At 62.1% G+C, this 57,671-nt stretch carries 36 protein-coding genes and 2 pseudogenes; 22 read left to right on the plus strand and 16 right to left on the minus strand.

Annotated elements, in window-relative coordinates; translation table 11 throughout:
- Window positions 1-64: 64 nt before the first annotated feature.
- From NKI39_RS22115 to NKI39_RS22135, 5 genes and pseudogenes are all read right to left on the minus strand, one after another.
- The gene (locus NKI39_RS22115) at window positions 65-751 is read right to left on the minus strand and encodes a hypothetical protein (RefSeq protein WP_352834360.1); all 687 of its coding nucleotides are present in this window, start codon (window positions 749-751) and stop codon (window positions 65-67) included.
- A gap of 356 nt (window positions 752-1,107) precedes the next feature.
- A complete protein-coding gene (locus NKI39_RS22120; protein ID WP_352834363.1) occupies window positions 1,108-5,634 on the minus strand; it encodes a HEAT repeat domain-containing protein in 4,527 nt (1,508 codons plus the stop codon).
- Between the two features lie 359 nt (window positions 5,635-5,993).
- Entirely contained in the window at window positions 5,994-6,461 is a 468-nt protein-coding gene (locus NKI39_RS22125; RefSeq protein ID WP_352786908.1) for a Ros/MucR family transcriptional regulator, read from the minus strand.
- 225 nt (window positions 6,462-6,686) lie between these two features.
- Window positions 6,687-8,006 (minus strand): annotated as a pseudogene (locus NKI39_RS22130) (DUF2130 domain-containing protein).
- A 136-nt stretch (window positions 8,007-8,142) separates the two neighbouring features.
- Window positions 8,143-8,760 carry a hypothetical protein gene (locus NKI39_RS22135; RefSeq protein ID WP_352834366.1) on the minus strand — a complete coding sequence of 206 codons (618 nt, stop codon included), beginning with the start codon at window positions 8,758-8,760 and terminating at the stop codon, window positions 8,143-8,145.
- Between the two features lie 39 nt (window positions 8,761-8,799).
- Here NKI39_RS22135 and NKI39_RS22140 point away from each other — a divergent pair, with 39 nt between their 5' ends.
- Window positions 8,800-9,015: a hypothetical protein gene (locus tag NKI39_RS22140; RefSeq protein WP_352834369.1), complete on the plus strand. Its 216-nt coding sequence runs from the start codon at window positions 8,800-8,802 to the stop codon at window positions 9,013-9,015.
- Here NKI39_RS22140 and NKI39_RS22145 read toward each other — a convergent pair.
- The gene (locus tag NKI39_RS22145; RefSeq protein WP_352834371.1) at window positions 8,974-10,017 is read right to left on the minus strand and encodes a nucleotidyl transferase AbiEii/AbiGii toxin family protein; all 1,044 of its coding nucleotides are present in this window, start codon (window positions 10,015-10,017) and stop codon (window positions 8,974-8,976) included. The two genes, NKI39_RS22140 and NKI39_RS22145, sit on opposite strands and share 42 nt — an antisense overlap.
- Entirely contained in the window at window positions 10,014-10,679 is a 666-nt protein-coding gene (locus NKI39_RS22150) for a DUF6088 family protein (protein ID WP_352834374.1), read from the minus strand. The genes NKI39_RS22145 and NKI39_RS22150 overlap by 4 nt, the downstream gene beginning before the upstream one ends.
- A gap of 238 nt (window positions 10,680-10,917) precedes the next feature.
- Here NKI39_RS22150 and NKI39_RS22155 point away from each other — a divergent pair, with 238 nt between their 5' ends.
- From NKI39_RS22155 to NKI39_RS22165, 3 genes are read left to right on the plus strand one after another with little or no spacing between them, the layout of a single operon-like run.
- A complete protein-coding gene (locus tag NKI39_RS22155; RefSeq protein WP_352834377.1) occupies window positions 10,918-11,676 on the plus strand; it encodes an ImuA family protein in 759 nt (252 codons plus the stop codon).
- Complete coding sequence (locus NKI39_RS22160) at window positions 11,591-13,114, plus strand: Y-family DNA polymerase (RefSeq protein ID WP_352834379.1); 1,524 nt, start codon at window positions 11,591-11,593, stop codon at window positions 13,112-13,114. Before NKI39_RS22155 ends, NKI39_RS22160 begins: the two co-directional genes overlap by 86 nt.
- Window positions 13,111-16,371, plus strand: coding sequence for an error-prone DNA polymerase (locus tag NKI39_RS22165; RefSeq protein ID WP_352834381.1), 3,261 nt, complete (start codon window positions 13,111-13,113; stop codon window positions 16,369-16,371). Before NKI39_RS22160 ends, NKI39_RS22165 begins: the two co-directional genes overlap by 4 nt.
- A 53-nt stretch (window positions 16,372-16,424) precedes the next feature.
- Here the strand turns inward: NKI39_RS22165 and NKI39_RS22170 are convergent, their stop codons facing one another.
- Window positions 16,425-16,688, minus strand: coding sequence for a hypothetical protein (locus NKI39_RS22170; RefSeq protein ID WP_352834384.1), 264 nt, complete (start codon window positions 16,686-16,688; stop codon window positions 16,425-16,427).
- Between the two features lie 366 nt (window positions 16,689-17,054).
- Window positions 17,055-17,519, minus strand: coding sequence for a hypothetical protein (locus NKI39_RS22175; protein ID WP_352834387.1), 465 nt, complete (start codon window positions 17,517-17,519; stop codon window positions 17,055-17,057).
- 606 nt (window positions 17,520-18,125) lie between these two features.
- Between NKI39_RS22175 and NKI39_RS22180 the strand changes: the two genes are divergently transcribed.
- From NKI39_RS22180 to NKI39_RS22210, 7 genes are all read left to right on the plus strand, one after another.
- Window positions 18,126-18,440 (plus strand): IPT/TIG domain-containing protein, encoded by a 315-nt coding sequence (locus NKI39_RS22180; RefSeq protein ID WP_352834390.1) that lies wholly within the window; start codon window positions 18,126-18,128, stop codon window positions 18,438-18,440.
- A 291-nt stretch (window positions 18,441-18,731) separates the two neighbouring features.
- Entirely contained in the window at window positions 18,732-19,133 is a 402-nt protein-coding gene (locus NKI39_RS22185; protein ID WP_352834393.1) for a hypothetical protein, read from the plus strand.
- 59 nt (window positions 19,134-19,192) lie between these two features.
- On the plus strand, window positions 19,193-22,474 hold the full coding sequence (locus NKI39_RS22190) for a DUF6603 domain-containing protein (RefSeq protein WP_352834396.1): 3,282 nt from the start codon (window positions 19,193-19,195) through the stop codon (window positions 22,472-22,474).
- Window positions 22,475-22,476: 2 nt separating this feature from the next.
- Complete coding sequence (locus tag NKI39_RS22195) at window positions 22,477-25,170, plus strand: hypothetical protein (protein WP_352834399.1); 2,694 nt, start codon at window positions 22,477-22,479, stop codon at window positions 25,168-25,170.
- The gene (locus tag NKI39_RS22200) at window positions 25,167-29,723 is read left to right on the plus strand and encodes a hypothetical protein (RefSeq protein WP_352834401.1); all 4,557 of its coding nucleotides are present in this window, start codon (window positions 25,167-25,169) and stop codon (window positions 29,721-29,723) included. The genes NKI39_RS22195 and NKI39_RS22200 overlap by 4 nt, the downstream gene beginning before the upstream one ends.
- A 6-nt stretch (window positions 29,724-29,729) precedes the next feature.
- Window positions 29,730-31,295: a hypothetical protein gene (locus NKI39_RS22205; protein WP_352718632.1), complete on the plus strand. Its 1,566-nt coding sequence runs from the start codon at window positions 29,730-29,732 to the stop codon at window positions 31,293-31,295.
- A gap of 183 nt (window positions 31,296-31,478) precedes the next feature.
- A complete protein-coding gene (locus NKI39_RS22210) occupies window positions 31,479-32,456 on the plus strand; it encodes a chymotrypsin family serine protease (RefSeq protein WP_352834404.1) in 978 nt (325 codons plus the stop codon).
- 403 nt (window positions 32,457-32,859) lie between these two features.
- On the opposite strand, the pseudogene NKI39_RS22215 reads toward NKI39_RS22210, so the two are convergent.
- Both NKI39_RS22215 and NKI39_RS22220 read right to left on the minus strand, forming a co-directional pair.
- Window positions 32,860-33,564 (minus strand): annotated as a pseudogene (locus NKI39_RS22215) (IS6 family transposase).
- 282 nt (window positions 33,565-33,846) lie between these two features.
- Window positions 33,847-35,061 carry a helix-turn-helix transcriptional regulator gene (locus NKI39_RS22220; protein ID WP_352834407.1) on the minus strand — a complete coding sequence of 405 codons (1,215 nt, stop codon included), beginning with the start codon at window positions 35,059-35,061 and terminating at the stop codon, window positions 33,847-33,849.
- A 580-nt stretch (window positions 35,062-35,641) separates the two neighbouring features.
- On the opposite strand from NKI39_RS22220, the gene NKI39_RS22225 reads away from it, so the two are divergent.
- The 7 genes from NKI39_RS22225 (at window position 35,642) to NKI39_RS22255 (ending at window position 47,700) form a co-directional block, all read left to right on the plus strand.
- Complete coding sequence (locus NKI39_RS22225) at window positions 35,642-36,286, plus strand: hypothetical protein (protein ID WP_352834410.1); 645 nt, start codon at window positions 35,642-35,644, stop codon at window positions 36,284-36,286.
- A 99-nt stretch (window positions 36,287-36,385) separates the two neighbouring features.
- Window positions 36,386-36,715 (plus strand): hypothetical protein, encoded by a 330-nt coding sequence (locus tag NKI39_RS22230; protein ID WP_352718620.1) that lies wholly within the window; start codon window positions 36,386-36,388, stop codon window positions 36,713-36,715.
- Window positions 36,716-36,880: 165 nt separating this feature from the next.
- Window positions 36,881-37,228 (plus strand): peptidoglycan-binding domain-containing protein, encoded by a 348-nt coding sequence (locus tag NKI39_RS22235; RefSeq protein ID WP_352834478.1) that lies wholly within the window; start codon window positions 36,881-36,883, stop codon window positions 37,226-37,228.
- A 36-nt stretch (window positions 37,229-37,264) separates the two neighbouring features.
- Window positions 37,265-37,537, plus strand: a complete 273-nt coding sequence (locus NKI39_RS22240; RefSeq protein WP_352718618.1) for a hypothetical protein — start codon at window positions 37,265-37,267, stop codon at window positions 37,535-37,537.
- Between the two features lie 250 nt (window positions 37,538-37,787).
- A complete protein-coding gene (locus tag NKI39_RS22245; RefSeq protein WP_352834413.1) occupies window positions 37,788-42,038 on the plus strand; it encodes a PLL family lectin in 4,251 nt (1,416 codons plus the stop codon).
- Window positions 42,035-45,565 (plus strand): hypothetical protein, encoded by a 3,531-nt coding sequence (locus tag NKI39_RS22250; RefSeq protein WP_352834416.1) that lies wholly within the window; start codon window positions 42,035-42,037, stop codon window positions 45,563-45,565. The genes NKI39_RS22245 and NKI39_RS22250 overlap by 4 nt, the downstream gene beginning before the upstream one ends.
- A 1,673-nt stretch (window positions 45,566-47,238) precedes the next feature.
- A complete protein-coding gene (locus tag NKI39_RS22255; RefSeq protein ID WP_352834480.1) occupies window positions 47,239-47,700 on the plus strand; it encodes a phasin in 462 nt (153 codons plus the stop codon).
- An 805-nt stretch (window positions 47,701-48,505) separates the two neighbouring features.
- On the opposite strand, the gene NKI39_RS22260 is transcribed toward NKI39_RS22255, so the two are convergent.
- From NKI39_RS22260 to NKI39_RS22270, 3 genes are read right to left on the minus strand one after another with little or no spacing between them, the layout of a single operon-like run.
- Window positions 48,506-48,784 carry an integrase core domain-containing protein gene (locus NKI39_RS22260; protein ID WP_352834482.1) on the minus strand — a complete coding sequence of 93 codons (279 nt, stop codon included), beginning with the start codon at window positions 48,782-48,784 and terminating at the stop codon, window positions 48,506-48,508.
- Between the two features lie 9 nt (window positions 48,785-48,793).
- Window positions 48,794-49,354, minus strand: coding sequence for an IS3 family transposase (locus NKI39_RS22265; RefSeq protein ID WP_352834485.1), 561 nt, complete (start codon window positions 49,352-49,354; stop codon window positions 48,794-48,796).
- 43 nt (window positions 49,355-49,397) lie between these two features.
- A complete protein-coding gene (locus tag NKI39_RS22270) occupies window positions 49,398-49,652 on the minus strand; it encodes a transposase (RefSeq protein ID WP_352509701.1) in 255 nt (84 codons plus the stop codon).
- Window positions 49,653-50,143: 491 nt separating this feature from the next.
- Here NKI39_RS22270 and NKI39_RS22275 point away from each other — a divergent pair, with 491 nt between their 5' ends.
- The gene (locus NKI39_RS22275; RefSeq protein WP_352834419.1) at window positions 50,144-50,428 is read left to right on the plus strand and encodes a hypothetical protein; all 285 of its coding nucleotides are present in this window, start codon (window positions 50,144-50,146) and stop codon (window positions 50,426-50,428) included.
- A 586-nt stretch (window positions 50,429-51,014) separates the two neighbouring features.
- Here NKI39_RS22275 and NKI39_RS22280 read toward each other — a convergent pair.
- Complete coding sequence (locus NKI39_RS22280) at window positions 51,015-51,446, minus strand: RES family NAD+ phosphorylase (RefSeq protein ID WP_352834422.1); 432 nt, start codon at window positions 51,444-51,446, stop codon at window positions 51,015-51,017.
- Window positions 51,447-51,448: 2 nt separating this feature from the next.
- Window positions 51,449-52,171: an antitoxin Xre/MbcA/ParS-like domain-containing protein gene (locus NKI39_RS22285; protein ID WP_352834424.1), complete on the minus strand. Its 723-nt coding sequence runs from the start codon at window positions 52,169-52,171 to the stop codon at window positions 51,449-51,451.
- Window positions 52,172-53,065: 894 nt separating this feature from the next.
- On the opposite strand from NKI39_RS22285, the gene eglC reads away from it, so the two are divergent.
- The 3 genes from eglC to NKI39_RS22300 all read left to right on the plus strand — a co-directional run bounded on the left by eglC (window position 53,066) and on the right by NKI39_RS22300 (window position 57,607).
- Entirely contained in the window at window positions 53,066-54,457 is a 1,392-nt protein-coding gene (gene eglC / locus NKI39_RS22290; RefSeq protein ID WP_352834427.1) for an endo-1,3-1,4-beta-glycanase EglC, read from the plus strand.
- A gap of 97 nt (window positions 54,458-54,554) precedes the next feature.
- Complete coding sequence (locus NKI39_RS22295; RefSeq protein ID WP_352834430.1) at window positions 54,555-56,300, plus strand: type I secretion system permease/ATPase; 1,746 nt, start codon at window positions 54,555-54,557, stop codon at window positions 56,298-56,300.
- The gene (locus NKI39_RS22300; RefSeq protein ID WP_352834433.1) at window positions 56,297-57,607 is read left to right on the plus strand and encodes an HlyD family type I secretion periplasmic adaptor subunit; all 1,311 of its coding nucleotides are present in this window, start codon (window positions 56,297-56,299) and stop codon (window positions 57,605-57,607) included. Before NKI39_RS22295 ends, NKI39_RS22300 begins: the two co-directional genes overlap by 4 nt.
- The last annotated feature ends 64 nt before the right edge of the window (window positions 57,608-57,671 follow it).

Consider the following 57,671-nt stretch of genomic DNA (forward strand, 5'->3'; position numbering starts at 1 on the left):
GCCTCCACTCCAGCCAGCATCTTGAATCACAAAACAGATAAATCTGGAATCCCCTTTGATTCCGTCAAAGGGGGAACCGCTCTAGATCGCGATCCGCCGTGCAAAGTTGCACGGTCTCGCGAGGAAATAGCGCAAAACTATGGATAAGGATCTCAAGCGAACGCAGGTCTGACAGTGCGTTGTATGCGTCCTCTCTTGAGTAACCGGGTCGCAAATTCAACAAAGTGAAAGCAGGGCTCCGCCCGTTCGGCACCGCAATTGAACTTGCGATCGCGAATACCAACAAAGATTTGCGTGGTACATCGAACCGATCTGCTGCATCGATGACGCTCGCAATGCAAGCCGCCACTCGCTTGCTACTAGTCGGTGCGCAGAGTGCCGGCGCAAGCTCAAGTAACATGGCATTTTTTCGACCGAAGCTTGCGCGGGCGTCTTCGATCAGGCCAAGCACACCTTCCAGACTCTTGGCTCCCACTACAATTTCTGCCTTGGGCAGAGCGCGCCTCAGCTTGCTCACCGCCTCGTCAATTTGCGCCCTGGCCTCATCGGAATCGGGGATGCGACGGCTGTTGCCTTCGAGAGCGCAAAGCAACGGATTGACGCGGATGGGACTGTCTTCGAACAGGTCGAGGAAATCCGGTTCGCGGCCCTTCTTAACGCCGCCTTCGAACCGGCTCACAATCTCGGTCATGACATTTCGGTCGATCAGAATTATGGAGTTGGACTTGATCGTCGCCAGAGCTGATGGCATCCATCCGCCTTTAACAAGCCCGATCGCTCACGACGTGAAACGGCTCTGAAGAGTGGTATTGACGTGAACCATCTCGCCAGGAGAGACACCGTCGAAATCCGTGTGAAGGACCTGCCCATTGTACATATCGAGCGGGATCGTGACAGGCAAATTAGGAGATGCTCCGACGAGCTCCGCATAGCTCCGCGGTTGGATATCGACGTCAGCGAAGCTGATCCTCCTGCCGGCACCGCCGTTGGGTCCTTCCGCCTCTGTGAAGCGGAACGTCCCGCCAGCCCCTGGCGGGGTTTCGACATCCGAAGTCATGAATGATGGTTCCGTGTTAAGAGACTTTCAGGTTCTAGCAGCAACGTTAGTCAGGCCAGCTTCTGCTTGCGCTGACGCAATGCCGAATTCGCGTAATGCTCAAATACTGCCGGCACGTCGTCCGAAAGAATGCTACCTAGCCAGAGCGGGTCTTCACTGTCGGTAAGAAGGTACGGATCGGCACCTTCCGCGACAGCAACCAGCAAGCTCCATTGTCGGTCGACCGATGTAGAGGGAAAAGCGCCCAGAAGTGACTGGATGTTGACTCCCTGGCGGTGACGTTCAAGTGCAATCAGAGCTGCATGTCTGACTTCGCTGTCGCTGTCGTGATCGGCGAGATGGCCGAGCTCTTTCGCGAGTGCTGCGATAGGCAGCCACATCGCCAGTTCGGCTGCGGCTCTGCGATCGGAGACGGTGCCGGTCATTCGCGCTGCGATGAGGCCTGAAACGCTGTCTGGGTCGAGGCGCCGCAATGCCCGCCCCGCCGCGTTCCGCAGCGAGTCTCTTTCGGTCGTGACTGCCGCATTAATCAGCTTCTCCGCCGCGATGTCGGGAGCGATCCGGACGAGGAGACGACACAGGTGGCGCTCGATCTGTGGATGGGAGAGCAGCGCGAGTTCGATCGCGTCGACAGCTCGCGCTGCATCGAATTTTGCCAAGCCTTCTATGGCGCGGAGAGGCTCCGTGGTCACGAATGAGCGCCCGGCAAAAGCCTTGTCGAGGATTTGCTCGCGCAACAACGGGTCGCCCGCTTCCGCAGCTATGTCATACGGACCATCGCGGAGAAACCGTCCGCGCTGACAGCGGTCAACGGCGGCGCTGACGCTCAGCTTCCTGGTCGCAGGATTGGCATAAAGGACGCGGATCACCTCGTCGTCATGCTTCCCGCTGGCCGTCGCAGCGTCCCGACCCTGCAGCCAGTTCCCAAGCAATTCCAAGCCGCGATCGCCGAGCCCGGCCAAGGCATTTATGCCCATCCAAGCATTCTTCGCCGTGTGGGCCATACGGAGGGCAAGTTGCGCGAAATCAGCCGACTGATCGCCTAGTTCCCGAAGCGCGATGCACGCATACAGCGCCACCTTGCCTTCCGACTCGGCTCGCTGGAGGACCAACCGCACGGCCGGAATCAGATCCGTGTCACCGCTCAACCAAGCAATCAGCAGCGCGATCACCAGCGACTCTTCGCTCGGCGCTGTGCTCTGTAGTATCCGCAGAGCTGGGTCCGTTAGCGCATTTGGCATCCGGCCGCGATGACTCCGAAGCTCCGCAAGGTTGGTCGGCACTTCAGCTATCCCGCTGTCTTGCAAGATGTCGACCAGAACTTCGTCTGCGCCGAGGGCCGCAAGCGCTGTTATCGATTGGTGGAACTCGGCATATGGATCGGATTCCAGTTTTCCGTTGGAATCACGCGGGACTGGGCGGCGAGCGATCACGCCGAGCCTTTCAATGATGCCGTCGTCCGCGCGAACGAATGCCCAATTCAGCCCACCGTGGCGAACCCAGAAATGTTCAGATTCCAGCTCCCGTTTGACCAACGTGGTGATTCCCTGACCGCTCATAAGGATCAAGACTCGACGCGCGCTCTCGCGAACGCGATCACGGTAGTTGCTATTGGTGCGCAGGCGGCTGCACGCGACTGCAGCAATCATCCGCTCCAATTCGCCTCCAGCCTTCTCCGAAAGGATTGCCAGCAGCTCAGGAGAGACGATGCGTCCGAGAAGATCCAGAGAGTGATAGAGCCAACCTGGATCGCCCTCGATGGATTCATCGAGACGGTCGTGCAGATCCTTTTCAAGCGCGCGAAGCATGAGCCTGAGCGTTGCCTCGTCCATTTCGTCAGGCCGCTCCCAGAAGAGATCTTCGATCAGGCGATGTGCGTTCGGTTCTGCTTCGGCAAGAATACGAATATGTTGTTGCGTCAATTCGGATTGCGCCCGCAATACGCCCGGAAGCCAGTGATTTCGGGTCAGATACCGCTCGAACTTCTCGACTTCGACGAGGCGTTCAATCGCGCCCTGTGGATCCAGGATCGACAAGGCATAGAGCGCCGCACCGCTCGCAGAATCTGCTGCCTGGGATAGGTGCTGGGTCACGAAGTCGAGGTTGCTACGATCCAAAAACCGCGCGATGCAATAGAGCAGGCTACGCGGCTTACTGGCACCAACTTTAGACATCAATACAGCCTTGGTCTCCTCCCATATCGCGAGCGCCTCGGGATGCTCCAGCCCGTTCAGCAGATATCCAAGCTCGGAAACAGGCTCCTTCTCCGCATCGGCTGCATGAATGCGCTTACGGAGCCATTCCGGGTCCAGCTCGAGGCCGGCACGCAGGGCCGTGGAGCTGGCCCTGTAGTCATCATGCCTTGAACCGTCTGTCTTGTCCTCGAGGGCATCCACGCGCTGCTGGTGGATTTCCCAGAGCCGATTGAGATGACGGATGTCGGGTGCGGCAGTGAGCACAGCGATGGCAACTGCCTGTGGGTCTTGGGACGATGAATGCAACAATGAATTGACGACATCCCCTAACTCGACATTGTCCTGCCGGGCGAGATTGGCGAAGGCCTTGCCGATTAACTTGGTCCGGTAGCCCCCGTCCGAGGCAGGGTGGTCGATTGCTTTCAGCCGCTCAAGAAGTATTGGGACGGCCCGCTGCCCGAGGGTCGGCAAGTGCTGAACATAGAGGTCCTCGCCGTAGCTTCCGAATTCCCGGCTGTCTTCCATTTGCGCGACAGTCTGGCCTAGGGCCTCGGAATTCTGCGCGTCCGCTGCCAGCAGCCAGAGCGTGTCCATCGGCACATAACCGAGCCCTCTGCGTTTAGGCTCACTCTCGTTGGCGAGGAAAGCGCCCAAGCTTTGGAGGGTCAATTGCTTGCGCTGGTATTGCCATACGAGAGACTTTGCTACCGCCCAATTGAGCAGGCGATCATGAGCAAACGCAACATCACCGCTTTCGCTGACACGAAGCCACCCGGCGGCATCCAGCCGCAAAGCCGCGTCGTCATTCAGTCCAATCTCATTCCACATCGGCCGGGGTAGAGGATAAGAGCCGTCCATCATGGAAACGGCGAGGGCGATTACGATCCCTTCGTCGCCGATCCGGCCCTTGGCGGCAATCCGCGCCCAGAATCCTTCGAATATCTCGTATTCGCTACGTGGGGCGCTTTGCACCGAGGCGTACGGAAGGTCTAGGTAGAGTCCGGCCAGTATCGGGTTGCGCAGCAGCGCCTTCAAGTCAGGCGGGAGATCCGTCCACCTTCGACCGCTTAACTTCAAAAGGCGATCAAGTTCGTCGACCGAGAACTCGCCGACGGCATGCACATGAACGACATCGCCATCGGTCATCTCCAGTGCCCGTGCCACGGCTTGCGGAACGGTTAAGACTAGGCGCATCCCCCAATCAGCCCAATCCTGACGAACGAGATCGCGCGCGATGTCGATATCCTGGACGTCGTCGATCGCCACGGTTAACCGGGAAGCAGAGCCCTCGCCTAGAAGTTCTCGCAGGAAATGCGATACCGCAACAAGGGATTTTTCGGAGGTGTCGCCAAGACCCGTTTGCCACACGTCGCGCGCCGCCTGCGCCAGAAGGTCTTCACACGTCTTGCCTGCAAGTACCAAGGTTGCGATCTGGCGCTCTTGCCCGAATGCCTCCAGCATCTGTCCGAGTTGCCACGTTTTTCCTGCGCCGCTTGCTCCCGCAATCAACAATATCGCCTTGTCTTCAGGCCAGTCAGGTATGGCACGCACGTCGCGGTCAGGTCGATATTTTAATCGGGCAAGCCGGCGGCGCGTTAACGAGCTCATCGTTTCGGCAAGTTCCGCCGCCTTACGCAGCCGCTCCGGATTGAGGCCCACATAACGGAACATAGAATCAATCCTGGCGGCATCGAATTGAGCTTCGCCGTTGCTCAATGTCTCGACAAGCACGCCGATCAGACGCTCTCGGATTCCGCGCTCGTCACCAAGGTCGGGTGCATAGCGCCGTAACAGCTTTTCCACATCGGTTGCGCGGGCGCTGCCGTCGACACCAAACTCCATCTCAAAATGCGACAAGAGATGAAACACGACCGCGCTTTCGTCGGTAGCCGGTTGTTGAGACCCGGCTCGTGTCACTGTAACGATGTGGTCGAAGAACTCGCGGTTGGTACCGGCCTGATCCTTGGCGAAACTTAGCTTCTCGACATCGTCGAGGTCATCTGGTCCGGCTGCCGACTTTAAGTCGGCGAGAAAGGCGTTGAACGGGTTCAGCTTGCCAGGGCGCCCATCGGTCACGAAGCGATAGCAGGCATTCGCCGGACGCGATGGCGGTACGGCTTTGCGGAGATCGCTCAGGACAGATTCAATGCCAGCAAGTGGCCATGTGCCATCCTCCCGAGTTTTGTATTGTTCAACGAGGTAGAGACCGATTGCTTCTGCCCGCGCGTCTCCACCGCGACGAGGTTCCAACACAAGACATGCATCCTTGATCTCGCGGCCGTCCAGGTTTCCAGAAAGCGTGACATCAGCCAGCCAGCCAAGGTGTTGAATGATTTGATAGAGAAAGCCGTTTATCGCAGCGGGTCCGCCGGCCTGCGTCATATCTGCACCTTGTAAGTGACATCGATTGAGAGCCGGGACTGCACAAACACAGCACTGCTGATGACGCTTGTTTGCCAATGCGCATGACAGCGGTCAAGCTAGCGATCTACACAATTGACAATCTTCGGGATGTGCTGTCGTCGAAATGTCGGCTTTCAGGTAACCGCAAAACTGAAGTCTATGACCGACATTAGGCGCGAAGCTCACCCCCGCCCGTTTTCGATTTTAGTCTCGCACCAAAACTTGAGAGTGTCTGATCGGCAACCCTTGGTAGCGTTCAACCCAGCTTCGCCTGTGGAAGGCTGGTTACTCCCGCCTATTTTGTGTCCGGGCTACATAGGCCGATGGATCTGCAGCAATCAGGCCGCGGTCTTCTTGCGCGTCCGCTTCACCGGCGCCGGTTTTTCCGGTTCTTTCGGCTTTCGGCCGAGCCCCATCGTCTTGGCCAATGCCGAGCGCGCTGCGGCATAGTTCGGCGCGACCATCGGGTAGTCCGCTGGCAGGGCCCATTTGGTGCGATATTCGTCGGGCGTCAGGTTGTAGTGGGTCGCGAGATGGCGTTTCAACGACTTGAACTTCTTCCCGTCCTCAAGGCTGACAATGTAGTCCGGAGTGACCGATTTCTTGATCGGCACGGCAGGCTTGAGAGCCCCGGACTTATCCGGCGCAGCACCGCCGCCGGCGGTGCCCTTCAATGCGGCGTGGATCTGACTGATGAGGGCCGGCAAGTCACCGACCGGAACCGGATTGTTCGAGACATAGGCCGAGACGACGTCGGCAGTGAGTTCGATCAGGTTGTCGGCATTGCTTTCAGCTTCTTCTGTCACGAAACTCTCCTGGCGGCTTGAAACACAGTCGGCGAAATTGTCCGTTTCATAGTGGCGGTTGGCGCCAAACGCAACGAATGCATTGGGCACTATTGCGATGCCTGTTCGGCACAGCGGTCATGGCAACGCATCCCGCGTCGTGCGCGTGTTGGTCCGTCCCCTGTTCGTCTGGGCAAGCCGTTCCAGATTGCCAATCGTTTTTCTGTTGAGCTGCATGCCGATTGCCTATTCGGCATCGGGCAGAGATGCTTCGATGGCCAGAACCTCCAAGCCCTCAATTTCTTGCATCACCTTTCCAGCGATACCTTGCAAATCGCCGTACATCCCGACGGTCGATTCGATTACGACTTGTATTTGAGCTTCCCGTTTCGCCCACAGGCGTGTTGTGGCCTTGCGTTCCTTGGCCAGGTCCTCCTGCATATCAGAGAACTTTTCGACGATCGCCTCGACGCGATGGCGGAACCGGGGGCCGGTCAGATAGCCATAGACCTGCTCCATTTTGGTGGCTTGGCCGTCCTGGGCGAGGCGGGAGTTCGCCAGCTCGATGAGTGATTGTCGCAGGATGATTGCGATCGGCATCGCGCATTTGGGATGGGCGACATAGACCCCGTCTAGAAGATCGAAGGTTTCCACACCGGGAGGCAGAGCTTCCGAGATCATCAGCGCGATATCCGCCTTCGCCGCCCGCTGATCGGCCCTGAGCTTTCCCAGCCAACCCTGGCTCCAGTTCTTGGTGCGTTTCGATTCCCACAAAATGGCGCCGCATGGCTGGCCGGCCGGTCCGACCACGCGGTGCAGGACATCTCCGCCGAACTCACCCTTGGCAACCGGTTCAATGACGTCCATCGGGAACCGGCCGGCAATGAGGGTTTCCAGCTCGAGCTCCAGCACCTCGCCCTGGAGCTGCTGGGAGCCCTGTTCCGCACGGCGCTTCAGCTCCTCAATTTGACGCTGCATGCCGGCGATCTGTTCTTCTTTTTCCGCAACCTTCATCTTAAGGCCGTCTTCGGCTTCCGACCTCGCCTTGACGCGAACGGCGTCCAATCCTTCCTGGATCTTCCTCTCGATGGTCAGCGCCATCTCTCGCTTTTCGTCGTCGAGCGCACGCTGCTTTTTCAGGAATTCCGCCTGTTGCTGCTGGGCCTCGGTGAGCTTTTCGTCGCGCGCCTTCAACGTCGCCTCCAGCTCGGCAAGCTTCTTATCCTTGTCCTCCAGGTCTACCGAAAGCAGCAATTTTGCCTTGCGGGCTTCCTCGACCGCGATCCCGGCACGCTCAAGCTTGATTTGCTCTGCCACCTGGTTGGCGATCTCCTCTCTGGCGGCGGCGATCTCGGCCTGCTGGCGCTTGAGCTCCTCTTCTCTGGCAGCCATCGATGACTTGCTCTGCGTCAGGCGCATTTCCTATTCTTCACGCGTGGCGGCAATCAAAGGGGCGGCGAGCGACTCATTGAGCTTGATTTCCGTCTTGCAGTTTGGGCAGCTGATCGTCGGTTCATTGGGAATCCTGTCCCCCTGCAGCATGGTGTTGGTGGGCTGGATGGTCATCTGCGCGCTGCTCCCTAAGGAATCTTTTTTAGGACACGCCAGACTATATCTCGCCACGCGTTTTCGGAAAAGAACAAAGAGTGAACTTATGGGTAATCCCCGCCTCTCCCGCTGTTCCGCCCGAGCTCGCTCATGACTAGATTTTCTGGCGCTCCATCTCCGCCAACATCTCACGGGCAAACTCGTCGATCGTCACATAGTCCTGCAGAAGCTGGGCGTGGAACACGGCGCGGGGAGACTTGTCCGTGACCGAGTGGGTCATCCATGGTCGCCAAATGCCCAGGACCCTCTGCTCCGCCTGCAGCTTGTCGTAGAGCTCGAAATCCCGCTTCTGGATGGCATCGCCACTCGCCTTCTCGAGTTCGTTGTACCTGTCGACTGTCTCGGGCGTGACGATAAAGGGCGGGATGTACAGGGGTATCCGGTGAGCGAGGCTGTCGCGGAACCCTTTGAGATGCTCGTCTATCCAGCCTTGACGCTTGCCGAAATAGGCAAGGAACTCCTTGCTAAAGGAAGCGCGGACTTCCTTGCTTTTCGGGCCGAGGCCTACTCGGAGAGGTTCGAGCTCCTTGCTCTCGGCGTTGAGGACCGCCTTCTCGCAGACCCAGATCCAGGCCAAATTATCGAGACACCTGAACGCGTTCATTACGAATGCCTGGATAGTCAGCGTCGCGTCGACGACCGTGTCCTTCTCGGGGATTTCGTCCAGCTCTGGGGGGAGCTTCTCGAACACGACGTCAACAGCCCTGACCATGGTACCAAGGCGCCGCGAGAACCCATGATATGCGAACTCGTGGCCACGCTCGGTTTGATACTTGCGACCAAGAAAGCGATCCCGCAGTTCAGCGAACTGCCGATGCATGTCCTCTCGGCCAGCGTGAAGTTTTTCGATGTCCTCGGGTTTGAAGTAGCAGACCATTTGCTCGACAACGCCTTGATGATGCCCCCCGGCGATGTGGCCAGGCAACTAGGAATGGGTGTTGATGTCCTGCTCAATCTGCCGTGCTGATTCCAGAATGTCATCGAAGGTCGGCGGCGTGCCGAAGATCATGGCCGTCGTATTGGCATAGTCGCGCGCGAGCGCGGCTTCCATCTCGGGCGCCGGCGCGATCGCGAAGCTGCCCGGGACTGCTGAGGCGAGGTCATAGTCGGGACGGTCGAAAAACATTCGTGCGTGCCGCACACAATCGGCGCCAAGATCGAGATCGCCGAGCGCGGCCTTTCCGGTCTCGGATCCGAGAAGACAGTGCAGGTCATAATAGTGCCGAGACACCCGTTGGCCTTCCTGCCGCAGTTCGCCGCGCCGCTCGTACCAGCGGCGCAATCCATGGGCGATCACCACTTTGTCCCAAAAGGTGCGGGTCGCCTCGATCGTGGTCACGTCGGCGACGGTGAGATCAATGCCTGCCGCTTCCTCCGCGACATAGGGCGTAATCGTGATGGGGCGATTGGGATCGAGCGCCGATTTCGCCCCGGACTCGAGGCGTATGAGCGGTCGCACATAGGCGCCATCACGCGGCTCGACCTCGGGATACCAGAGCAGCAGGGTCTGATCATCGGCATCGGCTTCGTCGACTTCCACCCGGCCGGCACCGTTCGTCATGTCGGCAAGTTGAGCGGTGAGGAAGGCTCGCAGCGGGCCGGTGATATACGCACGGCAGGCGTCCCGGATGGCGTCGAGCTTGGCGCGGCGCTTCTTGTTCGACAGTTCCTCAAGCTCTTCGACGGAGGCAGCCTCGTCGAGATCGTCGCGGAACACGGTAACGTCGATGTCCTCGGAAAAACGCTGGATTAGGCCATAGCCTTTTGACAGCGACGTCCCGCCCTTGAAAAGCAGCCGTGGCTCCCCCGCAGGCCGTTCGTGGTAAAGCGAATTGAGGGTCCAGCAGACCCAGAAATCCTTTTCGACATTGCCCACCGGAGTTCCGATCCGATTGGCCGTGGCGAGGAACAGGTCGAGCCGGTCACGTGGGGATGCCGCGATGATCTGGCGGTAAGCATCGGTACTCATGGCTTCGCCTCGTGCGGGTCCGCCCTCAGGATTTCGCGGAGGAACTCCTGCATCCAGATCGGCACGGCGGAGAGACCGGCGCGCAGATCCTCGCGAATGGCCTCGCCGTGCTTGGGGTCGGCAAACAGGCGGCGCAACGTCGCCTGGATACGCTTCCGTTCGCCCTTCTGGGTCAGCAGGTCCTGCATCCAATGCAAGGCCTGGACGACCCGCATCCCCGGCCGATCCGCCCAATAGAGGCGGCTAGGGGCAGCGTATTTGAAGTGGATTTCCTGCGTGCCGAGCTTGATTGGCTTCAACCGCGCATCGACCAGCACTTCTATCCGGGCGGGGACGGCGGTCGTCAGGCCGAGGTCGTTGGCGGCCGTCATACCATCGATGACGGCGCGCGCTCGATCGCGGCGCGTGACGGCGCGGATCACAGCGCGATAATCCGGCACTGTGGCGCGGCCAGTCAGGTTGTTCGTGCGCGGCCGGTCATAGAGGCCTCGGTCGATCCGGCGCAGCTCCCCAGCGGCTGCCAGGCGCTGCAGGGTTTTGTCCACGGCGGCGCGCGCGCCGAGATCGGCGAAGTCGCCGGGGGTCCAGACCTCGTCGGGTTTGGACCCAATGCGGGCAAGCAGGCGTGAGCGAAGATCGGTATCGGGCTCAACGATGGGCATGTCCGAAATATGCGACAAGTTTCGGACAAAGGCAAGGTAAGAGTCCGAAATATGCTACAATTTTCGGACACCGGCGCCCCAAACTCCAAAAATGGAACTCGCATTTTCGCATCGAAGGATACGGACCGAGCATCGAATGCCTCCTTCCGCAGGGGCACGACATCATCCCGGTTGACTCTTAACCGAGACGAGAACAAATGTAGAACATATCCCAGGCTTTCCGCGTTTCAAGGGTCAGATGAGTGTATCGGCGCCCCCTGCTGCCATTTCCGACCTTCGAGAACGCATCGCGCGCCTCGAAGGTGGAAATGCACGCGAGCGTACGGTTTTGCCGTTCGGAGTGGCCGCGATTGACAGGGTTCTGCCGGGAGGGGGATTGGCTTTTGGTGGTCTGCACGAGGTCGCGGGCGGCGGCAATGGCGCCGTGGACGGCGCGGCTGCGGCACTCTTCGCTGCCGGTATTGCCGCGCGCACGGTCGGCAAGGCGCTGTGGTGCGTTACCCGGCCCGATCTTTTCGCGCCGGCAATCGAACAGGCCGGCCTTCCCCCGGGAAGGGTGATCTATGTCGAGGCTGGCGACGAGAAATCTGTTCTCGCCTGTTTCGAAGAGGGCCTTCGTGGCGGGTTTGGCGCTGTTGTTGCCGAGATAGCCCGGCTTTCGATGACGGCCTCACGGCGGCTTCAGCTTGCCGCCGAAAGCTCCGGCGCCATCGGCATCGCCATTCGCCGCTGGCGTCGGCAGACGGAGGCCACGGACTTTGGCCAGCCAACCGCCTCAGAAACCCGGTGGCGGGTGTCCGTCCTGCCGTCGACACCATTGCCCGTTCAGGGGATTGGACGCGCGCGCTGGCATCTCGAACTGATCCGATGCCGGGCCGGAGAGAGTGCAGATTTCATAGTGGAGGCTTGCGATGCCAAGGGTCGTATCGCTCTTCCTTCCGATGTGGCCGACAGACCGTTTCAGAAGGAAATCGGGCGACGCCGCGCCTCCGCCTGAGACGCCGCTCGTCCTCATCGGCCGTGACGGGCGCCGCCGTGTCGTGCTTGCCGCTGATGCTGCAGCCCACGCAGCGGGCCTGCGCATCGGCATTCCGGCGAGCAAGGCGCAGGCGCTGGTCCCGGGCCTGATCGTCCATGATGCCGAGCCCGATGCCGACGCCATGGCGCTCGAGCGGTTGGCGCTGTGGGCGTTGCGCCGCTACGCGCCAATCGTCAAGGCCGATCCGCCGGACGGCCTCGTCATCGACACGACCGGCGCCGACCATCTGCATGGCGGCGAGGCGGCAATGCTTGCCGAGATGGTAGATCGGCTTGCCGCTGCCCGCATTACAGCCCGGGCGGCGGTCGCCGATAGCTGGGGGGCGACCCACGCGCTGGCGCGCTTCGGCACCCGGGCCACGATCGTTGTGCCAGCTGGCAAGACAGCCCAGGCGATCCTGCCATTACCGATCGCGGCGCTTCGCCTGCCCGCCGCGACGATCGACAGCCTAAGGCGGCTGGGATTCGAGACAATCGCCGACCTCGCCGGCACGCCGCGCGCGTCGCTCGCTCTGCGTTTCGGACCGGAACCCGGTCGCCGCCTCGACCAGGCGTTTGGGAGGGTGAGCGAACCGATCGAGCCGAACCGGCCGGAGGAGATCGTTGAGGTACGCCGCAATTTTGCCGAACCGATCGGCGCGCCAGAGACGATCGCCCGCTATACAGGCAAGCTGGTGGCGGAACTCTGCATTGACCTTGAGACGCGGGGGCTTGGCGCGCGCCGGCTCGATCTTCTGTTCTTCCGTGTCGACAATCGCATCGAGGCGATCCGTGTCGGCACAGCAACGCCGGTTCGCGACACGAAGCGCATGACCCGGCTCCTCACCGACAAGATCGAGACGATCGACCCGGGATTTGGCATCGAGCAGATGCGGCTAGCCGCGACTGCCGCCGAGCCGCTGCGGGCGAAACAGACGATCTCTTCACTTGCCGAGGCGCCGGAACCTGATGTCTCGGATGTGATCGACATCCTCGCCAACCGTGTCGGCGAGGACCGGCTCTATCGCTTCGCCCCCGTGCAGAGCGACGTTCCCGAACGCTCCGTTCAGCGCATTGCCCCGATGGCGCCTGATACCGGCGAGGGCTGGCCGGGCCATTGGCCGCGACCGTCGCGGCTGCTGCCGCGGCCCGAGCCGATCGAGACGGTAGCACTTCTTCCCGACCATCCGCCCGTGACCTTCACCTGGCGCGGGGTGCGCCGGCGCGTGAAGCGGGCGGACGGTCCGGAACGCGTGTTCGGGGAATGGTGGAAGCGCGATGCCGAGCTCGCGGCGGTGAGGGACTATTTCCAGGTCGAGGACGAGAGCGGCGAGCGCTACTGGGTCTACCGCGCCGGTGACGGCGAAGACGCCGCGACCGGATCGCATAAATGGTTCATGCACGGGATCTTCGGATGACAGGCGCCACCCGATATGCCGAGTTGCAGGTCACCTCGCATTTCTCGTTCCTGCGTGGAGCATCATCCTGCGAGGAGCTGTTTGCACAGGCCGCACTGCTCGGCATTGAAGCGCTCGCTGTCGTCGATCGCAATTCGCTTGCCGGCATCGTTCGCGCCCATGAAGCGGCAAAGACGACAGGCGTCCGGCTGATCGTCGGCTGCCGTCTCGATCTCGCCGACGGCATGTCGGTCCTGGTCTATCCGACCGACCGGCCGGCCTATTCGCGCCTCTGCCGCCTGCTTTCGCTCGGCAAGGGCCGGGCCGGCAAGGCAAAATGCCATCTCGAATGGGATGATGTCATCGCCTATGGCGAAGGACTGATCGCGGTCCTGGTGCCGGATGAAGCCGATGATCTTTGCGCCGTCCGGCTGCGGCGGCTGCGCGAGGCTTTCGGCGATCGCGCCTATCTGGCGCTCACCTTGCGCAGGCGTCCGAACGACCAGCTCCGGCTTTACGAGCTGGCTAACCTCTCGGCCGCGATGCGCGTGCCTACCGTCGTCACCAACGATGTGCTTTTCCACGAACCGGCCCGCCGCATGTTGCAGGATGTCGTCACCTGCATTCGCCACAACGTCACCATCGACGATGCCGGCTTCCGGCGCGAACGTCATGCCGACCGGTATCTCAAACCGGGCGATGAAATGGCGCGGCTGTTTAGCAATTATCCTGAGGCCCTGGCGCGCACGGTCGAAATCGCCGACCGCTGCCGTTTCTCAATGGACGAGCTCGCCTACCAATACCCGGAGGAAAAAACGATGCCGGGCCTCACGGCGCAGCAGGCGCTGGAAAAATTGACCTGGGAAGGTGCGGCCCGCCGTTACCCCGAGGGCTTGCCCGACAAGGTGATCAAGATCCTGAAGCACGAGCTGCGGCTGATCGAGACGCTCAAATATGCGCCGTACTTCCTGACCGTCAACTCGATCGTCCGCTTCGCCCGCAGCCAGGACATCCTCTGCCAAGGCCGCGGCTCGGCCGCCAATTCAGCGGTCTGCTATGTGCTCGGCATCACCTCCATCGATCCCGAACGCAACAACCTCCTGTTCGAGAGGTTCGTTTCGCAGGAACGGCGCGAGCCGCCCGACATCGATGTCGATTTCGAGCATGAACGGCGCGAGATCGTCATGCAGTGGGTCTACGAGACCTACGGTCGCGATCACGCAGCATTGTGCTCCACGGTTATTCGCTATCGCACCAAAGGTGCTGTCCGCGATGTCGGCAAGGCGCTCGGCCTGCCCGAGGACATGACCAAACTTCTGTCCTCGCAGGTCTGGGGCCATGGTGAAGCAGTCGACGAGCAGCGCGCCGGCGAGCTCAATCTCAATCTCGGCGATCGCCGACTGCGGCTGACCCTTGAACTCGCCACGCAACTTGCCGGCACGCCGCGTCATCTCTCGCAGCATCCGGGCGGCTTTGTCCTGACGCATGACCGGCTCGACGATCTCGTGCCGATCGAGCCGGCGGCGATGAAGGATCGCCAGGTCGTGGAGTGGGACAAGGACGACATCGACGCGCTGAAATTCATGAAGGTCGACGTGCTGGCGCTCGGAATGCTGACCGCGATGAAGCGTTCCTTCGATCTCCTGTCCGAGCACAAATGCATCGCCCTCGATCTGGCGACGATCCCAGCCGAGGATCCGCGCACCTATGCGATGATCCGCAAGGCCGACACGCTTGGCGTGTTTCAGATCGAATCCCGGGCGCAGATGTCGATGCTGCCGCGCATGAAGCCCAGGACATTTTACGACCTTGTCATCGAGGTTGCGATCGTTCGACCTGGTCCGATCCAGGGCGACATGGTCCATCCCTATCTTCGCCGGCGCGACGGGACGGAAGAGGTGACGTTTCCGACGCCGGAGCTCGAGCGCGTGCTCGGCAAGACGCTCGGCGTGCCGCTGTTTCAGGAGCAGGCGATGCAGGTCTCCATGGTCTGCGCCGGCTTTTCCGCCGGCGAGGCCGATCAGCTGCGCCGCGCCATGGCCACCTTCAAGCACACTGGCGGCGTCTCGAAATTCCGCGACAAGCTGATCAACGGCATGATCGCCAACGACTACACCCCGGAGTTCGCCGAAAAGACGTTTTCACAACTCGAAGGGTTCGGCAGCTACGGCTTTCCCGAAAGCCACGCCGCCTCCTTCGCTCTGATCGCCTACGCCTCGTCCTGGGTGAAATGCTGGCATCCCGATGTCTTTTGTACCGCGCTTCTGAATTCGCAACCGATGGGTTTTTATCTGCCGGCCCAGATCGTGCGTGATGCTCGCGATCATGGCGTCGAGGTGCGCCCGGTCTGCGTCAATGCCAGCCGCTGGGATTGCACGCTTGAGCAGACTAATGACGAAGATCGCTTCGCTGTCCGGCTCGGCCTGCGCATGGTGAAGGGCCTTGCCAATGATGACGCGGCCGCGATCGTCGCTGCACGGGCCGACGAGCCCTTCGCCTCGGTCGACGATCTGTGGCGCCGCGCCGGCGTGCCGGCGGCGTCGCTTGTGCAGCTCGCCGAGGCCGACGCATTTCTGCCGGATATGAATCTTGCCCGCCGCGATGCGCTCTGGGCGATTAAGGCGTTACGCGATGAACCTTTGCCGCTGTTCGCGGCCGCCACGTCCCGTGAACAGAAAACGGCGCCTGAGATCCAGGAGCCTGTCATCACGCTCAGGCCGATGACGGCCGGCCGCGAGGTTGTCGAGGATTATGGCCATGTCGGACTGACCTTGCGCAGCCACCCTGTTTCGTTCCTGCGTGCCGATCTTCGTCGCCGTCGCATCGTGACCTGTGAGGAGGCCATGCGGGCCCGAGACAGAAGCTGGCTTGAGGCAGCCGGCCTGGTACTGGTCCGGCAGCGGCCGGGCTCGGCCAAAGGCGTCATGTTCCTCACCATGGAGGATGAGACCGGAGCTGCCAACGTCGTCGTCTGGGTCAAGGTGTTCGAGAAGTTTCGGCGCGTGCTTCTCTCGTCGGCCATGCTGGGCGTGCGCGGCCGCATCCAGCGGGAAGGGGAGGTGGTGCATCTCGTCGCCCACGAGTTGACCGATCTTTCGGCCGAACTCGCCAGCGTCGGAAACCGCGACACGCCATTTCCATTGCCACACGGCCGCGGTGACGAGGCCTATCATGGCGGATCGGGCATCGATCCGCGCGGCATGCCGAAGGGGCGCGACATCGTCGATGCCTATGACCATATCGACCATATCAAGCTCAAGACGCGCGACTTCCGGTAGCGCTTCCGGACGGCCACTTCAGCAGCATGTTGTGCACCCTATTGTCGGCACGGTTAACGGCCGATTGGCAGCAGGTCACCCCATGCCGGATCCCAAATGTCGTCGCTCTCAAGCGCAACGACTGCCCGCACCTTTTTAAAGTCGGCGAGCACCTCCACGGCCGGACGCCGCCCCGTTTCCCGAGCCGCGGCGTAGCCGGTGTATTGGTGACCGTCCGGCTCAAACCACTCCAACGATTCCACGGTAGCCATGGCGTCGCCCTTGCGGCTGCGCGAGATGCGAATGATCGTGATCCCATCCTCGGCGCTCGCGTCCATGGAGACACGCTGCCAACGTCAATGCCCCGTTTGTCTGGTGGGCCAAATGGTCGAGAAGCGTCACCTGTTTTGGCCCAAGAGGAACAGTGCGGCGTCGTTCACAAGCAGACACGTGAACCACTCGATGCGCAGCGGTTCTGGCCGCTGGCCGAGCATGGCGGCAAAGCTTTCCTGGATCTGCGAACTTGTCTGGTCGCCCGCTTGGAAGTCTTCGACGAGCCAGTAACGCTGAGTGATGCCATGGAGCCCTCACTTCTTGTTTCCTCCAGCGGAACGATGGGCGGGATAGCGCGGGAAAACAACACCGGACAACTACGCGGCATTAAGCAACGAGCATGTGCTGGGATCGGCTGTAGGGACGGCTGTCTACCAGCCGGAATTTTCAAACCTGCCGCCGTCTTCCGCTGATCTGCTCGGTACCCTTGCACGCTCATCGTTCCCGACCGAGCCAAGCTTTCTGCCGCCGTTCAAGCCGATCGGCTTCACGGATGCCGCCTGCTTCTCGATCGGGCGGGCGGCAGCAGCAGAGGTCGTGCAGATCGGTCCGATCACGGGGTCAGCGGTTCCCCAGCTGAATGACCGGGTGCGGAAACGTGGCAGGACGACATTGTTGACACATGGGGTAAGTCTGCCGACAGAAATGCCGCCGACGACAACTGGATAGCGCGCCAGATCTGCTTCGATCTGCGGATCGCGCTGAACGATCGTGATTGGGATTCCCGATATATCGGTGGGGATTCCGGGTGGGACATTCTCCAGATCCGAGACCAGGACGCGAAGGACGACCTCGTCGGCTATCACTCCGTCCTGTTCTCTCAGGCCGACATCCACACCCCGGACTCCGGGAATGCCCATAACCATCGGGATTAAGGCACTTTGCGCAGCGAGCAGTTCGGGGGGATATCCATTGCCACCTCGCACTGATTCCCAAAGGGGATATCAGATTAACGCCTCGTTTCAGACCGGTTGCGTGTACCTCTTGAACACGCCATACGCCTGCCTTGTCGGTTTCAGCCAAAGGACGCACGAGAGTAGTCGGCGCACTGAATGTGACGGTCGCCCAGGAATTCTCTGCGCCGAGCCACTTGGTGTTAGTCCAAAACGCCGTCTCAGTTCTGCTCAGAGGCGGAATCCTGTATTGCTCGAACCCGCCGTTTGCCCACAAGTCCGAGTCCAGGCTGGTAAGCTCGGCCATGCTCGGGAGCTGCCGTCCCATTTCACCGATAGGGCCTCCTTGGCCGAGCGTCGCGCAGCGGTCATCACGGCGATCGGAGCCTATGAGAACCGCGGGTCAATCCTGAGCAATCAGTTCGAAGTCAGAGTCGACTCCAACCTGTCCACCGAATGGAGCAACAGCGGGGATTCCGGCTCGCTCGTGGTCAGAAAAACTCAGCGGCGAGGTAGTCGGGCTCCATTGGGGCGGGACGGGAGGCACGTATGGTTTGCGAGCGACAAAGAAACGACCGCTGCGGAACTGGGTATCTCATTCTTCTGGCCATCCCGCAGGTGTCGTCGATATCGCCTTCCCAATGCAATTCACATCGTGGCGATCAGGTGGACATCGACGGCATTGGCTTTCAGCTCGCCTCAGCCGTGTCGTTTGGTGGCGTGGCCGCCCTGTCGTTCGAGGTCCAGAGTGACCAGCGGATCGTCGCTATTGTGCCGCCTGGAAACGGCGTCGCGACGGCAATCGTGAACGCTCCCGGCGGCAGTTCGGACCCGTTGATCAGCGCGTCCATCGCATATTTTTGACCGGAAATTCATTCGCGGGCGCGCGATGAAGCGACCAAGCGATGGGCGTTTCTGAATTTGCGACGGAAGCTCGTCGAGAGCATAGATTTTTAGGCAATACTTAATGAAACGCGCCAACCGACGAGCCTAAACCTTTGTCTTACTGGTATTGCTTTCGCCCCCAAATCACCAACAAATATTTTCTTGGCGATGGATTGACGATTTGGATTGCTCAAACGCCGAATTCTGTAATACGCTTCCCATGGGGAATGTGGAGGGGCCTTTGTTCTTCGTATTGTGGAGAGGCCCATCATGCACCCGAATCTCACTTTCGGCCCGCTGCTCACGCCGCAAGGCAGGAATCTGGCCTCCAGATCAACAAACCCCACGATGCCTTACACCGGCCAGGATTTTGCCGTCCAGTCGACGGACTGGAACGCTAGCATCCTCGTCGCCGGGCCGTACAGCGAGGCCGGCAAGATCACCGGCGACCGCAACGGCAACGTCACGGTTTGGCAAGGAGAGGAGCAGGTCGACGGGCTTGTGCCAGCGTTGACCCTGGCGCACATCGTCAATATTCCGCCGAACGAGATAGCTCCCGGCACATACACGTTTCACGTCTTCATCAACGCACGGTGGGTGGCGGGAACTTCAGTGGAGTCAAACTCTTTCAACACCTACACCTTCGACGGCGGCATCGGCCTCGGTTTCTGAACTTCGCGTGGAAGCGGTCGCGACAGGCGTGACCATCGTGCAGAGAGGGACAAGTCGCCGTGGCTTCGCTGGTTCAACTGATTATCGATTTCCTCAAGGAAAGCCTCGAGGGGGACCCGGCGGGAGGCGATCCTGCGCCGCCCGGCAAGCTCGGCGACATTGCCGATATCAAGGACAAGCTCACTGCGATCCAGCTCGATCCGAACCACAACGGCATAGCGGACTGGCTTGATACGATCGACGGCGTGCTCAACGACGTAGGGCTCAGGGACACCATCATCGTCCGCGCGCTGCAGATTCGCGCGCCCCGGCTGGCCGAGGCACTGACGTTGGCGGGCCTGATCGAGGTCGAGTTTCGCGATCTCGACCCACGCGCCTTCGCGTTTCGCCTCGCCTGGAACCGGCTTGACGCGTTCTTGCGCTCGCCCGGCGATACGACCCTGGCGGTTCTGCTCTCGCGCATACAGGACCTCGATGACCTGAAAGTCGCCCAGGTACTCACCGGGTTGCTGCTGTTTTCGCCGCGCGAGCTCCTGAAGCTGGAATATGCGCAGCAAGGATATGCTGCGCTGCCCGACCCTCATCCCGCCGGGGCAGTCGATCTGATCCAACTCGTCCAGGATCTCATCAATTCGCCGCTCAAGCTTGGTATGCCGATCACGCCGCCGTTGGACGTGGCCTCGTTCAAGGCCAAGGCCGCCGAAGGCGCGGCGCTCCTAACGGATTACCTGGCAGTAGTCGGGCCGGACGTTCTGGGCGCAAACAGGCTGGACGGCCTCGGCGTCGAGCTCAAATTGAGCAATGCAACGGCCTTCGTGGCAGGTTCGCTCGACCTCGGCAGCGGCGTCCGGCTGGTTGCATCGACGACCGATACCGGAGCGCAGACCTACCGCCTCGTCATGAAGAACGGATCCTTCGATCCCGCTCTCGCCTCAAGCGGCGTGTTCGAGGCCGGCTTGCGGTTCGATCCACAAGGCGGGGCGGCGATCATTGGACCACCCGGCGACACAAGGCTGGAGGTGGGTCCGGCGCGGCTGCTTCTTCGCTTGCAACCAAATGTGCTGCCAGGCTCGCCGCTCTTCGGCCTGCGGGGGATCGTCGAGCGTGTATCCTTCGTTTTTTCGACGAAGCCTTTGGGTCTGCTTTCCAGCATCGTCTCGCTCCCTGCCGAGGTGCGGTTTCAAACGGAGATCTCGATCGGCTACCTGCAGGGCGTCGGCCTGCAGACGATGGGTGGACAAGCGGGCCTGCCGCCATTGGCCACCGAGTTCACCGTTCCTGTCAATCTCAGCGTAGGCGGAGGCGCCGCCGGCCTGACGATCGAGCGTGTTCTGGTCCGCATCGAGGCAAAGCTTGCCGGCGAAAGCCTGCGTTCGCGCATTGTCCTGCACTTCGGCGCGAATGGCGCATTCGGGCCGGTGCGCATCGTGGCCGACGGGATGGGCGCCTGGTTCGGGCACTGGGACGATGGTTTCCTCGGCATTGAGGGCCCTACCGCGCTCGGCGTTTCGCTGGAGGCCGGCCCGGTGGCCGGGGGCGGCTTCCTCGCCAAGCTCGGCAACGACGAATATGCCGGCGGGCTCGAACTGAAGGTGATCGGCATCGGCGTCGACGCCTTCGCGCTTTTCGGACAGGCGGACGGCGCACCGGCCTTCGTGGGCATCCTCGGGATAAGGCTGCCGCTGCCGGGCGTGCAGATCGGCTTCGGCTTCGCCATCACCGGCGTTGGCGGGCTAGTCGGCATCAACCGGCGTGCTGATACCGACGTGCTGCGCGAACAGCTTGCCTCGGGAACAAGCGGTCAGATCCTGTTCTGCGACAATCCGACCAGCAACGCCCTGACTGTCATCGGCCAGCTTCCGCGCCTTTTCCCGGCAGCGCGCGGCGTGTTCCTGGTGGGGCCGACCTTCCAGATCTCATGGCTCGAACTGCTTCGTCTCGATGCTGGAATCTTCATCGAGCTTCCGGGGCCGCGGCAGATTTTCATCGCCGGCTCGGCACGGCTGGTCATCGGCTCGGAAGAGTTCGCCCTCGTCTACCTGCGCATGGACTTCGTCGGCGGCATCGATCTCACCAAGAGCCTGATCTATTTCGACGCAGTGCTCGTCAATTCGCACGTGATGCAAGTGTTCAAGATCACCGGCGGCATCGCATTGCGCATCGCCTATGGCGACAATGGTTATTTCCTGTTCAGCGTCGGCGGCTTCCACCCATCTTTCAATCCGGGTGGGCTCGAACTGCCGCGCCTCGCCCGCGCTGGCACATGTGCCTCGGTGGGCATCGCCTGGTTCAAGCTTGAGAACTATTTCGCGCTGACGTCGAATACGTTCCAGATCGGCGCCGCCGTCGAAGCCGGCATCGAGCTAGGTCCCATCTCCGCGCATGGCTGGCTCCGCTTCGACGCCATGGTCCAGTTCGAGCCGTTCTATTTCGTCGCCACGATCGATGCCGGTTTCGATATCGAGATATTCGGCGAATCGCTTTGCGGCGTGCGCTTGCAGGGCAAACTGAGCGGCCCCGGACCGCTGGTCATCGAGGCAAGAGCCTCGGTGAAAGTGCTGTTCGTGAGAGTTTCCGAGAGCGTCACCATCCAGCTCGGAAGCAGTGGCGGCAGCCAGGTTCCCGCCATCACCAATATTGTCGCGCTGCTGGCGCCCGAGTTCGCCAAGCCCGACAACACGCGCAGCGAGGGCGAGGACCGCAGCGTCGTGCTGCGCCAGGGCGCCCCGACGCTCGTCAACAATATTCCGGTGGTTGGCGCGGTCGGCGCGATCATCTGGGAACAGAGGCGCGTACCCTTCGGTCTTGATCTCCAACGCTTTGAAGGTGCGCCCCTGGCGCCCGGGCAGAATGGCAACCACCACCTTACGCTTGCGACGCCCGACGCATCGGCCGGCATCGAGCAGGACTGGTTCGGGGCCGGCACGTACCTGACACTTGCCGAATCCGAGGTGCTGAACAATGCACGCTTCACGCAGGCGCAGTCCGGCATCCGCATCTCGCTTCTGGAACCGAGCTTCGGCGCCAGCGAGGACTGCACCGTGATGCTCAAGCTTGTGAAGCTGCCGAAACGTTTCCTCTTCCCGTTGCTCATCGAGGCAGCCGGCTACATGCTGGCTCCCCTTGCCAGCATGCAGCGGGAGCGATCCGGCATCGCCACTGTCCAGCCAGGCGCGCCACGCATCACTGCCTCGCAGGAGATTTGGAACGCGCATGATTCTGCCGGCAGCGTGCTGCAGAAAAATCTAAGCTCGACGCAGGCATTCCTGCTGACGCGGAGCGGCAAAGGCGTTGCCCAGCCGGCGACCGCCCAGACCGTCAACGTCGTGGGAGTGATCTAGCCATGGCGACGATGAAATTCCTTGCCTGGCAGCGCTCGAAAATCCTGTCCGAAGCACAGGAGGCGGGCGGCCGCCTCGGGAGATCGCTGACCCTGACGCTGGACGATCTTGGCGATAGCCAGCCAGCGTTGCAAGGCCAAGTGCCCGTCCTGTTTCCGGCGGCAAGCGATGTCGGCGGCCTGAGGTCTGCTGTTGCGATCAGGCATCTGGCGCCGAAGCCATCTACGCCCGACGCCGAGACGACCAAGTTCGTCCATGTCGATTTCCATGAAGCCGACCTGCCGTGGCGCTACACGCCGAACCCGTCGGCCGCGGGATCGATCGGCCTCAAGCCTTGGATGCTGCTGCTAGTCGGCACGACTGACGAGCTCGGCGCGGAGGGCGGATTCGTCACCCGCCTCGAAAACAAGGTGCTGGAGGATCACGATCTGGCGAAATCCCATCTCTGGGCACACGTTCAGACCGAAGGCGCCGTCACTTTCTCGCGGCTTCTCTCGCCGCGCCGGCTGGTACCGTTGCGCGACCACGTCGCCGTCATCGTTCCGACGTTCACCGCCACCGGCGCTGCGATGTGGCAGGGCGCCCAGCGCAATTTCGAGGCGTTGCCGGCCTTTTTCAGCTGGCGCTTTCAGGCGGCGGAAGAAGGGGATTTCGAGACGCTCGCAACCGCGCTGCAGCTGCGGCCATCAGGCGGCCTGGGGATAGCCGACCTTCGCTATCGTCGGCCTGTCACCAATGTCGACGCAAAGCTGACGCTGGGCGGCGCCATCACCTCGCTCAAGAACCATCCGAGCGAACCCGTCCAAGTCAAGGCAGCTCGCGACGATCTTGACCGCCTGAACGACGAGCTGGCGGACGTGGAACCGCCCGAGATCGTACCGCCCCCGCCGCTACGCGACATCATGCAACTGCCGAACTATGGCGGCCTATGGAAAGAGGACACATCAACGACTCAATGGACAAAGTCGATGAACGACGATCCGCGTCACCGCGGCGTTGCCGGGCTCGGGCTGTGGATGGGCGTCGTCGAGCAGGAATCGCTGATGGACGCGGCCGTCAAGCAAGCGGGCGCATTGCAGGATGCCGCGCAGCGCGTCGGCCATCTCGCATTCGGCCTGGATGCCGCCAGGAGATTGTGGAGACGCCGGCTGCCGGACGTGGCGGAACTGGAGCTCAGGCTTTTCGGCCCCGCGATGGGCCGGATGTTGACCGACGGTCAAGGAACCCTGCTCGGCTACGTCACGTCCAAAACCAGGACGCTCGACAGTGCGATATTCTCGAGCGCGGCGCAGCGCCTGTTGCGCAACGGCACGGCGCGCTCGCGCTTTTCCAACGGCCGCATCGACCGCGCCGCCTTCCTGGCAGCAGCTAACGAGGCGCCGGAGAGGGCCGAGAAAGCTCCGCCCGGGTTGCCCCACGTCGATGCGGTCGCCAGGGCGCTAGGCGAGCAGCCCTTAGAGGACGCGCTCGGGCTGCCTCCATTCGACGAGCGGCTTGAAGAGATATTGCAGAAGTTCGCCGGCCAGCCTGTCGACGACGAGCGGATCCGCGATTTCGTGGCAGTGGTAAACGACGCCTTCGGTCTTCAGTGCGGCGAGTTAATCGAACACTTCTTCAGCCAATTCCAGCCATTCCTTGATCGATCGGGACGGCCGACACGGTTCTTCGATCGCGAGACGATGCTGGCGGCGATCGAGTCTTGCCTTGCCGGCAATTTGCGCGGGGAGTCGCAGGAAGGCGGACTGGGAGCCGCCTTGCCGCGGCCCGAAGAGCCGGACGGGCGGCGCCCCGCAAAGCTCGGCGACCTAGCCGCGATCGTTGGCGGCGCGATCGACCCGACACAGGCAATGCCGCCCGCCTGGGTGCGCGTAAAAGCCACAATCACCGGATTAGATCTCGCCACGCTGGCGCCGCCCGAAGCGCCGATCGGGCTCGACTATCCGACCTGGACGCTGGTGAACCGACACGAGCGCGAATGGCTGCTGCCGGGCGCCGGGGCCATTCCGCCCAATTCGATAGTTTCGCTGCAGACGAACCCGACCTTCGTCGATGCCTTCATGGTCGGCATCAACACGCAATTCCTGAGCGAAATGCGCTGGCGCAATCTCCCTGCACCCCGCGTCAGCACGCCACTACGGATGTTCTGGGGCTACATCAACCACGAGACCGCCAAGCGCGAGGCCGATATACGGCCGGTCGTCGACTGGCCATCCAAGCCGTTCGGCGAACCCGGCGCAGACGATGTCGGCGACCTTTCGCACCAGGCGATCAAACCCGGTGACACCACCGGCAAGCAGGACCTCGTCATCGCATTTCGTACCGCGCTGTTCCGCCGCTATCCGTCGACACTGGTCTATCTCGTTCGCCCGCTGCCGGGCGATGATCCCGACACGCTGCTCCAGGCTCCGCCCAACTTCGCCGATGCGCCTGCGGACCGCAATCAGCGCCGCTACTTTGGTCCGATCTTCTTCGGCCAGATGGAGCCGGACCTCGTCTTCTTCGCCTTCGACGTGGACCCACAGACGCTCGACCAGTTCTGGCTGGTGCTCGACGAGCCGCCGTCGGAACTGCGCTTCCGCAACGACCAGGGATTGGCGTGGCCCAACAGTGCCAAATTCGCCGAACGAACCATCGACAAGCCCACGCGCGTTGCGATCAGCGGAGCCGAACTCGAACGACAGGCGCAAAACGGATGATGACCTTTGAGCACCGGGATCGGCGCCTCGGCGTAGTCGGGCACGCGATCGACGCACTCGACCAGCAAATCGCAGACCTGCAGTTGGACATCGCAGCAGAAGCCGACCTGGCGCAGCGTCTGGTGCTCCAGGGCCGCCTGGCAGGAGCTCAGGCGCTGCACGCGGATCTCGATGGCGAGCGGACCCAACTCACGCAGGATCGTTTCGACGTGAGCGACGAACACGGCGCGGCGCTTGCCAGGGATTTTTTGTGGGAGACAACGGCCGGTCTGCTGCCCCTGGTCGAGGCCGATCCGGCGATTGTCGCGACTGGGCAGCCGCCCTTGCTGACAGGCGACGTGGCGGCGGCGATCGAGGCGCTGCCGCGTGGCGGTCCGGCGCCACGGCCCGGCTTCCTCGACGAGATCGCCACCGCCGGGGCCGATGCGAACTCCGTCGACCAGCTTGTTGGCTTCGCCCTCGGTCACTGGCTGCGCCAGCCCGAGCCCCGCGGGTCGCCCTTCCGGGACATCGGCGTCATGCTGCCCTTGCGCCTGGAGACGCTTTTCGAGGAGCGGCAGGGCGGCTGGACAGTCTTGCTGCGCGTCGTTCCAGACGAGGCCTCGATCCGCCGCGACCAGACCAGCGTGACGCCGATGGAGGCTGAATTCCTAGCCGAGTTCTGGGGGCGGTCGAAGGTGATGGGGGCTGCTCCGGGCACCGACCCGGTCGAATGGCTGCTGCACCCCGAGGGCGTCGTCGCGTGGGAGCAATTGTCAAGTCGCCTCACGCCGCCGCGGGCGGCGTGGCTAGTGACGACCTTCCCTGCCGCGCTTCAGGACGGCGCCTTTGTCGCCGCCATCCCGCAAGATCGGATAGGGCGGCCGCTACCAGAGCGGATCGGCGGGCTGCCGCGCGAACTCGTCGTGACGGTGGTCGACAACAACCAGCAGGCGATGGACATTGGGGTGTTGCAGCCAAATCTGCCCGTTGATGAATTCAAGGTTCCCGCCGGCGACGACGCGTTCGATAGCTGGCTCATTTCCTGGCCGCGAGCCCAGGCCGTCGGCATGGGTGGCGAATTCACGCTGCCGCCGGGCGTGACGCCGGAGACGATCGCCGCCCTCTATGTCTATGGGATCGGCGATGAGGCGCCAGCCGAGCATTTCCGCGCCCATGTCGATGCCGGACAGATGGCGTTGGTCCGCCTCGGCGCGCCGACGAACACTATCCAGGGCACGCCCGCCGCCGATCTTGCGCTCGACAACGAGTCCTGGCGGGTCATCGCAGGCAGGCGCCTCGCCGGCGAAACCGGCGCAGGCGTGCGGGAGCTTGCCGAGGCGCTTTGCGGGGACAGCGGCGCCTTGCCCTATCTGGCCGGATCATCTCATGATGTGGAGGACAGCACACTGCTGCTGAGGACGCTGTGGCCGGTGCTTTGGGGGCACTATTTCCGCGATGTCTGGAACGGCGGCAACGAGGCGCTTGTCCTCTGGCGCTGGGCGCTCGAGGTGTTGCACGTAGAAGGCCCGTTGCTGCCGCTCCGCATCGGCGCGCAACCATACGGCGTCTTGCCGGTAACCTCGCTGCGCAACTGGCAAGCCTCCGACGGGGGCGACTTCGAACGCATCGAAGAGAAGATCATCAAGGGGCTGTCGACGCTGGTACCCGCCTGGGCGGATGCTGCGACGCGCCGCGGCACCATCGTCGGAGCCGACACCAGAGGCCTGCTCGGACATCTTGCCCGGCCGGGCGTTAGCGCCCGCTATTCGTACCGGTCGTTCGTCGCCGCCGAGCAGCTCGCCCACGCTTACCCACGCGTGCCGCACGCCGATTTCATGCAAATGGCGGAGAAATTCTGGGAGCCCGCCAGCGAGGTGCTGCAGCACCGGGCGTCGCGCCCCTATCTCGCGGCAGGGCACCTTGCACAGCTTCGGCTGCCGCTACTTGGCTCAAGGCGGCTTTTGCCGCCGCAGCTCACGCTGACGGACATGGTGAAGGACCTCTACCAGATCGAAGCCGACCAGTTCGCCTCCGTATTCTACGGTCGAACGTTGGGGGGAATCGTTCCGCAGAGCCTGCTGGTGCGTCTGGTGATCCAGTCGGTTCTCTTGGCTAAGGCCTGGTATATGCAGTCGGTCCACCACATAAACGGCCCGTTGCAAAATCCGCTGATCTGGGACGATCCTGAAGTACTCACACCGATCGAGGTCCTTCAGACCAGCTTCTCCGATTCCGAGCAGGCGGGATTGGGCGAGGATTTGATCCGCAAGCTCATGCAGCTTCATCGGGAAGACGTCTTCCGCCTCGTCTCCGAGCTCGATCAGCACTTGGTGAAGGACCGCGATCCGCTCAATCCGGAATCCGGAGAGCCCGTCAACCAACTCAAACTCCCGCCCGAGCGACATGCGGAGCTGGAGCGCATACTGCGGGCCACGCTGGATTCGGCCGGGCATCGAATCGATTCCTTTGCGACCGCGATCGCGTGGCGGCGGCTGCGGCAGCATGCTACCGGCGGCCGCGACCGCCACCGTCTCGGCGCCTATGGCTGGGTCGATGGCCCCTTCCTCGGCAAGCCGGGTCCCACACGGGCGGGCCGCCTGCATGCGCCTTCGCACGCGCAAGCGCTGACCAGCATCATCCTGCGCGACAAGTACCTGTCGTCGAATGACGAGCTGACCGCCGACGGCCGCAACATATGGAAGATGGACCTCTCCTCCATCAGCGTTCGTCTCGCCGTCGAGATGGCCGACGAGGTGCGGATGGGTTTCCACATCTTTGAAGTGGTCGGCCGCCGCGTCGAGGGGGTTGTCGGCCGGCCCGACCGCGTCAGGACCCTGCGCCAAGCCAAGCCGCTGCGTCCCGAAAAGCCCGACACCCGCGATAGTTGCCACGGGATCGATGCTCTTGATGGGCTGCTCGCCGGAGCGATCCCCGGCGTTCTCAGCGACGATGCTGCCGAACACGGGAGGCAACTGGAGCAGCTGCGAAATCTCAAGTCCGCACTGGAAGCCTACAGCGATCTGCTGGTTGCCGAAGGCGTTCATCAGGTCGTGACTGGCCATGCCGACCTCGCCGCGGATGCAATGGACGCAGCGGCGGGTTTCGGCCGGCCGCCAGCGTTTGAGTTCGTGCATACGCCGCCCTCTGGCTATCGTCTCGGCACCAGCGTGTTGGCAGTCTTTCCCCATCGCATACCGGATGCCGGCGGTTCGCCACTCGAGCTTGCGGACGCCTCGCTCGCCGGCTTGCTCGGCAGCCGTTTCGGCGACCCCGCCCAGTGGTCGTGGACGGCGACCCGGGAAGAAAACGGGGTCGAGCAAACGGAAACGGTCGCGCTTGCCGACCTCGGCCTCACCCCACTCGAAACGGTCTTCATATCCGAAGATTTCATGGCCGAGATCGTGCGTAGCAAGGCACATCAGCCCGACGCCAGGATTACCGCCCCACCGGCGCACAGGCTGATCCGGCAGCTTGGCGGAACGCTGGGCGCCAGTCCGGCATCCATCTCGGACGTCGCGCTGCAGCAGGAGGTTCCCAACGATGTCCTGCAGCCATTCGAACAGACGATGCGCACGGAGCTGGCAGATCGATACGAGGCGCTTTGCAATGCGCTTGCTGCATTCATCGCGGAGACCGAGGCGGCTGGCCTCACCGATGCCCAGCGCATCGCGTGGCTTCGCCGGGCGCTCGCATGGGGTATTGTCGGGCCTGCCGGCAGCACGCCCCGCAACATTGTGGCTGCAATACTCTTCGGGGATCTAGTTCCAACGCCCGACGTTCTGGCCGGGCTGGTCACCAGCGCCAAAGACGCTCTCAACGGCAGGCTTTCCCACGCGCCCGACATCGCCGATCCTGAAACGCGCAAGCTCTCACCGGTCAAGCTCGCTCGTGCGATCGGAGACGTCGTGGCGCCCGGCGGCAGGCTGGCGGTGACCGCGAAATGGTCGACCCAGGCACTGCGCGACGCTGCCGCGCTCGATGTGGGTGCCGTCGATGCCAGGCTTGAAGACGAATGGCTTGCGGTGACGGCCGCCGTGCGGCCATCGCTTGCGCGGCTGGAGGCGATCCAGCTTGAGGCGCGCGTTCTTGGTCGCATGCAGCCGCTGGAGGCGTGGTCGAACGCGCCCGACGACCCTTGGCGGAAGCCTGTCGTTGCCGGCAACGCTGCCAAACGCCAGGCGGGCGACGTGACCAAACTTGACCTGAAGCGGTTCGTGGCTGCCTTCGGGTCAAGCGAAGCCTGGCAGGGGTCAAATGTCGCTGTCGCGCTGATCGACCAGTTCACAGAAGCTGTGCCCATGGCTGAACGCAGCACCTACGCCGCTTTTGGTTTCAACGCACCCGCCGCGCGGCCGCCGCAGGCGATCCTGCTCGCGGTGCCGCCTCGATCCGACAGGCGGCTCGATGCGGCCGGGACGCTGGACATCCTGATGGAAACGCGGGAGTTGCTGCGCGCCCGAGCGGCCCGCCCTGAAGATGTGGTCGGGCACCCGGTCGCGCCGAGCATGTGGTTCGATGGGGCGAGCCCGCTGCGCGTACGTCTCGACAATGGCACCCAATACTGGCGGTAACCCGACATGGTTCTTCGCATCGACAGGTATCATCGGCTTGAATCCCGGCCCGGCGACCGCGATCTGCAGAACGGATTTGCGGCCCGCGTCCACGACCCACTGTGGCTGCTCGCCCGCCAATGGCAGATGGGCGAACACCAGGGCGAAAATGCTTCGTCACCGGTTCGGATTGACTGCACGGTGACGAGAACGCCGATCGCCCCGCTGGCTGGCGATCCGGCGTTCGATCCGACCGTCGTGCCGGCGGAGGCCCTTGTCGAATCCGAGCTGGACGATTGGTGGACGATAGGCCGCCGAGTGCGCGTCGGCGAGCGCTTCGCAGCGAACCCAGCCACGGCCGAGGCTAAGGGCGTGCGGTTTCTCGACCCGCCGCCACCTTATGACGCCTTTGCCGGCCGGCTCGATGGTCGCGCGATCTGGCTTGGCCGTGAACGGCTCGGCATAGCTGAAGCGGCTTTTGGCGGTGACGCGCCACCGGCCGACAGTCCCCAGGCTTGGGATTCCTTCCGGCTCAACTATAACACCCAATTCGACACGGCGGAGCGGCCGCTGGCGGTGATCGACCACCATGGCGGTCCGATGGACTGGTACTCGGCCGACGCCGCGACCGAGAGCCCGTTGGCGGAACCGGCGGCGGCCACGGCGATGCGCGCGACAATCCCCATGCCGCTGGAATATCCCGGGGCGCCGCACAGCCGCTTCTGGGAAATCGAGGACGCCAATGTCGATATCGGCGGATACCCGCCCGACACGGCCCATTTTGCGACCATGCTTCTGGTCGATCTGGTTTACTCGCACGGCGACGACTGGTTCCTGTTTCCGGTGGCCGCAAAGGCCGGCCACATCGTCACCATCCGCTCTCTCTCGGTTACCGATTCGTTCGGCAAGACGTATTCGAGCGAAGACCTCGACAACGCCAACATCAAATACCCGGGCCTTCATGCGCCTGGCGATTTCTCGATCTTCAAATGCGATGGGCTCAAAGACGAGTCGCTGGTGCTGTGGCCGGTCGCCGAATCGCCGCTCGAAAGCGCTCCCGTAGAGCGTGTCCAGTTCGGCGTCGACGAGCACAGCAATGTGCTCTGGGCGCTCGAGCGCATCGTCGACACGCGCGAGGTCAACCGGGTTGGCGGTGAACCGGATGACGGGCATCCGCAGTACCCCGCGGCCGTGCCAGTGAGCAACTTGTCGGGAAAGAGGCAATACACCTATGTTCCGGCGGCCGGCGTCGAATCGCGCTGGCATCCCTATATTCTCGACTGGAAAGCCGAGAGCGAGCCGGCCTTCACGCAATGGGGACTGGCCGACTACTCGCTCCAGGTTCCGCGACCAACACCGCACCCGGAGGCGCAGGTGCTTAAGGCCGGAACCGCCGCGGCCCCACAGATACACAGGATTTCCGCAGCGGCCATGGCGCGCGGCGGACTTGAGCTCGAGCGCCGTTGGCAGCTGGCGCGCGACATGACCGGTCGGCCGGTTCTCTGGGTCCAGCGTCAGCGCCGGGTGCTGCGAAATCCGCCGGCGAGAACGATAAGGTTCGACGTGATGGAGGAAAGCGAGCCCGTGCCATGACGCTGGTTGACGAGCGGGCGTAGCTCGAGCGTAGCGCGTGTCGTAGCTGCAGCAAACGCCGACAATGTCCCCGGGGTCCGGCGGTAGATCGAGAGGATGCTTCCCGGGGTCTCGACGGTCACGTGACGCTAACATGTTGGGATGAACGAAAATCGACAGCCTGGACGGCTAATGGAGGCGAGCATGGAAATACCCCCCGAAGTGATCGCGGCTAAGAATGAGCTGGAGCGACCACTTTTTGCGGCCGGGCTTATCACCGGCATGGATTTCGGCGTCCGCGACGAGGAGCACCCCGATCCCGAGGACCTGGTGCTGCGTATTTTTGTCGCGGACGCGAATTTCATCGCGCCCGAGATCCTTGCGGCAATCCAGTTCTTTCCGTTTCCGGCAGTGGTGATCCAACGGGTCTTCAAGACGACAGGACTACCCGACAAGTCGCCACACCGGCCGGTCGTGGGCGGCTCGTCTATGGCGTCCTCCAGATTCTTCACGGCCGACGCTACAGTCCATGCCGGCACCTTAGGCGCCATCGTGACAGACACCCTTACTCCCAACATCCGCTATGGGCTGAGCAACTTCCATGTCATGTGCGTCGACAGCAATCGGGCGTCGGGCGATCCAATGGTGCAGCCGGAGCCGGGCCCGCTTGGCATCCTGGCCGGCACGCAGATTGGAACGCTTCGCGACTGGTCCTTCCCTGAAACCTCGGAGGAAGGGTTTGTCGATGCGGCCATCTGCACGCTCACAGAGGCGTCCCAGCTGGAAGTTCTCGAGATCGGCGCGGTATCCGGCACGGTCCCTCCCAAGGTAGCAATGCAAGTTCGCAAACGTGGCCGGACCACAGGCCTGACATTTGGCTGGATCAGCGGAATTGAAGGGAGCTTCTCACTCGATTTCCCCAATATGCCAGCCGTTACCGCTTCCGATGGAACGCTCACGACCAGGCGGACCTTCATCAATCAGATCCAGATACATGCCGATTTCCCGCAATCGATCGTGTTTGGCGATCACGGCGATTCCGGTTCGGTCGTCGTGGATTTCAACAACCAGGTCGTAGGGCTTTACTGGGGATCAGGCAGCTTTTCGGACGGCGACCCCTTGTCGTTTGGCCTAGTCAATCCCGCAGCCGCCGTCGAGAACGCGTTGGGAATCAAGTTCTAGGCAATCCAGACGCTGATGGCGTGATGCGCGGCCGACTTTGACCTCGTCCGAGTTACCAATGGAGATCCAATATGGCTTCAACCATACGCATCGATGGTTCGCTCCCGGACCCGCGCGACAATTCCACGAGGGGATTGATCTTCTCCAGCGGCTGGGGGGCTCATACGAATTCGCGGGGGATCCGTCTTGCCGGGCGAATCAGCCGAGGCGGCTCAGCGACATCGGTTTCCTCGCACCGTTCGACAGCGACCTCGAAGGCGCCTTGCCAGGTAGGGGCGCCTTCACGAAGTTCCTGTTGAAGACGGGCCGCGTCCAGCAGCTCATCGCGGCAACATTGCTACCGGACGACGGCACCGTAAAGTTATCGCTTGCAAGGTACAGTGGTGGCGTCCTCATCCAAGTTTCATGCAGCAGTGACGTGAGCGATTTCGCGCCAAGTTTCCATGGCAGCGCTGCGCAGTTCACGATGGTCGGCGGATGAAAGAGCGTGGCGGGGAAAGCGAAACAGGTTGGCAAACGGATGTGGATGGAAACGAACCGCTGAAGTCGGCCTGATGACTTGAAGCGCTTTATTTCGTCGTCGCATCGGCTGGTGCGAGTTCTCCGCTCGGTTGTTCAATCCCTTGTGCCGGCGATGTTCGACCTGCGGCATGATCTCTCGACCAGCCACAGCGTAGGAGCCGAGCTTGTCGGTGATCATCACGCGCGGTGCATGACCCTGCTTTTTCAGCAGTTTGCGCATCAGCCGCTTTGCAGCCTTGGCATTCCTGCGGCTTTGCACCAGAACGTCCAGCACGAAGCCTTTCTGGTCGACGGCCCGCCATAGCCACTGCTTATTGCCGGCAATGGTGACGACCATCTCGTCGAGGTGCCATTTGTCGCCAAGGCGGCCGGCCGATCTTAGCTTGATCTGATTGGCGAAATGGCGACCGAATTTCTCCGCCCATGCCCGCACGGTCTGGTGGGAACGATGATGCCGCGGACAGCCAGCATGTCCTCGACCATGCGCAGACTGAGCGGAAAGCGGAAATAGGGCCACACAGCATGCGCGATGATCTCGGCAGGAAAGGTGGCGACGGTAGAGCGGATCAGGGAGTGTTTGGGCCATGGAGCGCCCGATCTCACAAAGGTTTCGCCTTTTTCCTTAAGTTTAGGATGCCCTTTGGACGATGACCGGGAGCGTTCGCGGCGGTTTTCCAAACGACGGGAGTTGACCCTCCTTTTCGGACCATCCCCGATGGGAGGTCAAGGGAACGTCGTGTCCTTTCGAGACCTTCCGGGGCCGCTATCTCTTCCTAAAAGCGGACGTTGAGCGCAACCGGCCCTCAAGACCCTACCCCTGACCTTCCGGTCTCACGAGAACGTCTGGAGCGAGGGATCAGCCCTAGACTTAAGCTTCACCAGCAGCGCCGGTCAACTCGCACTCGGCCTGCATCAGGAGCCGGACAAGTTCGGCCTGGCGGCGCACGCCGGTCTTTTCGAAGATGTGGCTCAGATGTGCCCTGACCGTCGTGGCCGTGATACCAAGCCGGGCTCCAGCCGCGGCGCGTCCGTCGCCCTTGACAACCTCCAGGGCGACGTCGGCTTCTGCATTCGTTAGCCCAAACCGGCGGCGCAGATACTCCTTCGTCTCGACGGGCGTCATGTCGAAGGCTGCGATCATGGACGGACCGATGAATACGGCGGCCACCGCCTCGGGCTGCAACCTCGTACGCAGTTCGCTGCCGTTCATCGGCATTACATGGGCGAGGACGGGCGGAGCCGGCGGTCCGGTGAGGCGGATGGCAAGGCCCGTCTTGCCGAGCATCACCTCGTCCCGGGCCGCAAGGCGGATCGCCCTGCGCAGTTCCCGCGACGCCGCCGGCGCTTTGGCGCTGAGGATGCCGCTCGTACCTTGCACGGCAGTGCCGTCTTGCAGCATACGCTCCGCCGAGCGGTTCGCATGCAGAATACTGCCCTCCCCATTAGTTAGCACCACGCCGATGCGGAGCGCATCGAGGGCATCGGCCATGCGCACGCGCCCGATGGCGTGGGCGTCCAGCACATTGCTGACGGTGACCGCGCGACGGAGATGCGGAAGCAGGAGCGCCACGATCTCGACCTCCCTATCTGTGATGAGGCCATGCCGCTCATGGCGCCCAATCACAAGCTCAGAGAAATGCGAAGGTGTATACACTAGGAATTGATGCATGATGTCCACGATGCCAAGCGGCTTCAGACAACGCTGAACGTAAGGCGATTTCTCCAAATAATCGGGTTGGAGCTGACGCGAGGCGACAAATGGGTCGTCCAGAGAGGGTCCTTTGGCGAGCCATTCGCTCAACCGTGCGTGTATTTCTGGAATATGTTTCTGCCTCTCTTCGAACCCGAGCTGTCCCCAACCCACGCTCTTCTCGATCAAGAGGCGATCATGTCGAAGATCGTTCAGAGAGAGAATGGCGGATTCGCCGGAGATCGCCTGTGTGATCTCCGCCAGCGTCCGCTCCCAGTGCGAAGGATCGAGCGCGCAGTCGTAAATGGACCCGATAAGCTCCGAAAGGGTATGCGGCGACACCGTATGGCTCCGAGCCGGTGCTCCAGAATCCCCGTCGATCATGCCACGCATGACCCACCGCCCAGTTTCTTGAATGTCTGGGAGCGTCCAGCCCTACGATACGCTTTTGTCGCCTGAATTCGATTGGCCGATCCATACACGTGTCGGCGACAACGGTCATCGATGGCGGCGCACGTCCAGTCCTCGGGTGCCGGCGACGCCTCATGGATGCGCTGCACTGCCGCAAGGACCGTCTCTTCTCGTGTCATCAGCGTCCTCCTGCCTGAGTTTCCCAGAACCCCTTCAACACCCTACAACCGAAGCGTGAAAGATATAGGACGAACGTCCGATGCGCCATTGTCCAAGCTGTGCGATGAATTTGTTCGTTACTAGTGGGTTGCTGTGCGCCTCGGCGTTGAACGGGAAATTGTTCCTCAGTGCACCTCGCGTAAGAAATCGGGGGGCATGCCGCAGTCGACATTGATGGCATGAAATTTGGCGTAGGCGTGATCTTGCTGGGCAGATCATCGAAAGGCGCTGTGATTGATCATTCTTTTAAGATGAAATTCGCGACTTCGCAGACGTGCATGGAGACGTATATGCCAAGGGTTCCACAGGTACGCCGCATCATCTAAGCAATAGGGGGTTCACTATGCCGTTTGTCGATAACTTTGTTGCATTGATGAATGAAAGAGGAATCGCCGTCGACTCATCCGTCGTTCCTGATCCTGAGATCATTGAAGGAGCGCTGAACAACGTCCAGCTCTGGTGGGATGAATTGAACGCCGCTGTCCGTGACGGATTTGATGAAGGTGGCGAGGAATTTGCCGTCTGCTTCATACTGGGGGAGCCGGAAATCAATGTTGCTCCAGAACTTCGTGGGCATTCTTCAAGCCTTCGACCAGGTCGCCGGTCAGCGCCTGTCACAGTTGCTGCAAACTACGCGAGAGGTCCTTGCGGCGAGCCAAAATATTTGACGTGGGAGGTGAAGATGGCAATTGAAGAGTTCGCCGAATGTTACGCGGAACACGTTGGCACTACTGTGGATGCAGTCATCAACGACCTTCGGCAACTCGGTGCCGACAACATTCGAGCGTTTGTTTCATGGTTTCGGGGTCTCAGCGAAGCTGACCGTGCGCTCGTGGGTATAGTTGCCAGCACGGCTACCGGCGTGCTGCTTAAGATACTCACCAAGGGTGTGGGTGAATTCATCGGTGTCTGTTTGGTCGGACTCCTGGGGGGCGCGTCATGGGCGCTGTTGGTGCGTTCGTGCATCGATTGCGAGGAGAGACTTTAAGAAGATGCCTCATCGAGCTCACTGACCTCTTCCAAGGTGGAACAACTCCGGGTTGGTCATACGAGTTCGTCGCTTCTAAGCTTTGCAAGGGATACGACCGTGCCGCATCCGTCTTTACTGAAACTGGGCCTTATCACCTGTTTGGCGACTGATGATTTCATTGGACCAGATGACCTCGTCGGGGTGCTGGGGACGGATCGTTTCCCGATCGGACAGTTCGAGGCGGGGACCAGCTTCGATGTCGGCATCGAGATGCCCATAGCGCCCGGAGTCACGGAACTCACGATTCTGGAGGCCGACGTTATCGAAGACGACGTGCTCGCGACGATCGACCTAACGCAGGACATGGATGTTGAGCGGGTGTTCGGCATACTCACCGGGGATGCCCGCTACGACATGAACTTCGTCGTCATCAGCGGGCCCGACTGATCCCGGCTGGGGCTGAGCATACCGACAGGGAGCGCATCTCCTTGAGAAAGAGAATGAAGCAGATGACGGGAGTCAAGCACCACGCAAAGATTAATGTCCGAGACGGATCATCGCGTACAGTCTCAGTCTCTGGGACCGACGCCAAACAATGGAAAGGGTTTGACGATGCCTTTTGATCAACCCACCCTGCAATTGGGTGACAGTGGCCCTGAAGTCACGAGACTTCAAGAGGACCTGACCGCCGTCAGTTGTTTCTCCGATGTCGCAGACGGATCCTTTGGCCAGTCGACCATGGATGCGGTCGTGCTCTTACAGTCCACGCTCGGCCTGGTCGCCGATGGTGTCGTCAATCAGGACACATGGTCGGTCCTCGAAGGCCCGGAGGCCAGTGTGGAAGACTCCATCGACATCTCCGATCTCCCCGGCCTGACTCTCGCGGTGAGCCACGCCTCCGACGGGAATGTCGACGCCTACCTCGCCGACCTGGGCATTGTTTCCGACAACAACGCGTAGACTGAGACGCCGCTCTGTCTCGGGAAGGGAGCTAATATGGCTTGCGAAATTCAGGAAGTCGGTGTCGCTATCGCTTTGGGAAACGCGGTAGCTTCGACGCCAAGTGTTGCCTTCGGGGCCGTAGCTCCGCCACTCGAGCCGGCTTTGGCACTGAAAATGTGGCTCTCCTGGGCGGCTCTGCTCGTGGCGATCGGCTTCCTCGTCAAGTGCTTTGAAGACAATGGCAGGCAGCAGGATGCGGAATCGTTGAAGCGGGAGCAAGACCGGCTACGTCAGGAGCTTGAGAGCCTGAAGCAGAGAGTGCACTAGAACATCGGGAATCTCGGTGACGCAGCTATGAAGCGGAAGGGTCCGAGGGGCGCGAAACGCACGCGGGCGAAGAACGGAAGAACGGAGGGGTCTCATGGGTTCGGTGACGATCTCGCTGCGGCGCGGCTGCGGTGAACATGGGAGAGGCGACCAGGCTTAGGGGCTTCGCTGGTCGGACAAACGACAGCAACAGGGGATGACGACGGCTCGATGACAGGTTGATCCAGTCCCTTCGTCTGGGAGTTGCGGCATGGACAAGTCCACCCTCCGCCACCGCGTTTCGGTCGCTATGTGGGACGAGTGGAGGCTGCACGCCTTCGTGCGTGGTGACGACGGCAACGTCGAGCACTTCTGGCCGAGTGATGGGGACCTGATGTTCGGTCCCGAGGATCTGGGGGGTAAATTCGACACCGACCCGATCGCGACGTTCGGGCCGGGCGGTCTCCATCTCGTCGGCCGGGTCGGGTCGCGGCTGGTCGACTGGGTGTGGCCCGCAGCGGGGGAGCCCGCCCTTTTGGGAGCGCCGCAAGAGCTGGTCCTGCCTGGGCTGGCGGTGGCCGACCCTGATGTGCTCGTGTCCGGTGGCGCGCTCCAAGTGTTCGCACCGAGCTTGGACGGCCCGATGCGACGCTGGTTCCTGACCTCACTGGACGAGGGCTGGCAGGGGCCGGATGTCCTCACCGAGGACATTGCCGATCCTTCGGAGCGACCCTGTGCCGTTCGCCGGCCCGATGGCCTGATCGACGTGTTCTCGGTCGACACCGACAACAACGGCTTGCGACACTGGTTCCAGAGCGGCGGCGGCTGGGCGTCTGAGCACCTGTCGCGCTCCGTCGACAGCCAGAGGCTCGAGGGTCGGCCCACCGCACTATGGAGCGGGGAGCGTCGGCTAGACGTGTTCGCTGTCCGCAACGACGGGGTGCCCATCCACTGGGGGTTCGACGGCCAAACCTGGTTCACCGACGAGGTGCGAGTAGGAAGTCCGGGTGCGAAGCCGGGCGAGCTGACCCTGATCAGCCCGAGGGAGCGCCGGCTAACTTTGATCGCGAGCACGAACGGTGCCGGTGCACCCCTGCTGTCTGGTTGGGACCTGCACGACCAGCCGCCCTTCGGATGGCTGGGCCCCCAAGATATGGAGGGGGGCAGTACGCCGACTACAGTCTGGCTCGCCCTGACCTCGCCGGACGACAGTAGCAGCCCCTCGCAGGGCCAGATGAACACGCTGTCCCGCACCGCTGACGGCTCATTCTCCTACCAGCTGTGGACCCTAACGAACGAGCACTCGATCGACGGCCGCTTCGGCTGGGAGAGTGCGCCCCACTTACTCAAGCTGGCCGAGCCACCATACCCACCGGAGACCTTCACGCCTGCGAACGTCGACCCCAACCTTCTCGCGCGGCGTCCCGATGACCTCGTGCTCATGGGCGTGCGATGGAACGACGCAGTCCAGATCGAGCCCGGGGAGCCGACTGAGCTGGTCGCCAGCAGGGTTGCGCAGCTCAGCGTGACGCTCCCACCACAGCACGTGGCCGAACAGGTGGTCGACGGGAGAGGGCCGGCCACACCGTCGGTTGACCCGCAGTTCACAGGCGGAGTCCCGGTCTGGAGTGCGAGCGCGTCCGGTCCGAGCCGCGTCGTGGTGTCTTTGGAAGCCGGCACCCGCGTACCTCTCACAGTTGAGGGGGTATTGGAGGCACTGCTGCACGGTGCGCTTGTTCCTTCGTCCGATGCGACCGACACGGGCACCCAGATTGAGCTGCCCTACCGGTTTCTGATGACCCCGTTCCGTGACGACGAAGTCGCGATTGGTCTCGACCATGCGCCCACGTCGGTCCAAGGCCCAGGCGGCGCGGTCGGGCTCTGGAACACGCGTATCTCGGCATCGGGTGTTGTTTCTGGCCAGCCCGCCGGGCTCACCCTGCGACCGCTGGCCGTCGACAACCACGATCCGTTCCGCACCAGTCTCTCGGGACCGTCCCGATCAAGGATTCTGCGAGAGGAGGCAACGGCGGATATCCACCGATTGCGCCTCAGCGCGCTAGGCGGCACACTGGCCGTTGCAGGGACGTGGCCGACGTTCGAATGGGACCACGTCGCAACCCTCGGTCGTGACCAAAAGGTGCGGACGGCGACCCAGGGCGTAATTTGCCCCTACGGCAACCGCGCCATGTATGTTGAGACGAGCGAACGCCAGTTAGAGGCGACCGCTGAGGGTTCGGTGGCCCACCTGCGGAAGCGGTCGGTACTGATCATTACCGAACCCCTCCGCGACCTACCCCCTTCGCGCGCCTTCCCGTTCCAGCGGGTGGAGTTCCAACGGACCCTGGTCGACTTCGGCGCAGACCCGGTCTTCGAGGGAAAGAAGACGTTCCCCGTCCCAGGGGTCGACGAGCTCATCGCGACACAGTCTCGATTTAGGTCGTCCGCTAGGGACCTCAGGGAGACGATCGACGGCGGCGATATGGGTCCCATCGCGGGTCAGTTGCCGGTGGAAGACCTGGCGTTGGGCGGCGGAGGGATCGCGGACGAGGTGGCTCAAGCCGCCTCGCAGTATGTCGACTTCTTCGTCGAAATCGCTCGCATCGAGGAGCAACTGCGGGCGCTGCAGCTCTTCACCAACGTGCCCGTGGACGTCTTCATGGTGCCGGGTGGCGTCGATACCCCCCTGCGCTTCCCGATCCTGCTGTCCGCTGCCTCGGCGCAGGTACAGGTGGACGTGCCGGTCGTCTTCGTCGCCGACATCCGCAGGCCCGACGGCCTGCTCCACCCGTCGTACCGCTCGCTGGAGGATCCGGAGATCCTGAAGGGGGTGGAAGCCGCCTACATCAAGGCCGGCGACGGTGAGGTGGCGATCGCCCCTACACGCATCGACATGGTGGGGTCCGGGCTTGGACAGGCGACTGACCGGCCGGAGGTACGTCGCCTTCACATCGTCGGCGAGTCGCGCGACGGCGGCTTCGCTCCCCGGCTGGGGATCGCGCCCAAGGCCGATGAAGACGTCCCTCCTGATCGGCGGTGGGGCTTTGCGATGGCCCTGCCCGAGATCGGGACGCTGTCCGGTCAGGTCGCCGCCTCCACACCCGTCCTGCGCATGGCGCTGAGCACCGAACTGCTTAGCGGCGCTCCCGACCCGAGGCTGCTCTTCCGCACTCCGAAAAACGTCGATGCAGTGACGGCTCGGTTCTCCGGCAATTCGTCGCGCAGCGGAGGCCTGTCGGCCCCGGACCTGAAAATCAACGCAGTCTCCCGGGCGGGCGGGCCGGTGGACGCGGCGACGTTCCTCGCCCAGGTGACCGGCGGCGACCTCAGGCCCGCAAGCTTCCTCGACGAGTCTGCATCACTGCTCGGCTTCTCTCTCATCGACCTGATCAAAGACGCCGCGCTCACTGGCACGCCGGAGATCCTCGCCGACCCGACTCCCGGGCGCCCGCCCAGGGTGACCATGACGTGGCTGCAAGTGCCGTTGCAGACCAAGGACTCCTTCCTGGCAGCCGACGACGCCACCATGGACATCGAGGTCGTGCTGTCGCCGACCGAGCACCGGGTTCGTTGCACCGTGTCCAACGTCGCCCTTGCCTTTCCGACCGCCGACGAAGACGACAAGCTGCTTGAGGTCCGCTTCAAAAGGCTCGAGTTCTTACAGGAGGGCAGCAACGTCCCATCAATTGACGTTGATCTGAAGGGAGCCCAGTTCTTCGGCTTCCTCAAGCTGCTTGAGGACCTGCAGAATTCCGTGAAGTTTGCCGGCGGGACTCCCGGCGTGCACGCCTCCGACACGGGGGTCACCGCAACTTTCGACCTGCCGGTGCCCAACGTCACGACCGGTGGCTTCCAACTCACCGGACTGACGTTCCACGGTTTCGTCGACGTGCCGTTCGACGAACGACCGGTCAGCATCGGGCTGGCCTTTGCTAGCCGGCAGGACCCATTTAACGTCAGTGTTCTGGCGCTCGGAGGCGGTGGATATGTCGACATCGTGCTCGACAAGTCCGGCCTTAAACAGCTGGAGATCGCCCTAGAGTTCGGGGCCAGCCTTGAGATCGACTTCATCGTCGCCTCCGGCGAAGTACACGCTATGGGCGGCATCCGCGTCGTCAAGGACGAGGAATTTGACCTCGAGGCTTACCTGAGGTTCGGCGGGATGGTCGAGGTTTTGGGTCTGGTGTCAGTTTCGATTGAGCTGCTGGTCACCCTCACCTGGAAGGCGGACCGCGAAGCGCTCGTGGGCCAGGCCACACTTGTGCTGGAGATCGATCTGTTCCTGTTCAGCGACAGTGTGGAGATCGACAGCGGCGAGTGGACGATCGGCGGTGACGACCGGCAGGTGAACCAACCGCTGCCGCCGCCCAACATACCTCCCGGCCCCCGATTCGCGCTCGATCCGGCGCTGGGGCTCGATCTGGGGCTCGGCTTCGCCGCCACCGGTGGCGCGGTGACCCATCTCGATGTCGACGCCTGGCGCGCATATCGCGCTGCCTTCGACGAGGGAGCGCTGCCGTGAGTACACTGACCCTGATCCCCGTGCCCGGTGGCCGGGTACGCAATGGCAAAGCGGTGCTCAGCGTCGTGATAACGCCGCGTCTTACCCAGGCCCTCGCGACAGCGGGCATGGGTGACTGGCCATCGGTCATCAACGCCGCCGCGAACGGATTCGCTGTACACACGAGGGCGACAGGCAGCACCACCGCGGACGCCAGCAGCCCAACGGCGACCCTCCTCTCCGTGGCTCGCACCGACGTCTGGGAGGCGTTTTTCGGCACGATTGGTGTCACCCCGGCCACGGCCTCGCCCCGCGGCTACCACCCACCGGCCGTTCTGGAGACGACCAAGGACGCCGCCGCCGTGCGGCAGACCTACCTCAACACCGCAATGGCCATCGGCAGTCCCGAGGCGGTCGAGCGCGAACTCGACAAGTGGCATGGCGAGGTGGCCCGGCCCACGCAGACCGAGCGGGACACGGCCGTAGGCCGCGTAGGTGCGCCCGACTTCCACCGCGCCGTCGCGATGCTGCGCGAGCATCCGCAGATGCTGAGGCTCCTGGGCCTGATCGTGGACCTTGAGCTGGAGGGTCTCCCGCAGGCGGCCGCGCGTGAGGTGTCGGTGACATGGGACGGCTCGCCGGTGAACGTCGTACCCCGTTGGACGAGGTACGAGTTCGACGGCAATCTGTTCCTCCCGACGGCGTCTGGCGATGTCGGCCGCGGCGTGGTTGACCTGCGCGACGAGGAGCGATGGCGGATCGTCGGCTTCGACGTCGACGGCGCAGTGGGCAAGCTGCGTGGGGCTGCACGGATGCTCGCCACCGACCGGTCGCGCCGGGCGGAGGGCGCACCGGCCGACGGGGGGCGGCCAAGCCTTCCGCCCTTGCGCTCGGCCGGCCTGATGCTCACGCGCGTCGGTCGTAAGGAGCAGCTCGCCCAGCGCAGCGCGCAGAGCCTGGCCGCGTCAGCCGACGAATTGGCCGACAAGGTGCTTACCGCCGAAGATCTGGTGCTAGGCTACCGCATCGACGTGCGCGTGGAGGACACGGACACGTGGTTCTCCTTGCACCGCCGCAACGCCACCTATCGCATCGGAGACCTGCCAGAGATCAAGGTCGTTGACGAGGAGGGCCACGTCAAGGCGCACGCGGCCGTGATCGACGAGAAGGGCCTGCGCACCGACGAGGTCGTCGCTCGATGGGATGGTTGGAGCCTATCAGTGCCGCGTCAGCGTCTGGACGGGGCGCCCAGCCCCAATCGCCGCTCGGCGTTGGAGATGCCTTACGACTTCGAAGTAAAATACCGCGTGGTAGACGCCTCATTGGTGGAGCTGGAGTTCGGACGTAGCTATCAGCTGCGGGCCCGGGTGGCCGACATCGCCGGCGGCGGGCTGGCTCTGCGGGACCCTGCGGTAGGTGACGCAGCTAGCACTACGGCCTATGTGCGCTACGAGCCAGTCCCGCCGCCCCAGGTTGTCGTTCCTCCCGGACTCATGGTCGCGGACGCGTTTCAGCCGGGGAATTTCCGCATCGACGCTGCGGTTCTCGGCCCTGGAGGTTCCTTGGAACGCCTGGTGATCCGGTCGGAGCCCGACGGCGACGCATTCACGACGGTGCCGTTTGCCGACGACCCGGCCTACCCGGTCAACGACCACCGCACCGTCGTGGCGCCGGTGACGACCTTTTCCCTCGCCGAGCAGCACGGCGTGCTGCGCCTGACCGACGAGCAGGGCTTGTCGCTTGCGTCGCTGGCGTTCGCCAACGGTCAAGGGGGAGAGGTGTCGCTGAACGGCCAGCCGGTGACGCAGCTGCCCGACCCTGCGGCGCTCGGCGTTGGAGTGGCGATCCTGGCGCAGCCCGGCCTGCTGGCGAAGGACGTGCACGACGAGCGACCGTGGGAGGGCGCCTGGCCGGCCCGGGCCAGCAAGATCGTCGAGGTGACGGCCGGACCGGCGCAGTCGATGCCAAGGGTGCGTTGGGTGACGCAGGACGACCCCGGGTCACCCAACGGGTCGTCGTCGCCGCGCGTACAGATAGAGCTGCCACCCGGCTGCCAGGTCGAGGTCGAGGTGACCTCTACGGTTCTGACGGGCTGGATCGACAACTTTGCCCTCAATCGCTTCCTGTCCGAGGGCCTAGCGTCGAATGCCGACGGAAATGCAGCGCAGACCGCCATGTCGACAGGCCGGCACCCCCTGCTGAGCCCGCCGCGCCGGCTGCTCGCCTCGCACGCCGTCCGCCTCCCTTTGCGCGCCGCGCACGGTACGGCGCAGGTCGACCGCGCCCGCGACGAAACAGTGGCCCGGCTGCTTCCAACCGACGACCCGGTCTGGGGTATACACGTGCCGAGCACCGGCTCTGTGCGGGTTGGTGCGACCTGGCGGGAGTGGGGCGACTCGGCCGAGCCGACGACTGCTTCGGCGTCGGTGACACAGCTGAACCTGCCCCGGGGCAGCACGGCGCTCCCGCCCGTAAGCCACGACTTTGGCGACACCAAGCACCGGACGGTGGCGTTCGGCCTGACTTCGATCAGCCGCTTCCGCGACTGCTTCGCGGATACCAGGGACGACCTCTTTGAGCTGCCGGGGACCCTGGAAGATGTCTCCGTGCCCAGCACGGCCCGACCACGGGCCCTGGTCCCGCTCTCGGTGGTCCCCGCGTTCCGCTGGGAAGAGGACCGAGCCGCCGGCACCGCGACGCGCCGCCGCCGGGGTGGCCGGCTTCGGGTCGAGTTGGCCCGTCCCTGGTTCACGACCGGAGAGGGCGAGGCGGTCGCCGTGATACTGTGGCCGCGGGAGGAGACCGCGCTGCCCGCGGAGTTGCGCGACCAGGTGACCTGGTGCAACCGCGACCCGATCCACGCGACCTCCACGCTGCCCGCGCTCGCGGCCGAAGCGCAGTTCACCGGTGCCCAGCAAGCCGTCGACGTACCGATTGCGCCCGGGGGCCCGGTGGTGCGCGCGCTCGTCTACCCGGTGTTCTTCCACAACGACCACTGGTACGCCGACATCGAGCTGCCCGGCGTCGCGTCTGCGTCGTACGCGCCCTTTGTGCGGCTGGCGCTCGCTCGGTTCCAGGACCAGAGCCTGGTAGGCCCCGACCTCGACCTCCGGATGTCGTCGGTCGTGGCAACCGACCTAGCGCCGGCGCTCCCCGACCGCACCCTCACCGTTGCTCGGGAGGGCGCTGGTTTCACGGTGACCCTCGCCGGGCTGGCCCGCGCCTTTACGGGTCAGCCCAACCGAGTGTTCGCGTCGCTCGAGCGCCTCACAGGTCCGGCCGGCGTCACCGCGGGCGACCTGACCTCGCTGACCGCGGGCGACCTGAGCTTCTCCTCCTGGAACCGCGTGTCCGGCAGCACCGCGACGGGCGTCGTCGGTGACGCGCTGGCCGTAGTGGTGCCCTCCGGCGTAGCGGGTGACCTGCGCTTGGTGGTCCGAGAGGTCGAGGAGATGACCGAGAACGTCACCGCCCTCGGCATCGACGCACCGGACGAGCTGGCCGACCGCACCGTGTTCGTCGACGTGGTGGACCTGTCGACCCTGTGACGTCGCGGGCTGAGTGCAAGTCCGAATGTCGGCCATTCTCGCTGTCCGCCTAAGCCTAGCCTAGTCTAGCCGTCACGGCGGAGGCGCGCGACCGAAGTTTCAGGGTTCGATCGACAGGCTGGTGGCGCGGCTTGAGGAAATTATGCCGCGTCCGCGAACGGTCCGATATCCTAGTCCAGCCTGCGCCATGTTGATGTTGCACGCGCCGCCTGGATTCGCACGTGTTAAAGATTCGGAGGCTGTCAGGCGGTGAACTTTCGCGCTCGCCTACGAATGTCAGCTGTTGGGTTCCGCAACGCCAATCTGAACGACCGCAATCAGGCGCTAAGCTGTCATCGGCATCGCGCAATTCGAACTTCGCCGCGGTGGATCTTCACCTGTTCCCTGGCGTCGCTTGGCAGTTAATGATGAGAATGCGGTCGCTTCGGTTAGGTTTGGCAATTAGTTGCGAGAATGGGGCAGCCCGGATTCTCAATTTAACTGCAATCGCATCAGCGTGAAGATCATGAATTCTTTGAATTTTCATACCCTGTCTTCGGGAAATTCGACCCCGTTACGTTGCCGACGCTGCTTCTCACATTAAATGCGAATGGCCCGGTATGATTATCAAATTAAGTGCACGTTTTCAAATTAAGTGCACAGCTAACCAACTGAAATGATTGACATGCGATTCTCATAATTAACTGCAAAGGGACATCCCCAGAAATGACGCCGACACAAACCCGGTTGATTGGATGAGCGTTGATGATTTCCTTGTATGGCGGCCGAAAGGCGCACTCCACAAGCGAGCGCGCGACAGCTTGGTTTCGCTCATTTGCAAGGCGTTGACAGGGCGATGAGACAAGGGAGAACCCGCGCCGAGATCAAGTGCGAGCGCCGCGGGTGGGATTCGACGTTCCGAAGGCACCGCGACGATGCCGCCAACGCGATAGCTAAAGCTCTTATCGGTGAGGCGCGCGGGCTTGGCTTTGAAGCGGCATACCAACCGCGCTGAACGCTCGCACCTACCAAGCCGGACAGCGCTACTGGTCGCTGCATGTTGCTGCCATCGCGCGCGCGGCGTTAGCGCCAACATAAGGAAGACGTGGGGCTTGAGGCCCCACACCCCCACTCCGTTCCGCTTCGCGGACGGATATGCTTGCTCCCTCGGTCGTGCGGCACTATCCGGTGTTGAGCCATATTGCTTTTGAGAATGAAGGATGCGGCTGATCGCCGTCGCATAGCGGCTGATCTCGGCGTCGATCTGGCTGGGGTAAAGCCTCGGCGTTCGAGCTTCTTCCGCTCCTGTGACTTGTCGATGCCCGGATTAGAACCGACAACATCGCGACAGGCTATGAGGGCAGGCCGCATGACGGCCGGTAGAGGACGAATCGAAGCACTTCGTCTACTGCCCAGTCTGCGGCAAACGTTCGACGCGCGCGATCTTGGACAGGTGTTCCACAACGCTGAGCCGCAGCACGAGCCGCTTCCGGTCGAGCAATAGTCCAGCTAGTTGAGCTCTGGCGGCAGACCGACGTTGAGACCGCCTCGGCAGGCGAAAAGTTCAGCGGGTTAACGCTGGGATAAAGAGCATGGTGCGTCGCACAAAAATATTGCAATGCACTACAAATGCCGTAACGTCAGTTTCGTAGATGAATGAGACGGCTTTTGTGAAGGGCCGCCCGCTGAAAAGGATGGAAACTATGGCCAAGACCGCTGACACCGTTGAAAATTCCGAATTCCCGACCTTCGACCCGTCGATGGCTACCGACCAGATCCGCGCTGTCGCCGAAAAGGGCGTCGAGCAGTCGAAAGAAGCCTATGCGAAATTTGCCTCAGGCACCGAGACGACCCAGAAGGCGCTGCAGTCGAGCCTCGAAACCTCCAAGACCGTCGGCAACGAGCTGTCGCTGAAGACAATTGCTGCTCTGCGCGCCAATGCCGAAGCCGGCTTCTCGCACCTCGAAGCCCTGGTTGCCGTGAGGGCGCCCTCCGAGTTCCTCGAGCTGCAGGCTGCCTTCTTGCGCAAGCAGGTCGAACTGACCGTAGAGCAGGCCAAGGAATTTCAGGCCGTGACGACCAAGGCTGCCGAAGATATATCCAAGCCAATCAAGGATGTCTTTGAAAAGGCAATGAAGGATCTCAAGGTCGCCTGATTGAGTCTAGGCGATCGGAGATACCCGCAAAACGACGCCCTTCTCCAGCCGCCTTTTTCTTTTGGGCTGACCGGCTATGTGTCTCTTACGTCAGCTTTGGAAGGCGGGCCTCGGTTTTTGATCGCTGGTCGTCTAGCGACGCGTTCATGTCTCTGATGGCATCGATAATTTGCTCCAAGGCTATTCCGAGCTGACTTTGAGCGCGGACTGGCTCGCGCGGCGGAGCTTGCCGTCCAGGGCAGCACCTATATGCGAGGTAGCCGAGAACGATCCGGAGCTTAAGCGCGCTATCGAGGCGGCAGAGCAGACCCGAGAGGGGCCGGCAGAAGTGCAGGGCAAAACCCCTGCAAATGTCGATGCCGTGACCGAACAGCAGCGAGATCGTCGCCCCGACGAGGCCGAGCGCCGGCCGGACGAACCGTCCGAACTGGGTCGACCGTAGATGCTACAAATCGGCTGCAGGATAAGTTAGACAGCGACAAGGAGGCCGCACAACGCGGCAGCGAAACGACGCGGACCGATCCGGCGCAACAGCATATCCCTCGCCTCGAGGAGTTGGAGCGCGACGAACTATAAAGAAGGGAACGCGACCGCGACGACCGGGTCCGTTAGAGGACCACGTTCAATCGACAGGTTTACGTTTACCAGAGCAACGACCCGAGAGGTGACGAGGGGTTTGGCAGGCTATCTGTTTCGTTTTCTTCTTGGGCGCACTGCAGGTTGCTTAGGAAACGGTGTCTGGCTGGTACCAAAATTTCATGCAGTGGAGCAGCGAAATGAGTGCGCCCCTGAAGGTGGACAGATATCAGGCTGCTGATTTGCCAGTCTGCCGGATGTGTTGATCCACGAACTGCTGCGGGCTCAGATATTCGAGCGCCGAATGGAGCCTGCGTTTGTTGTAGACCTCCTCGATGAAGCGGGGAAGGTGATCAATGACGTCGTCGAAGGTTTCGAAGGCCATCGGGTAGACCGCCTCGACCTTCAGCGTCTTCATGAAGCTCTCCGCCTTGGCGTTGTCGTAACGATTGCCTCTGCGGCCCATCGAGCCCGTCAGGCCGTTTGTTTCCAGCGCTTCGCGGTAAATCTGCGCAGCCTATTGGGAGCCCCGATCGGAATGATGAATGCAGCCGGACGGCGGCTGGCGCCGTTCAATGGCCGCCTTCAAGGCTGCCATCGTCAGCCGCGCATCGATCGATCGGCCAATGGCGTAGCCGGCGATCATGCGCGACCAGGCGTCGAGAATGACTGCGACGTAGACGAAGCGGGTCGGCAGCGCGACATAGGTTATGTCGGAGACCCAGAGCTGGTTCGGGCCGGTTGCAACGATGTCCCTGGCCAGGTTGGGGAAGATCGGGACATCATGATCGCTGTCGGTGCTGGCCACGAAGCGCCGCCTGATCCTGGGCTGCAGATCATGCTCGTGCATCAGGCGCCGGATCTTCTTGTGGCTCACGACGAGGCCTTGCTGACGCAGCGCAGCGCCGACACGGCGATAACCGTAGAACTCGAACTCGTCGCTGATCGAGAACATTGCCTCGACGATCGCGGTGTCGTCGGCCGCGTTCTCCAGGGGATCGTAGTAGGTGGAGCGCGCGATTCCCATCAACCGGCATCCTTCGGCAACGCTGATGCCGCAGGGCCGGTGATGACGGATGTAGTCCCGCTTCTCGGCCGCGGTGCGTTTCTCAGAGCCCCCTTTAGAAACTCAGTTCCAGAGCCTGCTTACCGACCAACCGTTCGAGCGCTGCGATCCGGGCTTCGTATTCCTGGATCAGGTCAGCGGCCTGCGCATCATCGTCGAACGCTCCTTGCTCATATTTGCGCACCCAGATGCGGATCAGGTTGCGCGAGACATCGTGATGCTTAGCCAAGCCGTGCAGCGTCTCGCCGGCGATGAACTCCTGCGCGACCTGGCGTTTGAACTCGATGCTGTGACTGCGGTGCTTTGCCATGGGTTCTCTCTCCGAAAACCCGGAAGGCTGGTCAATCCACACATCCCGATCTGTCCACCCTCAGGGGCGCACTCCAAAATGCCGGCATTTTTGGCCGGCTTTTGGCCGTTCTGATAGTTGCGGGCCTGCGCCACTCAAGCCGTATGCAAGGATAAGAAAATGGCAGACGAACCGAACCGGAATCCGACTGCTGATGAAATAGCCGGCATGCAGTGGTGGAATTCACTTACCGAGACTGAGCGCGCGGACTGCTGGCCCGGGCGGATTCGGCAGTGCCTGCCGAGGCTTGGGCAGCATATAAACGTCAAGGAACGCTCGATCTACAACCTCCTGGCGGGATCCACTAGAGCGGCTGACAGTCGCTCGCGGGAAGGTGGCCGGCGCCGTTTGGGGGGCGTTGGGGTAGATTTGCCTGTTAGGCGCCGGCCAGGCGGGATTGGGGTCTCCCGCCGCAGGAAGAAGCTAACAGAGGCAAGTGAAGTGGGTATGGCGTGATCGCGGAAGGTGGCCTGGAGCACGGCACCGGCCTCTCCGGAAATCGCTTGCTAGTAGCGCCAACCTTGCTTGAATTCGTCGATGAACCATCGCTCGACGTCGTCCCGCACCGAAGTGCTGCTTCGGAATTTCAAGTGGCCCGGCGACTTCTGCTCAAGCCAAGAAAAGAAATCGGAAAATCTTGGATTCTCTGGCTGATGAGGAAGCCCGCGCTCTTCAGCCCATTTTGTGCAAAAGTAGCGAACACCCTGTTCTGCTTCATCCCTAGTCATGACGGGTGATCACCCAAAGGCAAGTCTTCTGTTCCGACACAAAAGCAAGGCGCCGACGACGCTGGTGCGTTCGAACGGCAGCGTGCTAGCCATCCGCGTCGCCACGTCCCGCCGATCAATTTGAGACGGCAATTGAGACCGACAACCCGCCGAGCTTTACGGCCAAAGGAAAGTCGGCGGCCCATCTTTCAATGAGCATTGCCTGAACCCACCGACCTGCGGATTGCCAGTGGCCCCGCGATTCGCAGCTTTGCCGGAACAGAGGCGTGCCGTCTAGCAATGTAGGCGTGTACCGTTCCAGGTGCGGAAGTTTTCGAGACTTCTGCCTTAAACCCTCTCAGCCATTGCTCCAGATCTGATGTTTTCATGCCATCCTGCGTCACGCGCCAGCGCTCGCGTTGCGCAGCACGAGTGATCTAGGTTAGAGATAGCCCGACGGCTCCTTACGAAAGGTCGCCGCGGATAACCCGAACGTTCAGCTGCCTTAGCGCCGGCACGAGTTCCGCATGAGCGCCGTGGCCTGTCGGGCCCTGAGCCTGCCGTCAACGGCGCGGTCGTAGACCGCCACGCATTCCGCTCCGGTCAGCCGCGAATTCTACAGGATCCCGTCAACGGCGAACCCGTTAAAGAGAGTCTGGCTCAGCTTCCGGCCTTCCTGCTGTTGTTTGGCACGTGCAGCGTCGGTGCTGATCCAGAGCCGCAGCAGGCCGGTGGTCCGGACGTCGATCACCGTCAGGGGCGACGTAGCAGAGACTTCGGACACGGCCCAGCCAGCGATTTCCGAGAGATGCAGCATGCGGTAAGATTTTCCCTCGAACCGGTCGCGAATAATCGTCTCGGCGATCGCCGTCGCCAGGTCGCGAGCAATGTAGAGGACCATGAAGGACCGGTCGGGGCTTGCGAAGCGCGATTGTCCGAACCCCATGCCCAATGGAGTAGCTGCGTACTCCTGTCGCATTGCCCGCAGGTAGTGTTGCGGCTGGAATCTGATTGCCAGGTCCGCGACGACTTCGGCGTCAAGCTCCACGATCAGCCGAAATCGAACTCGGCGTCAGCGACGACCTCATCGATGCGCCCAGCCTTGAGTCGGTCGAGCGGAGTTTCGCCGGTGTCGCTCACATGCTGCTGGGTCAGCCACAGCCACGTCGCACGAGGATTCCCGATGATCTTCGTGATTCGGGCCATGTCCTCAACAGGACGACCGTCGACGAATTGGGCGAGCGGAAATACGTGCTTCCGCTCGCCCTTGAGCAGTCCGATCACGGCTCCGCGCCTTTGCCAATCGTGCAGGGTCGAACGCTTCGTCCCGAACATCTTTTCGATCTCACCGGGACCGGCGACAGGACCAGCCCAATCCTCAAGGCGTGTCGGCGTTGCATATTCAGCGAGGCGCAGCCAGCCCTCTTCAAGATCAAAGACCTTCCCGCGGCCTGCGCCTTGGCTGACCTCCAGGGGCTTTTCGACCTCTACTGGAGCAAGTATCTTACTGGGTCGGGCGAGCTCCGTAACCACATTCTCCACTGCTCTCGCCAGTGCCTGTTCGTGCGCAGCGATCTGGCGCTGCTCGGCAGGGGACAGACGAGACGTTACCGCCGTCAGGGCGGCGACCGCCTTGCCGGCGGCTTTCAGAGCGGACTTGGATATTCCTGGATGCCGTCGCGATAACACATCGAGAATGTCAGCGACCGTCTCACGATCGACCTTTGCATCTGCGCGAACTGCCGAGTTGCGAGCGTTTATAACGACCACCATTGGTACCATATTTCTCGCCCTAGATAGTACGGATTGTCCGAAATGTCCAGATTGTAGTCTGGCAAATTTGCACCTGTTGCTGGTGATCTGGACCCATTCCGGACCTTCCTGACGCCGGATCGCTTTTCCCGAAAGGCGGCGTCCACAGAACCAACGCTCATGACCCGAAAAGGACCTCTGACCATCGCATGGCGAATGACCGCTTCGCGCCCGATGCACGAACCCGCTTCGCGGGATGGTCGCCTAGTTCTGAGATGACGCGTATTCATAGGCCTTGAGCAGGTAAAGCCTGCGATCCGACCATGGAGTTCCCTTCAACGAGAGGAACTTGCCATAGCTACCTTGTCGACCGACGCTCCGATCACGCCACTTCGCCAGCGCATGCAGCAAGACATGCTGATGCGGGGCCTGGGACGACAACCTACGACGGACGGAAAGGATTTCCGATAGCTGAAGTGGCAGTTCTAGGACTTTTGAACTGTTCGCTTTCCAGTGCGGTTGCAAGCTCAGGTGTATCAAGCAACTGCTCGACCGCCCCGGCCTTCTCTGAATCAGATGTCATTTGCGCGCCTGTTCCGTGCGTACAATATCAACAATGCACCCCCCGCCATCGCCAAGGCTGCATTTCGCACCGCGTCATGCACCTGACAACAGGCCTTGCGTCGTGTGCAACGGCCATATTTCTAACATCGCGACCGGCCGAAGGAGAGCGGCAAGCGCCGGGTGCGACGCCTTGTGCCCTTGAGGGGGTGAGGCGGCCCCGGGCAAGTGGCTGCGCTGCGTATTAAGCTTTTGGTAACTCTCCGAACTCGAAAGCTAAATGGTACTGGCTCCTTTTGCTCTCAATAGGTGTTAGGCCCGATATCGAGGCGAGAAAGAGGAGAAAGGACCAGAATGGCCAACGTATTGAACGCCAAGGGTGTTCCACTCCCCTACAGCGGGTCCTCCGTGAAGTGGTATTCGGCGACGAATTCCGGCCCGACACTTTATGGCAGCATCTACAACGACTCCATGTACGCCGACGGTAGCGTCACCGTAACGATGTACGGCGGCAAGGGCGATGACATCTATTATCTGTATTCCTCCAAAAACAAGGCCGTCGAGCTGCCCAACGAGGGTGTCGACACCATCTCGACCTGGATGAGTTACAAGCTCCCAGCGAATTTCGAGAACCTGACGGTCACCGGCGACAAACACTATGCTTTCGGAAACGAGCTAAACAACATCATTACCGGCGGCTCCGGCCAACAGACGCTCGACGGTTTGCAGGGCGATGACGTTCTCAAGGGCGGATCCGGTGCGGACATTTTCGTCGTGACCCCCGGCAACGGCAGTGACCTGATCCTCGACTTTGGCGCCGATGATACCGCGCGCGTCGGGAGCTTCGGCTTCACCTCCTTCGAGGATGTGCACGCCAACATGGTCCAGTCGGGGGCGAACGTCAGACTTAACCTGTCCGATGACGAGTTTCTCGTTTTCGCCAATAAGACCATCGACCAGTTCAACCCAGGCCAGTTCGATCTGGCCCTGGACAGGTCGCATCTGGAACTCACCTTCTCGGACGAGTTCAACACGCTCGACCTGTGGAATGGCTCGAGCGGCACCTGGGACTCGAACTTCTGGTGGGGTGCCGCGAACGGCAGCTCGCTCACGAGCAATAAGGAGCTTCAATGGTATATCGACACCAACTACGCCCCGACGAGTTCGGTCAACCCGTTCAGCGTTGAGGACGGTGTTCTCACGATTACCGCCGCCCGGGCTCCCGCGGCAATCCAGCCCTACATAAACGATTACAAATACACGTCAGGTTTGCTGACGACCTATGAGTCCTTCGCACAAACCTACGGCTATTTCGAAATTCGGGCTGACATGCCCGCAAAGCAAGGTGTATGGCCGGCCTTCTGGCTTCTCCCGGCTGACGGCTCCTGGCCACCGGAACTGGACGTCGTGGAAATGCTCGGTCAGGATCCAAACAAGCTCATTATGACAAGCCACTCCAACGAGACGGGAACTCATACGACAGTGTCCTCGACGGCCTATGCCGCGGATACCGAAGGGTTCCACAATTACGGAGTGCTGTGGACAGAAGACGAACTCGTCTGGTATTTCGATGACGTCGAAGTTGCTCGTGCCGCAACGCCTTCCGATATGCACGACCCCATGTATATGCTGGTCGATCTGGCGGTCGGTGGCCTGGCGGGAGCGCCCGCCGACGGGCTTGCGACACCTGCGGACATGCAGATCGACTACATCCATGCGTACGCGCTGAACGATTGGCATATCTAGGCGCAACAGCTGACGGCGGCTGCGGTATGGAGACACCGAGCCTGATTGCGGGCGCGATCCTTGCGCCGGTGACCGAACTGGAACCGATGTGAAGGCGATGTCGCATTCCCATTCGTCCGAGCCGCCACGAACAACCCTCGCTGCGGTTTTGGCTTCTTTCCGCCGCGCGTTCGCTGGAATTGCCCTGATGAGCGGCGTCGTCAATGTTCTGGCGCTGACCGGCTCGTTCTTCATGCTGCAGGTCTATGATCGGGTCGTACCCGGCCGCAGTGTGCCGACGCTTGTCGGGCTTGCCGTATTTGCCGGCATGCTGTTCATTTTCCAAGGCGTTCTTGAGCTTATCCGGTCGCGGTTGCTTGTGCGCATCGGGATGGCTTTGGATGGGCGATTGAGCGGGCAAGTCTATAGCGCCCTTATGCGTTTGCCGTTGCGCATCAAGCTCCCAGGCGACGGCCTTCAGTCGTTGCGGGATCTTGACCAGGTGCGTTCGTTTCTGTCGAGCACTGGTCCGACTGCGCTTTTCGACCTGCCCTGGATGCCGCTGTATCTGGCAATATGCTTCCTGTTCCATCTCTGGATCGGCATGACGGCTCTGGCAGGCGCCATCATTCTCTCTAGCCTGACTGTGCTTGCCGAAGTTCGCACCAGGGAGCCTGCGAAGAGGGCAAACAGCCAGGCGGCAGCGCGCAATACGCTTGCGGAGGCGACGCGTCGCAATGCAGAGGCTCTGCAGGCGATGGGCTTTGGCGCGCGCATCGCCGAGCGCTGGTCAATCGTCAACGCCGAGTTTCTCAACACGAACGCAAGAGCCAGCGACCTGGCTGGGACGCTCGGCACGATCTCGAAGATCCTGCGCATGATGCTGCAGTCGGGTATACTGGCGATCGGCGCCTATCTGGTCATTCATCAAGAAGCGACAGCCGGTATTATGATCGCCAGTTCGATTATGATGAGCCGGGCGCTCGCACCGGTCGAACTGGCTATCGCCCACTGGAAGGGTTTCGTCAGTGCTCGCCAGGCATGGACCCGGCTGAGCCAGCTTTTGGCCCTGCTTCCTGAAACTGCTACGAGCGTCTCGCTGTCGGCACCTGTATCTGCTCTTGCGGTAGAAAGCATCAGCGTCACGCCACCCGGCGAGCGTCGTGTGGTTGTGCAGGATGTCGGGTTCGCGCTAGAAAGGGGTGCCGGCCTTGGCATCGTCGGACCGAGCGCGTCCGGAAAATCATCGCTTGTCCGAGCAATAGCCGGGATATGGCTTCCAGCCCGCGGGACCATCAGGCTGGACGGAGCAACGCTCGACCAGTGGTTGCCGCAAGAGCTGGGCAATCATGTCGGCTATCTGCCGCAGGATGTGCAACTGTTCGATGGCACAATTGCCGAGAACATCGCACGTTTCGAGCCACAAGCCTCTTCGGACAAGATACTGGCGGCGGCCCGCGCGGCCGGCGTTCATGACCTTGTCGTCCATCTGCCGGAAGGCTACGAAACGCGGGTCGGCGAGGCCGGGTCGGCGCTTTCGGCGGGCCAGAGACAGCGGGTTGCGCTCGCACGGGCCCTCTATGGCGATCCGTTCCTCGTCATCCTGGACGAGCCTAATTCCAACCTCGATTCCGAGGGGGAGGCCGCGCTGGCGGCGGCAATTGAGGGGGTGCGGGCGCGAGGCGGCATTGCTGTCGTGGTGGCACATCGGCCGAGCGCGCTTGCAAGCCTGGATCAGGTACTCGTCATGGCGAACGGGCGTGTCCAAGCGTTTGGCCCCAAGAATGAGGTTTTGGGCAAGGTAACCCGCTCGGGCGGCGTTCCCCTGAAGGTCGTCTCCGGCCTTGAGGAGGCGGCACAGTGACCCGACACGCGGCATCCGCGATCGACCGGACCATTCGACGCTATCTGTTCGGCGGCCTCGCGGTCTGCATGCTCCTGGTTGGTGGGGCGGGAAGCCTGGCCGCGGTTACGGAGCTTTCTGGAGCCGTTATTGCCTCGGGAAAGCTGGTCGTCGATTCCAGCGTCAAGAAAGTCCAGCATCCAACGGGCGGCGTGGTCGGTCAGATCCTCGTGCGGGAAGGCGATGCCGTGAAGGCGGGCCAGATTTTGATCCGTCTCGATGAGACCGTGACTCGGGCCAATCTAGCCATCGTCACCAAGAGCCTGGACGAATTCGAGGCCCGTCTGGCCCGCCTCGAGGCCGAGCGTGATAGCGCTGACACCATCGCCTTTCCGTCTTCGCTGACCTCGCGGCAGGACGATCCTGAGATCCGGCGTACGATGACCGGCGAGCAATCCTTGTTCGAATTTCGTCGCCAGGCACGCGCTGGCCAGAAGGCTCAGTTGAGAGAGCGCATTGCTCAGCTCAGCGAAGAAGTTTCCGGCTTGACCGAGCAAAGGGATGCTAAAGGCCAGGAAATCAAGTTGATCGGGCTTGAACTCGACGGCATGCGCAAACTCTGGCAACGCAAGCTGGTTTCATTTGATCGCATAACAACGCTTGAGCGTGACGCAGTCCGGCTTGACGGCGAGCATGGCAAGCTGACTGCGGCAATCGCGCAATCGAAGGGCCATACATCTGAAATCCGTTTGCAGATCATTCAGATCGACCAGGATTTGCGCAGCGAGGTGGCAACCGAGCTCCGCGACGTCCAGGCAAAGCTCTCGGAGTTGGTCGAGCAAAAGGTCTCGGCCGAGGATCAACTCAAGCGGATCGATATACGCAGCCCGCAGACTGGCGTCGTCCACCAGCTCGGCGTGCACACGGTCGGTGGCGTCATATCTGCGGGAGAGCTCATCATGCAGATTGTCCCTGTCACAGACGACCTGACCGTCGAGGCACGTGTGGCTCCGCAGGACATTGATCAGCTGATGCCAAGGCAGAGCGCAACCTTGCGATTTTCGGCCTTCAACCAGCGGATCACGCCAGAGCTGAATGGTGTCGTCAGTGAGATCTCCCCCGATCTCAGCATCGATGAGCGAAGCGGCACGAGCTTCTATACTGTGCGTGTCAGCCTGCCACGTGCAGAGCTTACGAGGCTGAAGGGCCTGACCTTGTCGCCCGGTATGCCTGTCGAGGTGTTCTTCTCGACCGGCAGCCGCACAATGATGTCTTACCTCGTAAAACCTCTGGCAGATCAAATCCAACGGGCATTCAGGGAGGAATGAGTTCGCGTGCCGGGCTCGGCCATAACCCAAACTCCGCTGCCTTCCTTCTGAAGGCGGCCGGCGC

The sequence above is a fragment of the Mesorhizobium sp. M0664 genome, from assembly GCF_040320565.1.
Classification (GTDB): domain Bacteria; phylum Pseudomonadota; class Alphaproteobacteria; order Rhizobiales; family Rhizobiaceae; genus Mesorhizobium.

Coding starts and splice junctions, on each gene's coding strand:
- NKI39_RS22115 (WP_352834360.1), bottom strand. CDS start 751: ATGCCATCAGCTCTGGCGACGATCAAGTCCAACTCCATAATTCTGATC.
- NKI39_RS22120 (WP_352834363.1), bottom strand. CDS start 5,634: ATGACGCAGGCCGGCGGACCCGCTGCGATAAACGGCTTTCTCTATCAA.
- NKI39_RS22135 (WP_352834366.1), bottom strand. CDS start 8,760: ATGGTCAGGGCTGTTGACGTCGTGTTCGAGAAGCTCCCCCCAGAGCTG.
- NKI39_RS22145 (WP_352834371.1), bottom strand. CDS start 10,017: ATGAGTACCGATGCTTACCGCCAGATCATCGCGGCATCCCCACGTGAC.
- NKI39_RS22150 (WP_352834374.1), bottom strand. CDS start 10,679: ATGCCCATCGTTGAGCCCGATACCGATCTTCGCTCACGCCTGCTTGCC.
- NKI39_RS22155 (WP_352834377.1), top strand. CDS start 10,918: ATGAGTGTATCGGCGCCCCCTGCTGCCATTTCCGACCTTCGAGAACGC.
- NKI39_RS22160 (WP_352834379.1), top strand. CDS start 11,591: ATGCCAAGGGTCGTATCGCTCTTCCTTCCGATGTGGCCGACAGACCGT.
- NKI39_RS22165 (WP_352834381.1), top strand. CDS start 13,111: ATGACAGGCGCCACCCGATATGCCGAGTTGCAGGTCACCTCGCATTTC.
- NKI39_RS22170 (WP_352834384.1), bottom strand. CDS start 16,688: ATGGACGCGAGCGCCGAGGATGGGATCACGATCATTCGCATCTCGCGC.
- NKI39_RS22180 (WP_352834390.1), top strand. CDS start 18,126: ATGGTTTGCGAGCGACAAAGAAACGACCGCTGCGGAACTGGGTATCTC.
- NKI39_RS22185 (WP_352834393.1), top strand. CDS start 18,732: ATGCACCCGAATCTCACTTTCGGCCCGCTGCTCACGCCGCAAGGCAGG.
- NKI39_RS22195 (WP_352834399.1), top strand. CDS start 22,477: ATGGCGACGATGAAATTCCTTGCCTGGCAGCGCTCGAAAATCCTGTCC.
- NKI39_RS22200 (WP_352834401.1), top strand. CDS start 25,167: ATGATGACCTTTGAGCACCGGGATCGGCGCCTCGGCGTAGTCGGGCAC.
- NKI39_RS22205 (WP_352718632.1), top strand. CDS start 29,730: ATGGTTCTTCGCATCGACAGGTATCATCGGCTTGAATCCCGGCCCGGC.
- NKI39_RS22210 (WP_352834404.1), top strand. CDS start 31,479: ATGGAAATACCCCCCGAAGTGATCGCGGCTAAGAATGAGCTGGAGCGA.
- NKI39_RS22220 (WP_352834407.1), bottom strand. CDS start 35,061: ATGCGTGGCATGATCGACGGGGATTCTGGAGCACCGGCTCGGAGCCAT.
- NKI39_RS22225 (WP_352834410.1), top strand. CDS start 35,642: ATGCCGTTTGTCGATAACTTTGTTGCATTGATGAATGAAAGAGGAATC.
- NKI39_RS22235 (WP_352834478.1), top strand. CDS start 36,881: ATGCCTTTTGATCAACCCACCCTGCAATTGGGTGACAGTGGCCCTGAA.
- NKI39_RS22240 (WP_352718618.1), top strand. CDS start 37,265: ATGGCTTGCGAAATTCAGGAAGTCGGTGTCGCTATCGCTTTGGGAAAC.
- NKI39_RS22245 (WP_352834413.1), top strand. CDS start 37,788: ATGGACAAGTCCACCCTCCGCCACCGCGTTTCGGTCGCTATGTGGGAC.
- NKI39_RS22255 (WP_352834480.1), top strand. CDS start 47,239: ATGGAAACTATGGCCAAGACCGCTGACACCGTTGAAAATTCCGAATTC.
- NKI39_RS22270 (WP_352509701.1), bottom strand. CDS start 49,652: ATGGCAAAGCACCGCAGTCACAGCATCGAGTTCAAACGCCAGGTCGCG.
- NKI39_RS22285 (WP_352834424.1), bottom strand. CDS start 52,171: ATGGTGGTCGTTATAAACGCTCGCAACTCGGCAGTTCGCGCAGATGCA.
- eglC (WP_352834427.1), top strand. CDS start 53,066: ATGGCCAACGTATTGAACGCCAAGGGTGTTCCACTCCCCTACAGCGGG.
- NKI39_RS22295 (WP_352834430.1), top strand. CDS start 54,555: ATGTCGCATTCCCATTCGTCCGAGCCGCCACGAACAACCCTCGCTGCG.